Below are 57671 nucleotides of genomic sequence, written 5' to 3' on the forward strand. Positions count from 1 at the left end.
GCAGCAAAGTATAAGCCGGGCCGTGTTTGAGGAACGCTCCAATAATCTGGGGGTAGACCAAAAGCTACTCCGCCTGCGCTACGGCAAGTTTTTAGGTGAGGAGTTTGAAAGCGGCATCGGTCCGGGAGGCGGCATACCCGAAGGCGCGGAACACCACGACGACGATGGCCACGACCACGGACAGCAACAGGAAAACCCTAACAGCCCCGAAGCCTTGCTCGACCCTTACATCCACAAGCACGACCAGGAGGATGAAGCGACAATTTTCGAACCTGCTGTAAAGGCGAAGCTCAAAGGAGCACTTGCGCAGATGTGGGAGGCAGAATTAAGGCTGCGCACCCATAAACCCAAAGATGCATTGCCATATGAGTACAAAGCGCTCCGGATGCTGAAAGAGGTACAGCAGTCACAGCGGGCGTATGTGGCCAAAACCGGTTTTGAGGCGCCGCCTCTGAAAGAGCCTGAACTGAGGCTGTCAGGGGAACTGGATAAGATCACTGCATCATCCGAAAGGAAAGTAATTGAGCAGGAGCAGAAGCTGCCTCACACACAAACGGCGCTGCAATGGCTGGCAAAGTATAAACAGTCCGGAAAGTATAAACCATCGGATGCGGCTTTGCTGGAGAAGGCCGGGCGGGAGTTGGCTCAGGAGGTTTTGAACAAACCGGGGCAAAATCTGCGTGCCCTGCAGGACCTCCGAAAGCTTATTACAGAGATCAAGGCCGGAGAGAAGCTGTGCAGCTCGTGCTTGATATCCGTGGAGCGGGCGTGGGTTAACCTGCTGCCCGAAGCCGAGAAAACGCCGCAGCCACAGCAAACGGTGCGCAGCAAGCTGGCAAAAGATTACATGAAACGGCTGGAGGAATAACATCCCGCCAGTTTGAGCGCAGCGGTAACTGGTGGTTGGATATAGGGCCAGTTTATAACTGGCGGAAATACCAAAACTTACATACGCCAGTTACAAACTGGCCTCATGGAAAGCCACAAGTTACGCTGACGCTAAACTTGCGGCATGGGCGAATTACAATAGCGTGGGCCTCCGGCCCAGTCGGACTACAAACTAAACTTTAAATTAGCCCGGAAAGAAAGTATGATAGAATTTAACACACATATCAACCTGTTGCCACACTTGCCGGGCATGCATTACCTGGAGGTGCCGCAGGAGATCGTGCAGCAACTGGGCGGTAAGCTGAAGCTGCGTTTGCACTGCACCGTTAACGGCAGCCTTACATTCCAGTGCGGGCTAATGGCTTTGGGGCAAGGAAGAGCTTATATCAGCATCAGCAAGAAAAGAATGCAGGCACTCGGGCTACAATGCGGCGACCAGGCCCGGGTGAAGCTGGAGAAGGATGACAGCAAGTATGGCACCGCTGTACCCGAGGAGTTCGAAGAGCTGCTTCGCCAGGACGATGAAGGAGCGAGGCGGTTCGGATTATTAACAGCAGGCATGCAGCGCTACATCATCAACCATGTAGGGGTGGTAAAGAGCACGCAGCTGCGCGTAGACAGAGCCATTACCCTCATAGAAAACCTGAAGCAGTTGCCTGAGGGCAAAGAGGAGTTCAGGGCGATACTGGGGCTCCCGCCGAGATAGACGAAAGAAATGATAAACGTACCAACATACTTCCCCGGGTTGCTAGCAGCCGCTGTAGTCCTGCTGCTGCTATGGTTGGCATGGCGCAGGCCCAACCGGCAACGACTAGTGTGGCGACTGCTTGCCAGCGCCGTGGCAGGTGTTAGCCTGGTGCTGCTGGTATTTCCGCCTGCTACGCAGCAGGCCATTAGCCCGGGTACGGCTATCCTGCTCACAAAAGGCTATGACTCCGATACACTGGCTGCGCTGCTGCAAGGGCTAGAGGCAAAGCCGCAGGTGTATACTTACAAAACAGCTCCGGCAGATGATGCTGTATCCTTATCAAGCCTACAAAATCTTCGTCAGCAACAACCTGGCCTGCAGACACTGCACCTTTTGGGCTACGGCCTGGATGAAGATGAACTACACCAGTTAGTTAACATCCGGTTACAACCTCACCTCTCAGCCACTCCTGCCGGTGCACAAGGGGTACAATGGCCGCAAAGCGTACATTTTGGTGAAGCCGTGGAGGTAGCCGGTAAGTATACTTCCGGTAAGCAGGCACAAGCAAAACTATATTTGTATGCGGCGGGCAAGGCGCAGGACTCCGTTGCACTACAGCCCGATAGCACGCTCGCTTTCAGGCTTCGCTACACGCCAAAGCAGGCTGGCCGCTTTACCTATACTTTGCTGGCTAAAACAGGAGACCAGGCGGACACGCTTGGCCAGGTGCCGGTGCAGGTAAAGCCGGCGCAGCAACTGGCAATCCTGATGCTGGCATCTGCCCCGAACTTCGAATTCAGGTTCCTGAAAAACCATCTGGCAGCGCTGCAGCACAAAGTAGCACTACGAACCACGGTCAGCAAAGCTATTACCCAAACGGAGTGGCTTAACATGCCTAAAACTGAGCTTACCCGGATAGCACCCAAGCTGTTAAAGTATTTTGATGTCGTGGTTACGGAGCCTGAGGCGCTGGAAAACCTGAGTACTACCGAAAGAACTGCTTTGCAAAAAGCCGTTTCTGAAGATGGTTTAGGTGTTTTAACCATTACCACAGCACCTGCTAACAGCCGTAGCACCGCCTTCTTTACCGCTTTCCAGAGCAGGCGACTCTCGCAGCAGGATACCCGCAATGCCCGCGCCTCCTGGTCGGGCAACACAACTGCTACGGCCACAGCTGCCCCTTACGCACTTATTAACACTACTGCTGTGAATAATCTGGTAGAGGAGCAGGGCAACGTATTGCTGGCAGGAGCAAAAAGAGCAGGTTGGGGAAAAGTGGCTATGAGTTTTGTACCGCAAACGTTCCCGTGGCAGCTGGAAGGCAAAGACGAATTATACTCAAGCTACTGGGCAAACTTATTAGCCGGAGTGGCAAAGGAGCAGGTGCAGGAAAAATTCTGGATGGTAGCGCAACCGCAGGTGCCGCAGCCGGATCAACCGATGGAGTTAGTTTACACAGATTATACTTCTGAGGCGAAGTCTGGTACACCCAACGCTACAATTACGAGCCTGTCCGACTCTGTTAGTATAAACCTGCCGTTGGCCCAAAACATCCATCAACTTGAAAAGTATAACGGCACCTTCTGGCCACGCAGCGGTGGTTGGTACCAGGTTCAGACTCCTGATGCCGAGCCTTATTATTTTTATGTACATGATGCTGTTGATTGGTCTTTTGCCACCATCCAGGCAAGGCAGCAGGCTACATTGGAATACATGGCAAAGCAAAGTACAAGCCCTTCAGAAAGCATTGTCGCTTACAAAGAGGAACCTGTATCGCTAGTCTGGTTCTTCTTGCTATTTGCGTTGAGCAGCGCCTTTTTGTGGCTGGAGGAGAAATTTTAGCGGGGATGTTTACAAGGGTAAAATTGCTTTGCTGTAGAGTTTATTATGTGCAAAATTCCCGGCTATACCGCCAGTTTGAGCGCAGCGGGAACTGGTGGTTGGGTATAGGGCCAGTTTGTAACTGGCGTGTTCCATAATTTTACTTTCGCCAGTTGCAAACTGGCATCAATAATAGCCACAAGTTACGCTCACGCTAAACTTGCGGCATGGGCGGCTTGCCATTAGTTGGACCTTTAGCTAAGTCACACTAAGACCGTTACATCTTTTTTGGCGCAGCTTTGAAAACATATATCAAGCAACAGGAAGCCAAAAACCTTTCGGCTACACCACCTGCTTCACCTTCTCCGCGAAGTTATCCAGCAACTTTATCAAGGCCGGAATACATTCCAGGTTAAGCGTGTGTCCTACGCTCGGCACAATCTCCAGCTCCGCGTTTGGCAGGGCCTGGTGCATTGCTTTGCCCATTTCTACGGTGCAAAGAGGGTCTTCTTCGCCCTGCACCACCAGTACGGGCACCTGCACTTTACTGAGTTCTGTTAAATAATTGCCGCTCTCCTTGGTGGCCTGCGTCAGCTTCAGGATATTCTCTGTAGAGGGGCTTTGTGTGACTTTGCTGTTCTTCAGGTTCTCAATCGTGATGATCGGGTTAAGAAAATAGCTGCGGCCCAGTACAGTTGGCAGCATCACATCCAGCATCAGCGGGTAACCTCCATTTTTCAAAGCAGCCTCCCAGCTATAACCAATGGCCTCGAAATAAGCATCCTTGTACGGGAACGTAGACAGCAGAGCTCCTGCCTGTGCTAAGTCCGGGTAGTTTACCAGGAAGCGTTGCGCCACAGCCCCACCGTACGAGATACCCGCTACTAACGTCTCCGGCAGCTCCAGAGCTTGCAGTAGATCCGCCAGGTCAGCAGCATGTCCCTCGAAGCTGCGGTGCTCCGGTGCGGCATCAGACTGGCCCTGAAACAGCAAGTCTACAAGCACCAGTTTATACTTCTTGCCCAGCGCATGCACCAGCCCCGCCCACGCCGCCGTGGATTGCGACAGGCCATTCAGGAAAACAATAGCCTGAGCGGCTTCCGGGTTACCGTGTAACTCATAGTATAACTGTAGTTCGTCGGGTAGGGTATGCTTCATAGTCAAGATTTTTACTGTGGATAATTAACAAATCTAACGGAATATTAGAAAGTGTGAAATATTGATGCTTATATGGTAAAGGCGCTTTTGTGGTTATAAAATATTTCAGCAGGTTTCTTTTTCCAGTTTAGGCTCTTCTTGCCTGGGAGGCTTGAGTGAGGCCAAAGGTACCGTAAACAGGAAGCAAGCACCTTTTCCTGTTTCGCTTTTTGCCCGTATACTCCCTCCAAACCGCTCTACGAACTGGCGGCACAGAAGTAACCCTAATCCTGTCCCTTTTTCATTGGAGGTTCCTTTGGCTGTAATGGCCGGATGCTGTTCATGAAAAAGAGATTTAAAAACTTCTGCTGTCATACCTACACCGTTGTCTTCCACAGCTATTTCTGCAAAATGATTTCCTGTGGTCTTCGCACTTAATTTGATAATACCAGTCGGGTTCGAAAACTTAATAGCGTTGTGCAGCAGGTTCCGGATCACAAAGTCCAGCATGTTTGCGTCGGCAAAAACGACGAGTTGCTCCGGTACCTGTACCTGCCATTGTAACTGCTTTGTATCGGCAGTATCCTGCAACAAATAGATGTTCCGCTGCACAACATCCTGCAGCTTAAGGCTCTCCGGCTCAAAGCGTACAGAATGATCAGAAGCAGTTTGAGAGGCTGCCCACTGCAGCAGGTTCTCGAGCAGTGCCTGCAGGTTACGCACCGAGAGTTGGGTGTGGTTGGCGAGTTTCTGCATCTGTTCCGGTTTCATCCTATCCGAGAAGTTCAGCAGGATGTTCAGGAAAGAATCCAGGGTGGCCAGCGGCGTTCGGAGGTCATGCGAGATGATAGAAAAGAAACGGTCCTTCAGCTGGTTAAGGCGACGCAGTTTATACTCTGAAGCTTTTAGCTGCCTGACGGTTTTATTCAATTCCTCAGTTTTATGTCGCAAAGCTGATGTCCTGTTTGCCACTGTAATTTCCAGGTCCTTCTTCTGCTGCTCTATTAATCGTTTGCGCTCTGTTTCCTTTTCACGCTCCAGTCTTTCCTTTTCAAGCACTTCAGTAGCCAGTTCGTTGGTAACTGTGTTAAGCCTGTAAGCCAAACCAAGCGAGAAGAGCACTACCTGTGCCACCATCCCCACCTGTACTGAGTACACAGTAAGTATTGTACCGGGTAAAAGGTTGGTCTCCTTCAAAATAAAAAGCAGTGCTCCAATCACAAAAAACACGTTAGCGATCAGGAAGTATAAGGCCGGACGGTATCCCTGTATCAGCGAAGCCACCCCAACCAGCAACATAACCACCAGCACACCGCCCCCGATAATGCCGATCAAGTCGACACAGGGCTGCAGCAGATCCAAAGGGGTGAAGTACGACAGAAGGGCCATTGCCACGGGTAGCGCATACAGCATGGCCAGCAATAGGAGGAGCTTATCCCAGAGGGGGAGACTTTTTTTTGTACCCAGGTAGCTTCGGGTGAAAAGCAGCCTGAAAAGGCCGTTGAAGGTAACGATAAATGCAAAGCTATGGGCGTTCCAGTAAGGTGAGTTTGGCCAGAGAAACTCTAAGGCAAAGCCATGGTAGAACATAAAGTACAGGCCTGTGCCCAGAAGCGCTAACACATAGTATAAATAGCTACGGTCACGCACAGAGATAAACAGCACGAGGTTGTAGAGCGTCATCACCAGGATGATTCCAATAAAAATGCCCTGCACCAGTAAGCGATCGTTATTAGTTTTTACAACCTGCTTCGGTGTAAGCAGCTGCAAACTTAGCCGTTGCGGCTTATATAGGTTAAGATCGCCCTGCAAACGCAGGTAAAGTAGGGCATAGCTTTGTGGCATCATCCTCACCCGGACATACGGCTTGTTTTGGGGCACATCACGTTTCGATATGGGCAGGAGTTGCCCTGTTTGCTGCACCTTAAAAGTACTGTCAGCCTGTGAGGTGTACAACTGAAGTTTACTCCAGTCGCCGGCATAAAGGTAGCGTTCCTGTTCAAAGTGGCTGCTGTTATACAACGCCACCCGCACCCAGTGCACGGTTTTACCTGCCAGGAGCGTAGCAGTTGTATCGAGTCGCAAAAAAGGCTGGTGTTGCACCTCCTCTATCGAAAGCTTCCCGCTACGGTCATGGTATACCTGCAGCTGCTGAAGCAGCCGCTGCTCCTGTGGCTGCAGCACGGCCGTATCCGGATGCAGCTCTGCGGCCACAGCAGGCATGCAGAGCAACACCAGCAAAAGGCTTTTAAGATACCTTACAAATTTTAGCCGATACGGGAGGAGTGACAGAAGCATCTATCAATTTACAAAAAATCTACAAATTGCAATACTTTCAACTATCGTAGAAGTAGTTTTGCTGCGTTAGCTGTATTTTTCTATCTTGAAAGTGTTAACGAACAGCAAGTATGGCCAAAGTAAAACTTTTAATTGCCGAAGATGACGTTGTGATTGCTCAAAACCTGGCGCTATCGCTGGAGGAAATGGGCTACGAAGTATGTTCGGTGGTCAGTACTGGCGAAGAGCTCCTGCTGGAGGTGCATAAGTTTAAACCTGATCTGGCTATTCTCGATATCACACTTGAAGGAAAGCTCGATGGGATTGACACAGCTGCTATACTTTCCAGATCAAGTGAGATCCCTTTCATTTTCATGACTGCCCTGTCGGATAAGGATACCATTGACCGCGCAAAACTTACCAGCCCGCATGCTTACCTCGTCAAACCTTTTGATGTGCGTACGTTGCAGAGCAGCATAGAAGTGGCCATTCACAATGCCAGTTTACGGCAGCACCATACTTCGACGGCTGATGCTGAGTCAACAGCAGAAACCCCTTTAGCTGAGCAACCAGCTAACTACCTGCTACAAAATGCCCTTTTTGTGAAGGTGCGTAACCGGCTGGAGAAAATTTCTTTGGATAACATTGTATGGGCAGAGGCACAGGACATTTACTGCAACATCAAAACACCACAACATATTTACCTGGTTAGCCAAAGCCTGAAGAACCTGGAGCAGCGCCTGCCAGGCAAGGATTTTATGCGTGTGCACCGCTCGTACCTGGTGCGCCTCACGGCTATTGAGGCAATTGAGGACAACAATATCTTGATCGGGGGTAAAAGTATTCCAATCGGTAACACGCACAAAGATTCACTTCTGAAGCGTCTGCAGATAATTTAACGGTGCAAGAATCAGAATATCCTTTAATTTTTTTAAACCGCTAAATGTAAGTGCCTGCTCACCCACCCCTAAAACCACATCACCTGAGCCACTCCCGATTTCACCTTAAATTATGCTGAGTTGGCAAGTATACACTGCGAGCTATGTATAATATTTTATACTTTAACAGTACGAAATATTACTTATAACACTGCTCCTTATGAACAGCTTAGCCCCTTCTGAACTTGTAACGGCTGGTTGGATACTTGTTATCGCTTATGCTGCACTTATACTTTTCTTTGTGGTGCGGGGAGCCTTACGGATCCGCTCCATTTCAGACTACGCCTTAGGCAGCGTAGCTTTCTCTCCGGTTGCTGTGGGCCTGGCCCTGGCTGCTTCCATGACGAGTGCTGCCACTTTTATTATTAATCCGGGTTTTATAGCGCTTTATGGCGTAAGCGGGTTTATTTCTATGGCTATTGCCCTACCTGCTGCGGCACTTTTATCGTTGGTTGTACTCACAAAGGGTTTCAGGGCAATGGGCACAGCCGTAAAGGCACAAACCATGGCACAATGGATGGGAGCCGTCTATAAAAGCAAAGGCTACACGATGTTCTTCGCGTTCCTGTCGCTGCTACTCATCACATTTATTGTCCTGATTTGCGTGGGCCTGACCAAAGTGCTGGCCAGTGTACTTAACCTGAATGAACTGAACGTATGCGTAGGCATCGTGGTGTTCGTGTTTGGCTATATGATGTTTGGCGGCGCCAACTCTATGGTCTACACCAATATGATACAGGCCATCCTGATGGTGATAGTTGCCTTTATACTTTTAGGCTCCGGCTATGAGCATTTTAGTAACGGCGTACACGGCTTTCTGGATAAACTCGCTGCCATTGACCCATTACTGGTAGGATCTACAAACCCTAAAAGCTTTTTATTCCGGGATAATTTTGAGATCATTTTCTGCCAGCTAATCATTGGAGTTGCTATTGTTTGTCAGCCGCACATCATTACCAAGTCGCTACTGCTAAAGAATGAGAAAGATGTAAACCTGTACCTGTTAGTGGGTGTAGCTACAGAAGCCCTTTTCTTCCTGGTGGTTATCGCCGGCCTATATGCCCGCATTACATTTCCTGACTTAAGTATAAATGGTAAGGCAATTCCTGTTGATGGAATCATGTCGGCTTATGTGGTCAGCGAGTTTCCGGTATATGTGGGGCTGCTGGTGGTCATGGGTCTAATATCAGCTGGTCTGTCCACTTTAGAAGGCTTGATTCAGTCGCTCTCCATCACAATTACTTCTGATATACTAACACCTGTTTTCGGACCGAAAGTAGAGGCCCGTGGTGTGTTGGTTAACCGGCTTGTAATAGTTGCGTTGGCCATTGTGTCTATATTTCTCACCTTCGATCAGCTGCTCAACCCGAACCTAAGTGTTGGCATTTTTGCGCAAAATGGTGTTTACGCTTATTTTTCAGCAGCCTTTGTACCTGTGCTTTTTGGCATGTTCCTGAAGAGAGTACCACTGGTAGCGCCAATTGCCGCCTCTGTTACCTCGGTAGTTGTACATTTTTCGATCTACTACGGCGGTTTAACTTCTTACATGGATGCACCTGTACGCAACCCGGGCATAGCCGCTGCACTGGCCATACTTGCTTCAGTTATTGTGGGCCTCGCGCTATACTTCACTTTCCGCAAACCAGTGCCTGTAGAAGAAGTGATGCCTTCCAACACTTTGAAACAACCTGCATATGAGAACTAAGTATAAAGCCACTCTCCTGTTTTCGTTCATGTGCCTGCTTGGCCTGAATGCGCAGTGCCAGTCGCCTGCGGCACAATCCGCAAGCAGAGCTTCTGCTATTTCTGCAGACCCGGTATTTGAGAGCCTGAAGTATAAGTTTCCTGTAAAAAAAGTTGCTCTTTCTGATGGCCAGACAATAGCTTATATAGATGAGGGTAAAGGTTCTCAAACCATCATCTTTATTCATGGATTAGGCAGCTACCTGCCGGCGTGGGAAAAAAACATCACCGAACTCAAAAATAACTACAGAACCATTGCCCTGGACTTGCCGGGTTACGGAAAATCATCAAAAGAGAATGTACAGGTAAGTATGGCTGGTTATGCCAAAGCAGTGCTTGAACTGATGGACAAGCTCCAGATAAAGCAGGCGACGCTGGCGGGTCATTCCATGGGTGGTCAGGTGGCCATCACTGCTGCTTTGCAAGCTCCTGAACGGGTTAAGAAACTCATACTTGCTGCACCAGCCGGCCTGGAGACCTTTACAGATCAACAGAAGCAACTCTTTAAAATGACGGTTACACCGGAAAGTGTGCAGAAAACAACCCCAGAGCAAACAGCCGCTAATTATAAAGTCAACTTTTATAACATGCCTTCTGATGCCCAGCACATGGTAAATGACCGGCTAATGATGATGGAATCAGATCAGTTTGATGACTACAGCAAAGCGGTAGCAGGCAGCGTGGCAGCCATGGTGGATGAGCCGGTTTATGGAAAGCTCCCGCAGTTGCAAATGCCTACCCTCATTGTGTTCGGTGAAAACGACGCACTGATCCCTAATAAGTATTTTAACCCTTCGCTAACGCCTCAAGCGGTTGCGGAGGCCGGAGAGAAACTTATATCTAACAGCCGGGTGGTGATGCTTCCTGAGGCAGGGCATTTCCTGCAATACGAGCAACCAGCGGCCTTTAACAAGGCCGTCCGGGAATTTTTGAATACCAGTACAAAGTAAAACTATACTCATTATTCTATAACCTAACCTTAACAACATGAAAAAGATTTACCTTATCCTGCTTTCGCTGCTGTGCATCGCACAGGCGGCGTTTGCCCAAGGTGGAGCCATTAAAGGACGAGTGGTCGGAACCGGTACAGACGAAGCCCTGATAGGTGCCACTGTATTGGTGGAAGGCACATCCAAAGGCACAACCACCAACTCCAACGGTGAATTTCAGATTCCTAACTTATCTGCCGGCGATTATAAGCTGCGTGTAAGCTACATAGGCTATTCACACCCTACTATTCCGGTAACTGTTGCTGCTGGCAGCACCACAGATGTGGGCAAAATCAGTATGAAAGCATCTGTTATGATCGGTGAAGAAGTAGTAGTATCGGCCTCTCGCAGACCAGAAAAATTAACAGAAGCACCTGCTACGATCAGCCTGATCTCATCCCGGGATATTGAACTTTCGCCATCCTTTAATGTGGGCGACTTACTTGCCCGCCAGAAAGGGGTAGAGTTTATCAGGACGGGGGTTTTAGGCACAGGTATAAACGTTAGAGGTATGAACAGTGCCTTTAACCCTAAAAACCTGCAGATGAACGATGCCCGTTTGTCTACCCTTATTGCCACAGGCTTACCACTTGGCCCTTTATCAACTGTAGTTAAAGAAGATATTGAGCAAATTGAAGTTGTACTTGGGCCTGCCGCGGCCCTCTATGGACCGAACGCCCATAACGGCCTGGTAAACACTATCACAAAAGACCCGCGCCGCTCCGAAGGAACAACGCTTGCATTAAACGTAGGTAATCAGCAGGTATTTTCGACAAGGTTAAGACACGCTATGGTGCTAAGCCCGAAGTTTGCTTTTAAGGTTACTGGTGAGTATACCAAAGGACTTGACTTTGCGTATGATGACACCGTTTATTTTGGAGCTACGCAGAGAGCAGCAGAACTAGAGCTTGACAGGCATTTTAATACCTTACGCGGTGAAGCCGCCGTATATTATTCTTTAAATGACAAGTCTGACATCATCCTGTCATATGGCGGAAGCAATTCAAACAACATTGCACAAACAAACGCTGGCCGCAACCAGATAAAAGACTGGCAGGTGCACTACCTGCACGCGCGTTATGTTTCTCCACGGGTATTTGCGCAGGTTTACCACACTTGGAGTAACACCGATGAAACGTATGCTATAAACCAGCGCACTCAAAACTACTTAAGCTTTAAAAACGCAGGATTCAGCGAAGAAGAAGCCCGCAGAAGATCATACACCGAACAGTGGGCTGGCTCATCGCCAAGTGTAGGTATAGCCTTGCCTAGAGGTGCCGTTTTCAAAGATGATTCACGCCGTATCAACGGAGAGTTGCAGTACAATAACCGTTTGGCAGGATTCGATTACATTATCGGAACGCAGTACCAGCGCGACATTGCTAACAGCCAGAATACTTACCTGTTTGATCAGGCCGGCCCGATAGAGGTTGATCAGCTTGGCTTCTACGGTCAGATTGAAAGACAACTTGGTGGTGGCTTTAAGGCATTGGTAGCCGGACGTGCCGATAACCACGAGCTGTATGGCTTTAACTTTATACCTAAGGCAGCCCTGGTGTGGACTAAAAACGACCATTCCGTACGCCTGACATATGGTAAAGGTATCGCAGCCCCAACTATCCTTAACCTGGAAGGCTACTTGTTTGGTGGCCTGCTGATCGGTAACAGTGAGGGCTATACGTTGAGCGATGGCACTAAAATAGGCAAACTGGAAGTAGAATCTATCAACACCATTGAAACAGGCTACAAAGGAAAAGTATCTGACAAAGTGTTCCTGGATGTAAACGCTTACTACAACATGTCTAAGAACTTCCTGAGCCCTGCAATCAACATTGCCACACAAGGGCGCAAGGTTACGAAGCGTGGTGATACGCCAATGTCGCAGGTAATTCCGGGAACTCCGGAGGCCGGTGCTGCTTTCCTGCTCACGTATGTAAACTTCGGTGAAGTTGATACCTATGGTGCTGACTTTGGCCTGACCTACGCTCCTATTCCAGCCTTGAACTTTGTTGCCAACTATTCTTATTTCGGTTATAAGATCGATAAAAATAACCTTACGAATGATGGTAACAGAGACGGAAAAGTAAATCAGCTTGACTTATCTATCAATGCTCCGGCAAACCGCTTTAGCCTGGCAGCTAACTATAACCAAGGCAAATTCTTTGGTTCTATCTTCACGCGTTGGGTACAGGAGTTTGATTTCTTCTCAGGTATTAACGTAGCCGCTAGTGCCGACGAAGCACTGGGTTTAAAAGAAAATGCCCGTTTCGGAAGAACCTGGAACTATGGCCCGCTAGGTGGCTTTACAAATGTTGATGTTAGTGCAGGCTACCGTATAAACCAGTACCTGACAACGTCTGCCCAGGTAACTAACCTGTTTGACTCTAAAGTTAGAGAATTCGTTGCCTCTCCTTTTATAGGCAGATTGTATTCTGTAGAGTTGAAGGTTAATCTCCCTGCATTTAATAAAAAAGCAAGTGATGTAAAATAGGTTAGATAATAATTAGTTGTCAAAGCGCCCTCATGGGGCGCTTTGACTTTTTAGAGCAATATCAAAATCCCCATAATATGAAGAATGCACTTATAACCGGAGGCACCAGTGGTATCGGATTAGGAATAGCACGCCATTTTGCATCTAATGGCTATAACCTTTTAATAAACGGCCTTGAGAAGAATGGTGCTGACATAGCGCATGACCTGGCTGCAGCACATAACGTTCAGGTTATCTTCTCCGGTGCCAACCTGATGCACCCAGGCCAGATACGGGAGATGGTGAAACAGGCGGAGCAGGAATTAGGTCAGGTAGATGTGCTTGTAAATAACGCAGGCATACAACATGTAGCTCCTATTGATGAGTTTCCGGAAGAAAAATGGGATGCCATACTTTCCGTAAATCTTTCCTCGTCGTTCCACACATCCAAAGCCGTATGGGCAGGTATGAAAGAGAGGAATTTTGGCAGGATCATTAACATTGCATCTGCTCATGCCCTGCGTGCATCAGAGTTTAAAGCAGCTTACGTTGCAGCCAAGCATGGCATTGCCGGCCTTACTAAAGTCTTAGCGCTGGAGGGGGCACCTTATAATATTACCTGCAATGCTATTTGCCCTGGCTATGTAAGAACGCCTTTGGTGGAGGCACAGATCTCAGACCAAGCAAAGGCACACCAGATGTCAGAAGAAGAGGTTATTGAGAAAGTAATGCTGAAAAAGCAAGCTGTGAAACAATTCGTGGATGTAGATGCTATAGCCCAGATGGCACTGCTTTTAGCCTCTCCGGCATCTTCGCAACTAACTGGCACTATGATGCCGATTGATGGCGGCTGGTCAGCGCAGTAGGTTTTAAATAGATATAAAAGGAAGGGGGCTGCAGTTACGTAACTGCAGCCCCCTTCCTTTTATACTTGTAGATGGAACTACTTATTTTATGATCTTAAACTCTGTACGGCGATTTTGCTGATGCATCTCTTCAGAACATGACCTTCTCTTAGCGTCGTTGCACTCATTGATCAGTTGAGATTCGCCATAGCCTGTTGCCGTTAATCTGCTTTTGTCGATGCCTTTTGAGATCAGGTAATCAACCACAGAATTAGCTCTTCGCTCTGAAAGCAACCTGTTATACTTTCTATGGCCACGACTATCCGTATGAGATCCTATTTCGATCATTACATCCGGATTATCTTTCATGATCTTAATAAGCTTATTTAACTCTGCAGCTGCCTCTGGTCGGATTACTGCTTTGTCCAGGTCGTAGTAAACGTTATTCAAAACAACCGGTACGTTAACCCGCTTTCGCTCCAACACAAACTCTAACTGATAGGAATCTGACATTAGGCTTGAATCAGCTACAATGGTTAAGTTCTGAGAAAGGTAATCTTCTTTAGAACCGCGCAGCGTATAGGTTTTTCCGGGCTTAACTTCGAAGCTGAAATTGCCATCTTCATCTGTGTAAAGCTCTACGGGTTTAGTGCTACCGCTTTCTGTTAGTTGTAACAACACGCTATCAATTGGTGTAACTTGCTTTCTAACAGAGTCTGCTTTACCAGCCTTCGCTATTACCTGGCCTTTTAGCACAAGCGGCTGCTTTTTAACTTCCTTAAAGCTGTAAATATTATCAGAGCCACCTTGTGCTGCACGTGCCGAAGAGAACATACCCGCCTTACCTGCGGCGTCTATCAGCAAGCTGAAATCATCATTCGATGAATTGATAGGGGCTCTCATGTTTTCTACTTTGCTCCACGCATTATGCGAACCAACAGCTTTGAAAATATCCAGGCCTCCCATTCCTAAATGCCCGTTAGAGGAGAAGTATAAGTTGCCATCCTCTCCGATGGTCGGGAAACTTTCGCGGCCACTTGTATTGATCACGTTTCCGGCATTAACCGGTGCTCCCCATGAGCCATCGGCCTGTCGCTCTGAATAAAAGATATCCGTATCTCCCAAGCTACCCGGCATGTCAGATACAAAGTATAATACTTTACCATCAGGGGTAACAGCAGGATGACCTACAGAATATGCTTTCGAGTTATTATACTTGAAGGGTCTTACATTCTCCCACTTGCCATCTTTGCGGTCAGCAATGAATATACCATGGTGGTTGGTGTGTGTGCTGTTACCGTTGCTTTTACCTCTAAGCCAACTGGTAGGGTCAGCGATAAGCTTGCCAACATTGCGCTTATTTACCTGGGTACGCGTAAAGTACAGCGTCTGGTCAGTTTGTGAAAAAGCTGCAGGTCCGTTATGGTATGCTGTGTTGATGATCGGACTTAACGGAACAGGCGTTTGCCAGGTGCTGTCGTTGTTTGCCTTTGCATAATACAATTGCACATACGTGCTTGCTGTTGCATTTTGCTCTGAGTTTGCTGCACCTAGTCTTGTAGAAGCGAAGAATAAGCCATCCTTTTCCTTTACCGGGCTATAGTCGCCTGCTTTTGAGTTCAGGTCATTTACTATTTGCACCTTATAAGAGCGTGGGTTCTGTATCCAGGCTACTGCTGTATCAGTAGAAGCGGCCATTTGCATGGCAACTGCTGCCTGTTCAGGTGCTTTCTGCCTATATTCCAGAAACAGCTTTTTAGCTTTCTCATAATGTCCGTTCTGCTTGGCTGCCTGCGCATAATAATAAGTATTAATAGGAGCAGCGTTGGAATACGTCACCACCTTTGCATACCACTGCTCTGCTTCCTGGCTGTTATTTAGTAAGCGGTAGCTATCTGCAATACGCTGTACTACAGTTAAGCTGGCTTTCCCGTTCTTCAGAGCATTCTGGTAATCATTCAGCGCCAAGGCATATTCATAATTGTTGAAGTGCTGATTTGCCTGCTCCATGTCTTGGGCTAACAGGGCAACAGGTGCACCACATGACCCTGCCAACAATAACGTAATCAGTGTTAAGCGTAACTTTATCATCCGTTCCTATATTATAAATTCCTAGGATTTAATATCCGGCCATTCTCTGATTTAAAGAAAGTATAGCCGATAGAGATTTCATGCGTGTTGTAGCTCTTCATTGTTCCAAGGCTGATGTCATACGAGTAGCCAACCCGGAAGCGGGGGGTTGCATATACCTGAGCTAATATGGCAAAGGCATTACGCTTTTTCAGGTTATCTGTCTCCACATCAGTGAACAGGGGCGCCGAAGTACGGTAGGACCCTCCAAACCAAAAGCGTTCGTTGTATACCAAAAACGTGTTAAGGTCTATGTTCGTCGGGCTATCGAAATCTTCTTTCAGTAGCACACTTGGCTTCAGACGCAGATCACTACTTAGGTCGAAGGTATACCCTGTCGACAGGAAGTAGTGCCGGCGTGGCGTTGCGATAAACATATTGTCACTGTTAAAAGGTACCAGGCTGGCAGCTGTTAATCCGGCAAAGAACCTTTCTGAATGTATGAACGCTCCGATCTTGGCATCTGGCAATACCTTAGACTCACGCCCCTGTGGTATGGCTGAATCCGGGGTTTCGCTACCAGAGGTAAGCTTTGTTCCATCCAGTGTATACTGAACAGCTCCCAGTGAGAGGCCAAAGGAAAGCTTAGTTGTCGTGCTCAGGTCAATACCCACAGAAGCGCTACCGTAAACGCCGGTCTGGCTTTGTGCTCCTATCTCGTCATGCACTATGTAACCGGCCCATCCCATGTTTGACTTACCCGTTGGGCCGTCAACACTTAAGAATTGTGTGGTTGGAGCACCCTCCAACCCAGACCACTGGTTACGGTAGGTAGCATTGATATTGAGTATACCTTTGCTACCTGCGTAAGCAGGGTTAATTGCTAATTCATTGAATATGTACTGTGTGTACTGAGGTGCCTGCTGGGCAGTGGCGAAATTAGATATAGCCACGCCAAGCACCACCAAAACTATACTCCATTTGTTCGTCTTCATAACTATTATCTTACAATCGTCACGTAACCTTTAAATACTTTATCAGCACCATCGCACATTTTTACACGAAGCATGTAGAAGTATGTGCCTTCACTTAAATCGTTGCCGGTCCAGCCATTTTTGTACGACTTGGCTCTGTATACTTCGTTACCCCAACGGTTTACAATAGTCAGATCATTATCTGTGTAATTCTCCAGATTCTTAACTTTCCAGGTATCGTTGTTACCATCGTTGTTTGGCGAGAATACATTTGGCAGTTCAATTTCACTGTTTGCCAGATCTTTGTTTGCAACAATGCTAATTGGCTGGCTCGAACAATTGCCGTTGTCTGCCACTACTGATATCATTCCTGTACTAGTAGCGCCAGCACCTGCTGTAACATTTATCTTGTTTGTACCTGCGCCAGATGTGATTGTCCAACCAGTTGGCACTGTCCAGTTGAAAGTAATTCCTGCAACTGGTGCAACTTCGTAAACAAGACCCACACAAGGTGAGCTGCTGTCTACAATGGCACTTGGAGTAACCAGTACTTTAGCGTTTACAGCCAGTGCAGTGCTTGTACTGTTTCCGCAGCTGTTCTGCGCTACTACTGAAATGTTACCTGATGTACTACCTGCAACTACCTGAATCTGTGTTGTATTAGAAGGTGTACCTGGTACTAAAGACCATCCTTGCGGCAGTATCCAGGCATAAGAGGTTGCGCCTGCTGAAGCACCTACTGTGTAAGTTATGGTTTGACCCGCACACACGTTTGCAGTTCCGGTGATCGCACCAGGCGCTGCTGGCACTCCATTCGTTGGCTGTACCTGCAACTCTACTACATCGTTGGTTCCGCAGCTATTTGAGGCAATTACACTCACAGCCCCAGTTGTTGTTGATGGAGTTACTGTAACAGAGTTCTGTCCATTGCCTGCTGTTCTGGATTCAACTTTCCAGCCTGTTGGGAAGTCCCAGGCATAAGTTACGCCAGCTTCTTCTGTAATACTGTAGGTTGCCGCTTCACCGGCACATGGTGTAACAGGACCTGTTATCGTTACTACAACCGGAGCTTTATTAGGCTGAACAGCCAATGATTTGCTTACTGTTGCACCGCAATCGTTGCTTGCTGTAACGGTTATATTTCCACCATTTAAACCTGCATTTACTACGATAGCGGTTGTTCCAGAACCAGATACTACAAACCAGCCAGTTGGCACATTCCATTCGTAAACAGTAGCTCCCTCAACTAAAGGTATGCTGTAGTTCAGGTTTGTAGCGTTCTGGCAGAAGGTAGGTTCGGAAGCAGTGATAGCATCAGGAGCAACCAGGGTATTTGGCTGAGGCGCTACAGCTAATACACTCTCGTTGCTGATTCCGCAAGAGTTGATAGCTTTTACCGTAGCGTTACCTGTTGATTTACCAACAGTCACTTGTATACTTCTGCCATCAGTGCTACCCATCTTCATCCAATCGCTCGGGAAATTCCAATCATAAGAGTCAGCACCAGCAACTTCATCATCGATAAAGAATATTGCCGTTGAACCTTCACAAAGCAGGCTTGGGCCAGTAATTGCACCAGGCGTGGCTGGGGCAGCCGTTGAAACTGTAACAATCCTACCTACAGTGGTTATCCCACATTCATTGCTGGCAGTTATGCTTACAGGACCAGTTGTGGCACCAGCTCTCACTGATATCTTTATTATTCCTGGCTCATTAAGCTCTGTCATTTCTGTCCAGTCAGCTGGCACATTCCAGGTATAAGAAACGGCGTTAGCGGAAGCGTTTACACTGAAAGTAAGCACATCACCCACACAGGCTCTTGTTGTACCAGTAATGTTTGTGATACCAGTCGGAGCCTCTGCTGTAGGAGTTACTGTCAAAGTTTGCGGTGTACTTGACCCGCAGCTGTTATTGGCAGTTACACTAATTGTTCCCTGATCACTTCCTGCAATCACCTTGAACGTAGTGCCATTATTATCTTCCACTAACGTCCAGTCAGCTGGTTTAGACCAGGTATAGCTTAGCGCATCTGTCACATCAGTGATAGAGTAGGTGTACTCTTTGCCAACGCACGGAGTGGCCATTCCCGTAATAGCGCCTGGCACTGCAGGCACAGCACTGGAAACAGACACTGCCAGTTGTTTTTCAACACCATCACCACAAACGTTAACTGCCACTACGGATAGTGTACCGTTTGCTGTACCAGCTTTTACTGTTACACTGGTAGTACCCTGGCCAGTTTCTACAGACCATCCGTTAGTACCAACCCATCTGTATGATGTAGCATTGGCAACAGGCTCGATAGAGTAGGTAATGTTTTGTTCGTTGATACAGGCCGAAACCTTACCAGTTATCGTTGTCGGCTGATCTGGTACGGATGTCACAATTTTAACATCTGTACTTGCAGCAGGACCTGTACCACACTCGTTTGTCATGGTAACAGACACAGTATTTTGCGTCAGGTCTGTTGAGCTGGCAGTTACCGTAATGCTTGATGTGCCTTCACCGCTCTCATAAGTCCAGCCTGCCGGCAGTTGCCAGTTGTAAACCGAAACGCCAGCTACAGGAGTTACGCTGTAAACAAGGCCAGTTTTATTCTGGCAAACTTCAGCAGGTTTGGCAACAAATACAGGAGCTGCCGGCACCGCGTTTTGTGATGTAACGGCCAGTGTAGAGGCAGGTCCATCACCACATGCATTCATAGCTGTAACAGATATTGTTATATTATCTGCTCCGGCAGTTACAGTAATAGAGTTAGTTCCTTGACCAGATTCTGTTTTCCAATCTCCGGGTACTACCCAGTTGTAAGAGGTTGCTCCGCTTACAGGTGTAATAGAATAAGTTAGCGGTGTACTACCTGCACACACTAACTGCTCACCGGTTATAGCGCCTGGAGCAGCAGGAACACCTGAAGTTATCTCAATCGCAAGTGTTGCTTCAGTACCTTTTCCGCAACTGTTTAATGCCTTCACAGAGACCGTTCCATTGGTTGCTGTACCAGCGTTTACAGTTATACTTGTACCACCATTTGCTGATACAAGTTCCCAGTCAGTTGGTATTACCCACTCATAGCTTTTGGCACCGTCAACCGGATCAATAGAGTAGGTAAGCCCTTTGTCCTCGGCACATACATTTGTAGAACCTGTGATAGCACCTGGTACTGGCGGAACGTCAAGTGTTGGCGTTACGGTAAGCATTTTAGGCTGGCTTGTTTCGCAAGCGTTTCTTACCGCTACTGTTATATCTATCGGATCACTTCCAACTGTTGCAGTTATTTTATTCGTGTTCTTACCGGATAAAATCAACCAGTCTCCAGGCACGTCCCATATATACTCCAGTGCATTTGGCACAGCATCGATCTCGTAAGAAACTGTTTTTCCTACACAAGGATCTATATCACCACGTATAGCGCTTACAGTAGGTGCTTCGGTACTAACAGCTATGGTTGTAGCTGTTGGGTCACTGGCACCACAAGCGTTTATTGCAACCACTGTTATATCACCTCCTGCAGTACCTGCTTTTACTGTAATAGATGTACCAGTTGTTTCTGTTCCATCTGCAAAGCCCCATCCTGATCCTTCAGGTAATGTCCAGACATAAGCAGTGGCATTGGGTACAGCCGCTATGGAATAAGTTAACCCTTGCGTAAGCGCACACACGGGAGTTGGACCAGTGATAGCACCTGGTTGTGCTGGTCTATCAGCTGTTGAGGCAATGTTGATTGTTTTAGCCGGGCTGTCGCCGCAGATATTACTGGTTTGCACAGAGATCACAGCAGGAGTAGCAGGATCTGTTGTGGTTGTTGGAGTCACACTAATCTCCGTATCGCTTATCAGGGTATAGTTCCAGCCCGCAGGTACAGTCCAGGTGTATCTGGTTGCTCCGCTCACAGGCTCAATGCTATACGAATAGGTTTTGCCTACACATACTTCTGACTTACCTGTAATATCACCGGTAGATGGCAAAAGTACGCAGTAAGTGAAGTTTAATGTATTATTAGCAATGTTATCATCAATGTTAATACCTTCTACAAAGGCTTGTGCAATCCCAAGGCCAGCTTTAGTAAGCTTAACATGTATCGTAAGGGTTGCGGTTTGGCCGCTTGCCAAGTTACGGATGTTCCATTCTTTCTGCTGCACATTATAATTGGCACCCTGCACGCTTGATGAGCTGCTGAGGTAATCTCCTGTAAAGGTGATATTTCTCATGATAGCTCCGGTCTCATCCGCAGGACCATTGTTCGTAATACTATAAAAGATATCAACTTCTTCTCCGTTCAGGTAAGACGCTGTACCTGAAGTGCTAGGACTAACACTTATAGTAACGCTCAGGTCAGATAGAGTAGCAAGAACTGTCTGTCCTAATACTACGTTGCTTGTAAGTGAGATCACTCTACCATCCAGTCGGGTACCATCGTTTAAGGTGATTTTACCTTTTGTAATGAAAGTACCTGCCATCCTGGTATTCTTACCTATCGTGAGATCTCCATCAACAACCCAATATATTTTCTCAGAGTCTACATTTGACGAATACTCCAAAACAGTATTATCAGAAATTGTAAGATCACCGGGAACCTGGAAGATATAAACCGGAGCGGCCTGTCCTGCATCAGCCAAGGACACTTTGCCATTGAACACTGCACTCCCGTTTACTTTATACACTCCAGGATTGAAGTCTTTCTGCCATGATGTTACACCAATCGATGCTTGCCTCAAGGCATTATCAAAAGCCAGGCGTGCATCGTTCATGGCTTTACGGGAAGAAGCATTATTCACATCTGGCGCCAATGATGCACCGCTGCGGGAATACCCTCGCACCGAGCCATTTGCAACGCCAAGCTTTAGGCTCTCTGCTGAACTCTTTTTATTAATTATCTTCTTATCGGCTAGTGCATGATACTCTCGGGCAGCGCCAAGCGGAGGGGCTTTCTGTGCGAAAGCCAGGGTGGTAACAGTGCAAAAGTATACTATTAATAGTATAACTTTTCCAAATGGACTTCTCATCGGGTTTTGTAAAAGTTTGTTATATAGAATTTAATTTCAGATTAAAAAATAAAGAGGGTACAGCACTTTTTATTGTACTAAACTCCTCTTTTAAACACTTAACTATTAAGGTATAGCTTAAAACAAGTACAACTATAACTTTAAAAATTCCTTTTAATCGGCAGCTTTCAATCGCACAAGAGCCTTTAGCATAAATTTTCTTCTGAAATTTACCGATTTTTAGTACAATCCAAATTATAATGATAAAATTAAATTCAGAAATATCTCACAAATGCCATACTATGCTATGGATTTAGTTATAACTCTGTAAACTCAATAATTAAGAATAGCTTTAAAGGCTAATCACACATTCTAAATTGAATTTTATCTATAATTAATTATTAATGGCGGGCAAAGGTAATACAAGAGGAACTACTTGCAAATATATCCCTATATTTTATTTGATGAGGATAACTTGCACGGTGCCCACAAGAATGATATAATATCAAGAGCGTGTGTAAGTGACAGCACTTACGATGTGCTTCACACTGCTTATTATAGGGTAGTGAGGGAGCAAGTAATATCAGGAGGGAAAGCTTCTGCTAATAAGGTGAAACCAGGCACCGTTTACCAAATCCATTGCGGGCAGATAATTCGTCGTGTGTTGAAAACCTTAAAGCCGACTACTACCTCGTGGGTTCCGGCACTGACTTTGTTAAGGGTTGAAGTAGTAGCGTCGTAGGAGTAAGAGATATCGAGTAGTGGACTTACATATACACCTACCATAGCTACCAGGGCATCGTTGTGACGGTAAGAACCTCCCACCCAAAACTGTTTGTTATAAAGCACCCGAACACTCGCATCGATAGAGGCGGGGCTGGGAGAAGCAAGCTTGACCATTACCGAAGGAACCACGTCCAGTTCCGGAGTTGGTGAAAAGCGGTAGCTACCAGTTACAAAGTAATGCCGCTGCAGGTCAAGGGCAGGGTCGGTACTACCCTCCGGAGCAAAACTGGCGACATCCTCCAGCAGCTGCGCCCCTGCAACACCAACTGAAAAATTCTTGGAATAAATCCACAGCCCCAGGTTCAGGTCGAGCACATTGTTATTTATATTTCCGCCACCTAACAGCGGATCACCGGGGTTAGTAAGTTGAAGCTCACTTGTGTTTATGCTATTTCTGATAATACCTGCCGCCGCACCCGCCGACACATTTATGCTGCGCGTAACCGCCATGTGGTAGGCATAAGACCCTGTAAGCCCTGTACGGCGTAAAGGGCCTGTCTTATCTGTATGAAAAGAAACGCCCACCCCATGGTGTGCCAGTTCCTTATGAAATTTGTTACTGGCAGCCCCCTTGTTGATAGGTGTATGGGCTGTAAGGTAATAGGTAACCGGGGCTCCATCCAAACCAACCCACTGCCGCCTGTTGCTTATTCTTATATCAGTATAATCTTCGATGCCTGTAATAGCAGGATTCAACAAAAAGTTATTAAGCATGTATTGGCTATACTGTGGCCGTTGCTGGGCGTTTGCCTGCAGTGCCACAGTGACTATAGTTAGTATGAATAGAAATACTTTCCTCATTTCTTAACGGATAATGGTAACATGCCCTGAAATTGGTTTCTCCGAGCTGTTCAGGTAGATCATGTAATAATAAGTGGCCACAGGCAGATTCTCGCCATTGTAAGTGCCATCCCAAGGTGTGCCATACCCATTTGATGTAAAGATCAGGTTTCCCCAACGGTTGAATATCTCCACCCGCACATCCGGATAGTTCTCCACATTGCCTAATTCCCATATCTCATTCACGCCATCACGATTAGGCGTAAAGGCATTCGGAATTGACAGCGCAGGTATTACTGTCACCACGACCTCATCAGTAGCAACGCAGCCTTCTGCCGTAGTTACGGTTACGGTATATGTGGTAGTAACATCTGGCTTAGCTATTGGATTTGCTATGTTAGGGTTGTTAAGGCCTACTGCAGGCTCCCATTGGTAAGTTTGCCCTCCTGATGCACGCAACTCTGTAGTTCTGCCTTGTATAATTGTAACATCGTCCCCGGCATTTGCCACTGGCGTAACGATGGTTACAGTTGCTTCTGTTCTGGAAGCGCTGGCGCATTGGTTGTTATTTACTGCCTGCACAAAATAGGTAGTGTTCTGGAACAGCTCTGGTGTTTCAAATTCCGGTCCCACAAAAACCGGTATTCCACCTGTTGCCGTTTCATACCATTCGTAAGTTTCTCCGCTTGCGTTGACTACAGAAAGTATAGCTGAACCGCCAACACATGCCCGTGCATCCTTCACCGTTAGCGTAGGGGAAGCCGGTAAAGGCAGGATAGTAATGGCAATTGCATCTGAAACATTTTCACAACCCTGTGAGATAGCTACTCGCCTGAACCAGGTATTGCGGGTAAGCGCCGGAGGAGTATAGCTTGCACTTGTATTGGGACCTGCTGCTGGTGTAAAACCAGTGGATGGACCGCTAATACTACTTTCCCAGCGATATGTGAATCCTCCGTTACCACCTGAAGGAGCAGAACCTGTTAGCGCTTGCGGTACAGTACCTGAGCAAACTTCCTGACTGGCAGAGATGCTGTTTCCGGTTATGGCAGGCCGTATTCGTATCACTGCTGCTGCACTGGTGTCAGCACCGCAACCTGCTGAAGTAACTACCCGCTTGAAGTAAGTTGTTCCTGTTAGTGGCGCAGGTGTGTAGCTCTGGGTATTACTGTTACCCGCTACAGCTGTAAAGCTTCCGTTTGCTCCTGTTGTGCTGCTTAACCACTGGTACTTGTACTCTCCGGGTTTACCACCGGTAGGCACTGATCCGTCCAGAGAGGAGGTAGCCGTGCCTGCGCAAACATCCTGGTTAAGGGGGCTGATTGTATTACCCGCTAACCGGGGGTATAGTGTGATCTTTATGGCTTCTGATGGGTTCGTACAACCGCCTGAGGTAATTTGCCGCCTGAACCAGTTATCGCCGGGCTGCAAACTTTGAACCGTATAATTTGCCGTGTTATTGGGGCCTGGTGCCGCTCTAAATCCTGTTGTAGGCCCGGTTGTACTTACTTCCCATAAGAAAGTATAAGGGGGGCCTGCTCCGCCTGATGGCTGGCTTCCCACCAGTTGTTGTGGTGTATCGCCCTCGCATATCTCCTGCGCCGGCCCAATGGTATTGGCTGAAGCGGGTACAGGGTCCACAGCTATTATCTGCACCACGTTACTTGTGTCAGGGGAGCAGCTGCCGGAGCTCACCACGCGCCTGAACCAAGTGGTTGCAGTTATCGCACCTGGTGTATAGTTCTGGTTATTATTTGTTCCGGTGGCTGCCGTAAAACCTCCGTCCGGGCCACTTGAGCTTTGTATCCAGGTATAGTTGTAAGGGTTGCTGGTATCTCCGCCTGTTGGTGTGCTTCCTGTCAGCTCTGCTACTGTTCCTCCCTTGCACACACTGCGGGTATCAGCCCCGTTTATGATGTTATTGGCAACCCTTTCTCTTACAGTAACTGGTATTTCGCGAAGCGGGCTGATACATACTACTCCATTCGCGGTATCCAGGGCCGCAACATAAAAATTGGTAACGCCACTTGCCAGTGCCGGTGTAGTAAAAGTAGGACCATCTGCTATGGGTGCAGCTCCTGGTGCATTAGTATCAAACCAAACAAAAAGTGGGCCGCCACCTGTTGTGGTAAGTGTCGCGGCATCTCCCTCGCAAATAATTGCCGGAGCTTGCACAGTGGGTGCCGTGGGTTGTTTTAAGATGACGTATTCTATAGGAGTCGATTGCCCCCCTGTAATCTGGTCAGAGTCACCGCATTCATTTTCTGCCACTACAGTTAATTGATAGCGCCCGGGGACATCGAAGTCGAAACTAAAGTTGAAGCTCTCCGAATTGAATGTTTGGGAAAAGCTTTTCGGGCCTGTTATACTTACAGCCACTGTGATCTTCTCCCCTAAATTCTTATCTACTAGTATGCTTCCGGGACCAGAGCCTCCACCGCCACCTGCAGGGCCACTACTACTAAATTTAATCGAAGTCGGACCGCAAAAAGTACCTCCGGATGGCGGTTGTACCTGTGGCCATCCTACTACTATACCTTGCGATGTGGTATCGCTGCTACAGGCATTGCTAACGATCTGCTCTATCGTATATACTCCTGACTCTTCGAACAGGAAAACAGGGGCAGCCGAAGTTGAGTCTCCAGTAACAAAGCTCCAGCCTTGCTTAGGCTGTACAGACCATTTATAAGAAAGGCCGGCACCAGATGCAGTGTCAGTTGGCGTAACCACAACAGGCACGCAAGGCGGTAGCTGATCCTGTTCTTCCCTTTGTTTGTCTATCTCAAAACCGGCTTTAGGATTTTTGCTTACAGTATAAGTCTGGGTAAATGTTTCAGTACATCCATTGCCTGCCAATGCTGTTATGACTATATCAAAGTCACCTTCCTTAGTATATGGATTAGGATTTGATATCGGGAAATCAGCAGCACGGTATATTACAGGTGCACTACCGTCGCCCCAGTCAACGGTGTAACTTCTTATATCTGATAAAAATGGTGCTTGAGTAGTATTGGAGATCTCGGCTGTTACTTTAATATCTGAATCTGCAACAGAATCTTCTAAGCAGGTTATAAATTCATTCTTTTCAGTGAATGATATTACAGGAATTCGTTTTACCTGTACATCCCGAATAACCGGCTCTGATTCGCAGCTTGAAGTTGTGCTGGTCGCAAACACTGAAACAGTATAGGTTTCAACACCGGTACCTGTAACATCATACGTGTGGGTAACTTCTGTGCCCCTGCTTGTACTACCATCCCCGAACGTCCAGGTATATATCAGATCAGGCATAGGTGCATTGATGGAGAATGTCAGGGGGGTGCCGGAACACTGTACCGTAGTGGGGTCAACTATAAAACCAGGGGGATTAGGACGAGGGTCTACGACAATATCTGTGCCTGTAGAGAGATTTGTGGTACAACTCCCTCCTGAGACCCGAACCTGATAAGTACCTGCCTGACTTACATCAATTGTTTCGCCAGTTGCGCCTATATCCACTCCATCCTTCAGCCACTCGTAAGTAAGTCCTGCACCCGCGTTCGCTCTCAGGGTAGTGCTTTCGCCCTGGCACAACACGGTTCTTCCCTCTACAGTAATCGTAGCAGGGCAGTTTGGCGTTTGTGCCAATAGAGTTACATGGCTGCCCAGAAATATGCACAGTGAAAATATACTCAGGTATAATTGCTTCGGTAGAAGAAGACGCATTCAAACTTTCTTAATGGGTGAAGTACAGACTTTGCAGTCCAATCTACATTACGGTAACAATATATTCAAGGGTTTAGGAATAGTTTTAGCCTAACCCGTGAGCAGAGAACAGAACTATCGCCAAGATGTTCAGGGAGGGTGGGCCTGCTAGAAGAGAATCAGGGGCAGGCACACGATCACCATTTACTCTATAGGCAAATGCTTTAAAAGGTTACATGGCAACATCTTTTTTTCATAGTACTTACAAAGCTAACGATTTTGGTTAATTGCAAATTGTATCAGTTGCCACAACAAACATACTATTAAAAACTACAGGCCCCGCATCTGGTATGCGGGGCCTGTAGGGGAAACTGGTCATTAGCTTTTTAGCAGTAACAACTCTATTTACTGAACAACAATCTTTTTACTTATTGTTTTAGAGCCGATCTGCACCTGCAGTATATATAGCCCCTGGCTAGCAGAGGCAAGATTTAACTGTTTCTCTATATGGCCGCTAGCACCTGAAAGTAGTTCTTCTGATACTACTTTACCCGTTAAGCCTAACACGCGCACCCAAACATTTTCTCTTTTTAACAGATCAAAAGAAACATTGATGTTGCCCTGTGTAGGGTTTGGCCATACACTTAGTCTGGCAGTTTTGCTTAACTCTTCATCTACACCCAGCACAGTATTGTCGTTTCGGGTGTACCAGATCGGTGATGTTACTGTTCTGCTGCCATCATCTTCTGTAATATCCAGGTAGTAGTAGCCGGTTGCAAGGTTTGCGAGGGCATTATCAGTATAAGTTAGGCTGGGGCCGTTGCTCAACGCTATCTGTGTGGCATTCACTCCACTTCCCGGAACACCGTGCATTAGCTTTATACTACTCACAGGAGAAGCCGTCTCTGTAGTAACTGCAATGTTAGGGGCATAACGGTCTGTGAACACGCTTCCCATAGGCTGGGAGTTGATGGTAAAGTATACCTTTGCCTCAAAATCCTGGGTGGCATAAAAGCGCATGCTTTTCATTGCCTCCAGTAAATAATCTTCGGTTAACTCAGGGGCCAGTACAACTAACCTGGAGCGGGCTGTGCGGCCAAATGTAAAGTTGTGATTGTCGTGGTCTATAGTTGGGCCAAGGAAATATCCTTTGCTCAGCATTTTATTATAGTAGCTCAGGTAGCTCATGCTGCTTCCGGGGTTCGTGTAGTTCGTGATCGTTGAGAAAGCAGGTCCTGATTCCACTGCTGTTCCTACTATCGCTTTATCACAAAGACCATCATAGTTAGCCGCCAGGTTATTATAGTCGCTGGTATTAGGGTGGGCCAGGTAGGCAATAGCATTGCCGCCGTGTTTGTTTACCCGGTTAAAGAGGCCTGTTGTGCCAGAGTAGGTACTTTTAGGTACATAAATCTGGTATTGACCGGTTTCCCAGTTCACTAAAGAGTCCAAACCATACACGATTACGTGTCCGCCTCCTGAAATCGTGCCCCACTCCATACCATAAAGCGCTACAAAAGAGTCGGTGGTTGCCGCTTTGGCTGCGTCTCTGCCTGGCTTCCAGTTAGCCAGTTGCATACCGGCTCCTGTGTGGTTGTGCTCGCTAATACCCAGAAAATCCATGTGCATGGCCTCCTTTGCATAAGCATAGTTATCTATCGGAGTTTTGGTTGCATCGTCTTTGTTACCGTCAGAATAGCTGCTGTGCGCATGCATGTTTCCGTAGTAAAAATTGTATCCGCCTGTGTTCTGCTCCCGTGTTTGCTTCGACCCAGTTAGCGCGGAGGCTGTTAAGTATATAGGTCCGCCAGTACAGTTTGTACTTACAGAGAATACATAAAAGTAATATGTGGTGCCAGGGTCCAGGTTACTTTGCGTAAAGGAGGTAGCAGCGCCTTGCTGCACAACTTTCCCGTTGCCTATACTTGCGCCTGCCTGGTAGCTTGTTCCGTTTACCGGCAATGAAGTCAGGTTAGCGGTTGTACTCATTACAACCAGGTACTCATCAACGCCAGTGAATGCATCAAACTTACCTTGTATTTTAGATGATGTAAAGTAGGTTATACCAAAGTTAGTGGCCTGTCCGGCAGGAGAAGCGCAAGCAGGTGGTGTTGCTGTTGTGTGAGAGCCCCCAAGCGGGTTTGGCACCAGGTAAAGCGGCCCACCATTACAGGCAGAACTCGTAAGAGCGTAGACAAAAAAGTAATATGATGTACTTGGAGTAAGGCCAGACGCTGTAAATGATGTGGACGGGCTCTTTCCAACAACCACACCTCCCCCAATATTGTCTCCAGGGGCATAAACTACACCATTCTGGGGATTAGCTGAGAGACTATTTGTTGTGCTCATTACAACCAGGTATTCATCAGCACCTGCAGCTCCGGTAAAAGACCCTGTAATGCTTTTAGTGCCTGTTGCGCCAAAGGTCATAGCGGTTGGTTGGTTTGCCGGTGCCACACAAGCAGGCAGATTAGCTGCCGAATGCACCCCTAAGCGGTTCGAATCGTCCAGGCCATCGGCATCCTGTACCGTAGTAATGGCAACACTGCTCCATTCTGCCAGTGTAAAGGTCGGGTTAGCATTTAAAACGGAAGCATTTCTTACATAGCTTTTGTCTTTCGCATTTATGCCATGCCCAAACGCATCGATCACATTTTCAGAAGCATCCAGCAAGGCTATGGCATCGTTCCCATTAAAATTTATAACAGCATCAGATAATTGCGCGGCACTTGCCACTGTAAGGTAAGGTACTTCTGTACTGTTATTTGAGCGCCCTATCAGCACAGTACCGTGCGCAGGTATCACTACATTTAACGCTACCACATTAGATGGCGTGTCAGTTAAATTCATGTTGCCTGCATCGCCGCTTATTTGCCACGAAGCTAACTTTAACTGGGGGGAGGCTGTGTTTACTTCTGAGCTACTTAAATTAGTGAGCTCAATCCATTTGTTTACCCCCGTACCTTCGTAATACTGAGAGATAATCACCTGAGCATTAGCAGAAACTATTGTTAAAATACTACAGGCAAGTAATAAGATAAAAAATTTTGTAACCGGGTAAAGCTTCATCATTCACTGGAGTTATGAGTAAAATAAGGCATACAAGTTTTGCAATATTTAACCCAAGTGAAAGAAAAATCAGTTAATAAATTATTAAAACCATATATACTATATTGCATCTTCAATATATCCTATAAAAAGGATATAACGTGTGTTATTTGAAGCTGACATTAACTATAGTAAAAGGCTAGCCATAAACTATTTGAAGGCAATACCTGACTGGATTTAACTTGACGTTTGTATCGGAAATCTGAAAATGATTTATACTATGCAAAGCAGGGCAGAACATTAAATGGAATAGGAAAAAGGACATTCAAAAATAAGCCCTTGGTGCAGCAACAAACAGATCTGTTCCTACTAAATTTTTATGCGGTACACAGACCCTTTTAAAGGATTAAAAAAAGAATTTGTTAATTTTATAGCATGATATTGTTTAGTAACGGCTTTTTTCAGCTTGATTTTGATGCTTCCGCGGACATTTTAACTATGGTGCTACCAGAAATGCGTACCAGCGGATTGAGTGAGGCTGAAAGATGCTTTGAGATATTGGTGGAATTCGTAAAGAATTACCATGTACAGAATTTGTTACTGGACTCCAGTCAGGCAGAAGTTGAAGTAGGAGAAGCCTCTTACAACGCATTGATTTATAATGTATCAATGCAACTAAAAGAGACCCGATTGAAAAAGGTAGCACGGGTCGTGAGCAGCAATGTAAAGCTTGAGGAGATGGCTATACTTGTACAAGGGCAGGTACTCGAAAATAATCCGGCAACTTACCAGATTCAGAATTTCTCTAACCGTGACATGGCCTTGAAATGGCTGACGGAACCTGCCTATATTTCCTAAACAGGTTAGAACTTACCTTTTCAAGCCGCTCTGCCGCTTGCTTCTCATAAAAAAGCTAACAGTTTTCCTCCAAGAAAAAGACGCCAGCATTAATACAGGGAAAGGCAAAAGCGTTCCTGCTTTGTAGTGATACAGGTACTTTCATCCTATTTTAAACCTGGGGGAAGTAACCGGACACCCTAAAAACAAAAAAGCTTGTAAGTTTTCACCTACAAGCTTTTTTGTTTTGGTAGACCAGGCTTCACGGCTATCGAACTTTCTCCAGGAAGACATCGCTGCCATAGAGGCTTTTTACCACTACGCCGGCTACACCTCCACTAGCCGCTCTAAATCATCTACTAAATCTAAAAAGAAATAGGGATGATGGAGAAACACAATCCTACACAAAGCGGTGCTAGCTCAGCAAACACCAAGGCCTCATTAGAGACCAAGCCAGGCATTAAAACCGTCATGACGGCAGAGGTCCGCTACGACAAAAGGCTCAGCTCCACCGAGAAAATCATCTACTCTGAGATAGCCGGCCTTTACAAAAAGCATAAAGTGTGCTGGGCAACTAACGCACACTTTGCCAAGAAATTCGGACTTACTATTAAAACAATCTCCCGCTGCATTACGCACCTCGCACAACTGGGATTTATCAGGGTTGAAATCAATCAGGAGGAGGGTAACAAGAGGAGCATATTTTTATGTGATGATACCCCAAAAATGTCTAGACCTATGGACATTCCAGAGGATACCTCGGGACAAAATGAGCCAGAGGAAACGGCTTCACTCCTTATATATAATAAGAATATTAAAAATAAAGATGAAAGAGAAGGGGATTCTCAAGCCAGTTTAAAATCTGAAAATTTTTCAGTCGCTAACTCTAAATCTGAGTGGCCGGACCAGCAGCAGGTAGAGAGCTATATGCTGACGCTGAAACTCCCTTGGCTTAACAAATCAGAAGGGAAGGAGGCCCGGTCCTTTGTGGACTACTACTCTGCCCTTGGCTGGCAAATGAAAGCCGGCCCGATTCAGGACTGGCAGGCAGCAGCCCGCAACTGGTTAAATAAAACACAAAATATTTCACAGACATTAAACAATCATTCAAATGAGCACAGCAAGATCAATAAAGGAAATAACCAATGGAGGGGGCATGTTAACCGCCTCAACACCGACAGAGGCAAAGAGTACAGCGGCACACTATAGCATCGCCCCCAAACCGACAACACAGACAATTTTAGACTACTTCCTACAGTCTATACAGAATGTGGAGTGGCCTCAGGAGATAAGAGAGAAGCTTATCAACTTAAACTGGCACAAGGACATTTTTGAAAAAGTAGCTGCCTATGCTGCAGGTGATACGGAAGCTATGCAAAGATTTAATATTAATCCGAAGAAAGGGTTATTAGTCATGGGCCCAGTTGGATGCGGGAAGACGGAACTCATCTTAATGCTACGCAAGTTCACGCCCTCTGGCATTAAGGATATTTACATGTATGATGTTACAGCAGCCTTTAACGAAAATGGTGATAAAGCTATTCGCCCGTACCGCCACGGTCCTTTACACTCTGGCACAGGAAAGCCTATTGAATGCCTCTTTGATGATTTGGGAGTGGAAAGAACAGGGTCACACTATGGTGTTAAAGCAGAAGTAGCCATTGATTTAATATATATGCGCCACCTGCACTACAAGAAGACTGGCAGTAAGAGCTATTTCACAACCAATCTGAATGTGGAAGAGCTAACCATGAACTATAAAGATGTTTCCCGCTCCCGCCTTAGAGAGATGTGCAATGTCATTCAGTACTCAAAGAGTGCCCCTGATCTAAGATTTTAACTAACTCACAACTAATCTATAAATAAAAAATATATGCGAATCTATAAAGAAAAAACCGCTCCACTTTCCTGCAGGGTTAGTGAGAATATGAAAAGCCAGATAGAAGAAATGGCTGATACCCTTAATATGAGTTTGGCTCAGTATGTAGCCGTTTTAGTGGCTGTCGGTCAAAACGGGGAAGAGGGGCTAAAGGTATTAAAGAATAGACTAACCGCGGCTAACGAAAAACAGCAAGAGACAGAAAGGGAGCTGGAAAAGCTTTTACCTTTTACAAAACCGGCTTTTGCCAAGCCCCTTGCTGCCCTTTTGCAGAACGAGCAAATTCTTAGCGATCTCTATACACAATATGGAAAGAAGTCATTTGAAAGAATGGAGCTGGCTAAGCTAGGCTTCCAGTTTAACTTAATGCTTCAGGCCAAGTCCATAGATAAGATTCTTTATTACTTTATGGGTAGCTATGGCTGGACTTATGCAGACGGAGAAAGGAAAACAATTACTATAAGAGAGGAGAAATAGCTATGGAAAGTACATTTGTTTATGCTGAGCCCTGTGACCTATACTGGGATTCCACTGTTTCAGGCGAAAAAGTCAATCCCTCTTACATGTTATACCTTATCTTGTTCCTCTTAATATGTACTGTTGTCTGGCTTTTGCTTAATAAGGCAAACCATAGCCTGGTCTTAAAACATAAGACAGAAGAAAAGTAAGCATACCTCCCCCGCAGGCGTTCAATATTATACTCCTGCGGGGGAGGCTTTAAAGTCATCTCTTAAGCACTATCATTTTAGAACCCCATCCTTATAGCTCTCTTTCTTTACTACCTTATTATTGCCATCTATAAAAGCAGTCTTACCATTTCGTAGGCCATTCTTGATTTTTCTTTCCTCTTTAAGGCCTGTTTTTGCATCGTGGTAAACAAACTCACCTGAGAACAGTGAATTGTTCAGTGTCAGGTACTTCTCATCCAATTGAACATTGTTTGCATAGTTTGACTCTATTTTAACATCCTGCTCTGGAAAATAATAGACCCAAAGACCTATCTTATCTTCATTTCGGTATTTACCAGTTACAACGGGATTACCATTTATATCAGTAACTCTGAATTCACCGTCTTTATAGCCGTATATTCCATTAGATGTTATCCCAGTCAGGTTCAGAAAAACCCTTTCAAAATCGTTATGATCTATCTCCTCTTGTCTAAAAATTTTAAACTCCTGTGAGGTTATTTTACTATCGAAGTATTCCGTCTGACGGCACATGAGGCTACTAGAGTTTTCATCGTATATCTCATACTTGGTTAAGATTTTATCTCCAGTGCTATCATAGATAGTCAACTCTGCAAAATCATCATTATGAAATATTTTCTTCTCTGCAGGCTTACCATACTTATTCCATTCAATGTATTCCCCATGTAGCTTGCCCTCTTTGAAGTTCATCGTCCTCGTAAGCAATCTCTTATCATAATACCCGATCCATTTCCCTTCTTCCTTGCCGTTTTTGTATTCTCCCTCAAAAAAGAACCAAGAATTAGCCCCATCCGGCATCTGGCTCTGGTAGGCTTCAAGCCACGCCCCATGCTTCTCATCATTAAGATAGTTGCCTTTTCTTATCAATGTGTTTGTAGAATCTCTAAGCTCATAGCTTCCACTTTTGATGCCGCGGTTATAAGTTGTAGTCTCCAGAACCGGTATTGCTTTAAAATATATCTCCGACTTGCCTTCTACCAGCCTTTCTGTTTCATCAATAAATAGAAAACGCTTTTCCACACCTTGTTTCTTACCAGCGGTAAAATATGTTTCAAGCATTACCTCGCCTAAACGATCACTCACGGGGGCATAATACGTCCATTTCCCTTCCTTCAAACCATCTACATAATTCCCTTCGCTTTCCTTACCAGTAAAACCTAGATAGGTCCATTTGCCGCTTTTGAGTCCCATTTTGTAGCTCCCTTCACAGTCATCAATCCAAATGAAGTCTGTTTCTCCTGTTTTAGAGATTGTCAATTTGACTTTTACACGCCTTTTGTAAGCACCATGGAGCTCCCCGTTGGCATATAGCGCTGTTACAATGGTGTCACTGCCAGCAAACTCTTCTGCAGCTCCATGCTTTACCCCATTAAGGTAATGACTAAACTCCAGCACTTCTTCCTCTCCATTTCCAACATAGTAGGTTGTCCACTTCCCATCCTTTTCCCCTTTCTTGGTTGAGCCGATGATTTTTACAGTAGGTTCTCCTGTTCCCTCATCATAATAGTATTCAACATATCTGCCTGTCTGCTCACCATTTACATATTCCTTTTCAATTGATTTGAAGCTGTCTTCATAAATTGTAGCCACTCCATTGTACTCATCATTCACCATGGAATATTCGGCAGTCTTGTTGCCATATTCATCATACTCAACAAATTTGCCATTGCCTTTGCCATCCGTATAGGTTCCTTGCTTCTTTAACTGCCCACTTTCATAATAAATCTTGAGTAAGCCGTGCAGCTTGCCGTTTTTCAAGGAATACTCCGTCTCTACCTCACCGTCAGCATAATAGCTTATTTTATTGCCATTGTCAGGATCATAAATTCCGGCTTTCCTGATTACGGTTATTTGATATGCTGTTAAACTTGCATCAGACCACTCATCTTCATCTCTCCTCTGAGTACTTACTTTGATGGCATATGTAGCATTAGCATAAGTTGAAACAACTTCACTGTCTTCTATCTTGCTCCCTAACAGTTTATAACCTGATGATGTAAGAGAACTTTGAATTTGGGTGTAAAAAGTCTTACTTAAGGTCACATAGGATACCTTGTCGGGCTGAGAATTATATGTAAACAAGTAAAACCAACCTTGAGCTTTATTATTGTAGCTATTTTTATTGTAGGACCAAGTAATTGTGTTGTAGTGATCACTGTCTCCTTTTTGAGAGTCATGATAAATCCACCCTTTAGTTAGAAGAGTTGTATTCACACTTTCCCAGTTCTGCTTTCCACAAAGGCTCATGAGCTCTGTAAGTGTTAGCTTTTGGGCGAAACCAATGGGTGAAATAAAAAGCAGAGCAGCTAAAATCAGTAGTAGCTTTTTCATATAGTTACTGTACTTAATGATGCTAAATGGAGATGACTACTTACAAACTGTTTTGGCTAATTCCGTAGCATCTAGGTCTCCTAATTCACTAGCTATGTTTAGGTCTATACAGGCCCCTTCTTTTTTCCCCATTGTGCTCTTCAATGCTCCACGGCGATAATAGGCATTAGCATATTCAGCATTCAACTCAATTGCTTTTGTATAATCTTTTAAAGCCGCCTCATTTTTTTTCTGACTTTCTTTAATTGTACCACGATTAAAATATGGTATAGCATCACCTGGATCTAATTTAATAGCCATACCATAATCTTTTATGGCTGCCTTTTCGTCGCCTAAGTTCATCTTTGCCACCCCACGGTCATTATAAGCAACAGAAGACTTGGGATTTAACACTAGTGCTCTATTGTAATCTTCGATTGCACCCTTAAAGTCTTCAATGTAGTGCTTAGAATTACCGCGCAGGATAAAGACATCTATATCATCAGGATTTAGCTTTAGGGAATTACTGAAATCAACAATAGCTCCTTTATAGTCCTCTAAATCAATCTTCACTGTCCCTCTGCAGTAATAAGCAAAAGCATTAGCATCATCAAGCTCGATAGCCTTATTGTAGTCGAGAAGTGCCTTTTGATATTCATTCATAAAATCATGTGCTAACCCTCGGGAAACATAGTTGTGACTATTGTTTGGCGCCAACTTGATGGCCTCATCAAAATCTAATATGGCTTCAGCATAATTTCCCATGCCTCTCTTTATCGTTCCACGCTCAACAAATGCATCTAGAAACTCAGAGTTTAGGTTAACGGCAGCTGAAAAATCTGACATTGCTCCTATACTATCTCCCATCTCAGCTCGTAATATGCCGCGGTTAAAAAGTGCCTCTAAATTCGAGGAGTCTGCCTCAATCGATTTTCCATAGTTGTCCAGCGCCTTTTCTTTATTATTGAGCAACTCCCAAATAACTGCACGATTATAATATGAATAGGAATGGTTCGGATTTATCACTAGCACTTGATCGTAATCGGCCAAAGCTCCTTGATAGTCCTTGGCTTGAAGCCTGGCATAACCTCTTTTATAAAATGCATCAGCATATTCAGGGGCTAATTCAATAACTCTAGTAAGATCGTGTATCGCAGTTGAGTCATTAATGGCTTCTTTTGCTAGCGCTCTATTATAGTAAGCACTTGCATATTCTTTATCTATCTCAATGGCTTTACTGTAGTCTTTTATTGCACTCTGATATTCTTCTAGTCTTGCTCTGGTATACCCCCTACTGTTATAAGTTTGCGCATTACTTGAATCGAAAACAAGAGCAGCCGAAAAGTCCTCAACTGCACCTAAATTGTTTTCAAGATAAGCTTTAGCTGTCCCTCGCTCAAAATATGTATTAGCATCTTTGGGGTCTAATAAAATAGCCTTGTCATAGTCAATTATTGCTCCACTATAGTCCTCTAAACCTGCCTTTACAATACCACGACGGTAATAAAAATATCCCTCTGTCGGGTTTATTTTAATTGCATGATTAAAATCGTTCAGGGCTCCTTCTATATCACCAAGCTCAGCTTTTACTATAGCCCTGTTTAAGTACATTTTAGGGTACCCATCATTATTCAACTCGATTGCTTCGTTATAATCTATCAAGGCATTTTCGTACTCCTCAAGGTACGCTTTTACAAAACCACGGCTGTAATAGGCCATACCTGTGCCAGGACTTAAGCTTATAGAGCGGTTAAAGTCTTCTATTGCCTCAGCACTGTTGCCATTATAAAACTTTGCCATTCCTCTCTTAAGAAACGCTTCTTCATCATTAGCATTTAACTCAATGGCTTTGTTAAGATCATCTATAGCTCCTGTGTAGTTTTCAGCTTCTAGCTTAGCTATGCCACTTGTTTTAAAAGCATCGAAGGATTGCGCAGAAGAGTTCAACACACTTAATGAGAAAGCTAAAAGCAGTAAAAGTTTTTTCATGGGTTAACAAGTATTATTTTATGGTCTTGCAAAGTCAGCACTACTAATTTTCACAGTCACTAGCATAGGACTCAATTTCTTCGCTAGCGTCCATTGCTTTTTTCGCATAGTACTCTCCATCCTCAATGGTCTCAGCATTATATGCGCTTTTTGCATTGGAGTATGCTTCATCTGCAGCGTAATTCGCGTCATCACACCCACAGTCAGAAGCATAACTCATGGCGCTATCGAATTCATCCATTGCTCTTTTGGCATAATACTGCATATCCTCTACAGTCTCAGAGTAGTAGGCCTGTCTCGCATAGTCGTACCCGTAACTTGCTGAGGACTTAGCATCAGAGCAGTCTACTACCTCTTCTTCCTCATATTCACTTGTTTCATAGTAAGCTGTTTCCTCATCAGCTGCATCAGAATAATTTGTATCATTAGTATCACAGCTGAAAAGCAGAGCAGTAAACAGAAGCAGGTAAAGGTTTTTCATTTAGAAAGAGCTTTAAGAAAAATCAAAACTTATTAGTCACAATCCATTCCGAAAGAGGAGCTCATCTCAGAACAGGTAATTGTCATTGTTGAAAATTTACCCTGTGTTTCCCCCTGGTTAAATCCTTCTACAGAATTGCACATCATGCCGAAAGAGTTGGTGGATGTAGAAGAGTTATATTTATCACCCTTCTTTATCGTAACTTTTACCATCTTCGCCTTCCTTGGATTAACAGCATAAAAAGTATAAAACCCATTTATGCTCACTCTATAGATAGAAACACAGTCATTCTTTTTGATAAAGACAGGGGAAAGACCAGTTTCTTTAATAAATGTGTTAAAATTTGGAATGTCTACCTCATTACTGGTTCCTTTACAGCGGGTAAGCGTAGCTGCAAACTCATAGAAGGCATCAGCCTTCTTCTGAAGCCTATTAAGTGCCATAAGGTCCTCTTCTTCCTCATCTATTGCTTCTTCTATATCATCATTCAAGGAATCAATCTTTCTAAAGAAGTACTCGCAGTCTTCTTTGTTAGCGTTAGCTGCAAAGGACTGTGTTAAGCTTTGAAGCTCGTACTCCAGATCGCTAACTCTATCAGATTTTGGGTTAGAACTTACCAGCATAGTAGCTGATATGATGAGCAGTAGATATATTTTCATACAGTAGTGGTTATCATTCGTTTTTATTTCATCTCCGTTCTACCGCCATGCTTGTAAAGCAGGTAAAGCATTTTAGATACTTCAAACCTCACATGGTCCTCAAGACCATTGTCCTTTCTAGCCTCTGCTTCACCCATTCCATTATGCTTTGCTTTGAGATAGCAGTAATAATGATTCTTCATATGATGGAAATAACCACCCAATCCGTTTCTCATATCTTCTATTAACTGCTGGTCATAGCGGGCCTTGTCTATTACTTCCTCTACTATATAGAATGCGTCTTTGATCATCTCAGGTTTGCCAGTTGGACCCAATGTGAGCGGCTTATAGACCTTAAGGTAATGCTGATGCAATTCTAAGGTACTGCCAGTTTTATCCTTTAAAGAAATGATAGTCGGGCAGTCAATCAAGCTTTGCTGGCGGCTTTTATTAAAGTAGCTCAGTACCAACTGCCCTTTACTACCATACTCCCGAATTAGTGCTGTCAGTGCATCGAAGTCAAATCCTAAAGTAACTGGAGAAGGCTTGTTATAATCTTCATGCAACTGACCTGTGACGGTTACAGCTGAATCTTCGCTGAAGATGATTTCCTCGATTTCTACTATACCGGCAATAACGAAGTAGTCTGGCGTGAAATCTATAGCATCTGGCCGGGCAAGTGAGAAAAGGTCAGTTTGTTCGCTATCCGAACGTTCTTCCCTAAATTCATTGAATCTGAAAACTCTTGCCATTTCCAGAGGATGAGGAGCCGGCTCTTCTTCCTCTTGCCCTAATTTGATCATCGAATCCAAATCAGATGGATCTAAATAATTATCCAGAAACTTAAGGTATGGCTTTAGCTGCTTGTAAGCCTTTGTCTTGCGGAAGGTACGGGGATATTGATTCTTTAAAGATGCGGCATCCCCATAGCAATCCAACCTCTTAAGAGCACTCAGCTCTGCCAGTACATCTTCAGGTGATGCAAAACCTAGTATAACATCGTAGAGGAAAATAGTATACTCGTGGGTAGGGTGACCTAGTTCTGGTAGTATATCAAAAGCATCCTTATTCCTTGCTTTTGCTTCTTTTAACTGTTCCAGATCTGTTAGTACAGGTGAGAAATGGTGCTGCTGTGCTGCAGCATTTAAATGCTCCAGTGTTTGTTGAAGAACCTTTTCTGACAGCTTTTTCTTCTGTGCAAGTTTCCAGAGTATGCTCCTGTTTTTGTTTGACAAAGGAAGCCCGAATTTCTGCAGGAGTTCTTCCTCCAGACCTAGAACTTCTTCAAACAAATCACCGTCTGCTTCGGGGCCACCTATTCTGTCCAGCTCTTTATACAGATGGAAATAGGAGTTTAACTTATATATTACTTCTGTTCTCATTTTTATATCTTCCCTTTCTGCGCATTTTCTACTACCACAGCTAATGTGGGTGCATCCAATGTTGGATTTCTTTTCTGAAGCAATTTTGATATAAATATATTAATATATAACTATATAAACTCCATAGCTTTTACTTTTTTAGTAAAAGGATTGGAAACACAGTAGCAGATTCCAAAAGAAGTAGTGCTCTATCCACTGGCATTCTACTTAAAGTTATAGACTTACTAAATACTTATGACATTCAACTTCTACATCGGTGGGTATGGCCGTGACAGCTATCGGTTAGAACTGCATAACAATGAACTGCGCTGCTCTGAGTACTATGGAGTATCGTCAGACTGTAACAAAATCAATTCTTTGAAGGGGGACAAAGACTGGGGGAACAGTAGTATTCCTAAAAAACTACAGCAGGATGAATAGTTACTTCACAACTTGCTAACCAGCAAGTTAGACATTTTACTAGCCTGTTTAGCTTTTTATGGCTATATTAGCTAAAGTAAATATTAATATTAGAAACAACGAGGAGGAAGGGTAAAGAGGACAGAGTAAATTCAAACATAAGATTTAGGGTAATGGCGGATTGCATACAATGTGGGAGTTTTACAAAATATAACGGTGGCTTATGTACTGCTTGCTACAAAAATAAAAATGGAGAACAGGTAACACTTGTTGTAGACAAAGATAACGCGGCGCCAGTCAAAAGCTTTGATAAGACAACAGACAATAAATGGGTATACAATCTGATCAAGGGGCGTATAGCCGAGACGCTTGTAGAGCAGTTGTTTCTTTCCCTTGGCTTCCAGGTTTTCAAGTACGGGATGGAGAACACTATACCCGGTATCATGGACCTGCTAAAGGGTGTGCGCGATGAGGTGGCGATGGAGATAAGAAGAATGCCTGACTTAGTAGTGTATAAAGATGGCAAAGCACACTTTATTGAAGTAAAATTCAGAGCTAACGGCACATTCCAGCTGAAGGACATTGACAAGAACAAAGACTATCCTTATCAGAACGCCCTAATATTGCTGGTATCAAAGAAGCACATTAAATGTATTTCTTATTTAGAGCTAGTGGAAGGAAAGGAGATAACCCCTACCTGCCGTAATTATCTAGGAAGCCGCAAAGAATTTGAAACAGATAAGGAGAAGATCATTGAGTACTGCCAGTACGCGGTAAAATTCTTTGAAAATGTATAAGCAGGACTAAAGTGATTTAGTGTAAAAGCCCTTCAGAATTCTGAAGGGCTTTTACACTTCTGCAAATGTAAGCGATGAGCCTAGCCTCTAAGCCTCACTAAGAGCCCTTCGTTTTTTAGCTTTATTGTCCCACTCCGTTTTTGAGTAGTCACAGCCGTAAAGGAAGTTCGTGCAGCCCCAGAACGTGTAGAGATTCCCGGTTTTTGCGACGCCTTTCTTCTTCACAACCAGGTCGGCGATTTTGCAGTCCGGGCATTTTTCTATCTTTTTATCCTTGTTGCCTACATCCAGCTCGGTGATAAACTTTGACTTGTAGGTCTCGTCTGCCACGAAATAAACCTGCTCTTTGGCTCTGGTCATGGCCACGTAAAACAGGCGTCTCTCCTCGCCGTTCTCATATTGGTCGGCATCACTCAGCAATAGGTTAAGCACCTGATCATCCGACATCTCGGAAGGGAAACCATGCCTGCCCGAATTGCAGTTAATGACTATAACAATATCCGCCTCAAGACCCTTCGACTTGTGCACCGTCAGGAACTCAGCCTTCACTTTCGGCCTGCCGATGGGGCTGTATTCTACGATGTCCGCTTCGCGTGTAAACTCGTGGCCTGCCTCAACCTCCTTGACTGATATGTTTCGCTTAATGCTAAAGGAGCTGTTCTTGTCCTCCAGCCTCCTTAGATCAAAGCTGTATCGGCCCAGTATAAAGATAGACTTCTTATCTAAATCTGCATGCCTGGACAGCAGCTCATCTAAGATGTTCTTTACTGCTATCGTATCGCCTTGATCGCCTGAAGGTGCGTAGACAAGGTCGTATCTGGTCTTCTTGTCCGGAAACGCCGGCCTGAGTGACTTGGCGGTTTGGCTGTCGTTTTTGAGTATGAACTCGCTTGACAAGTTAATAAGCGGATTGCAGAAGCGGTAAGTGGTCTCAATCTTTGACTTGATGCAATACCCGAAGAAGCGCTCAAAGTCCTTGAATAGGGTAATGTCGCTGCCCGTGAAGCGGTAAATCGACTGCCAGTCGTCGCCCACGCAGAAGAGTCTACATCCGGGGCTGTTCTCCCTTAGCGCCTTTATCAGGTTATAGCGGCCAATGGATATGTCCTGAAACTCATCAATGATGATGTAGTCAAACTTCTTCTGGTAAGCGCCGGCAGCAACATAGGCTGTGGCTTTGTTGATCATGTCGCTGAAGTCTATCTCCTGCCTTTCAGCCAGGTGTGCCTCATACTTTTCAAAGATGGGCTTTATGATCTGAATAAAGCGATTGTTTCGCTCTCTCATCATCTCATCCTTCACCGATCCGTTGCGTTCAGCCAAATCACTTACAGTGTAGTTGTTTGACTTCATGAGGGTGATGAATGTCTGGAACAGCGTTACAAAGCCATCCACCTCCTCGCCGGCAGTATGGTTGATGATAGCCCAGATCTCTTTAGGCGACTTTGGAGACAACCTTATCCCGGCGCTTTGCAGCTTCTCTGTGAGACTGGCAGCCCAGGTGCCGTCAAGCATCTCATAGCTGTAGGTCTCGATAAGCCGGGTACTGTTCTGCCTGTGCACATCCCGCTGCCAATTGATTTTGCTCCAGTACTTCTGGTTCGCCTGCTCCTGCGTTTCGCCTCTTTTCGCAAAGAAGGGGGGCACGCTGTTATCCCTGGAAATCGCCTGGTGCTCCAGGTAAACCCGCTTGCCGTCCTGAAGAATGGTGAAGTCCGGCTTGTACTGCCGTTTGTCTAATGTGGCTGTCTCAAACTCGTAGGGATACTCGTACTCATAGTTGATCCCGTTGAAGAGCAGGAAGTTGGCGATCCGGCACTCCTCAATGCTTTTGACTATCTCCATTCGGTGGGTAATCCTGCCATTACTTGAGGTAGTGTATGCTTTGTAGGTCCTGAAGTTCTGATCCTTGATGTACTGGATGTACTCGCCCTGGTTCTTGAAGTCAAACTGGTTTTTGACAGGCTTTAGAAAGTTGGTAAAGTAGTCTGTAACTTTAGCTAAGTACTCTTCCCGTTTAATTAGCTCATTGAACGTCTTCTTGATAAAGGGCTTAAACTGCTGCTCTTCAAAAATGGACGGTCGCTTCTCCTCAACCTGCTTGATCACGCCTATACCGAAGCTATGGAAGGTCTTGGCAAAAATCCCTTCCACGTTCACGCGGGAGGCGAGCGTGACGGCTGACTTTCTTGTAAAGGAAATAAGCAAGATATTTTCTGGGTCTGTCTTATAACGCTCCACTAGGTACTTCACCTTGCCCACAATGGTCGTGGTTTTACCGGAGCCTGCCCCAGCAATGACTAAGTTGGCATCCTCATCCTCCACGATGGCCGTTCTTTGCTGCAGATCAAGCGGCTTACCTGCAGCTGAATCAAAAAAGTCTTTGTACGTGTTGAGTTCTTGTTTGACAAAGGCAGCGTTATACTTGCTCCTGTTGCTTTGTGCGTTCTTATAATAGTCAAGAAACTTCTTCACTACTACTGAGCTCTTATGCTCTAGACTGGCCTTCTCAATCGGTTTTCCATTCAAGGAGGCGTATAGCTCCTGATAATTAGCTAACCATACTCCCAATTTGGAGTTAGTAAAATAACCAAGTGCAAAGTCAAGGTTTAACTCATAAGCTGCAACTGCCGCCTCTATATCCTGTAGCTTGCTTGACAACAGCTGTTGAAGTTCAGCTTTTGTTTTTTGAGAACTATTCCACTTGAATATGAAGTAGCCAGCAACGGCTATAAATAAAAGTATTAACGGCATTTTAATTCGGTAATGCTTATGAACAAGGGCTTAAGAGAAGCTTTAAAGTTTTGTATTTTCATCAACGCTGAATCAAGCCCCTATACAAGATTGATTGTTTCCTATTATGGAATAGCTAATTGCTAAGATCTATTAACTGAATAACTTTATACTGCACCCCCTCTTGGGCCATTCCATATATAAAGATATTAATATGTAACAATATACTCTTTATAGCATCTGCTTTTTTAGTTAAATTAAAGTAGAGCTTTGCGCTAGAACCTTTTCTAAACTTTCTTTTTATGACATTAAACTTCTACATCGGTGGGTATGGCCGTGACAGTTACCGCCTCACACTTCACGACAATGAATTGCGCTGCTCTGAGTATTATGGAATACTGTTAGAGCATGATAAGATTGTGCCTATTGAGGGAAATAAGAATTGGGATCAGCTGATGAGTTTCCTTAAAAGCTGTGACTGGAAAAGAAGATACGATAGTGATATTCTGGATGGAACGCAGTGGGAATTAAAACTGAAGGCACCAGGGGTTAATATTAACTCTTATGGCTCCAATGCCTATCCTGATAACTTTGATGAGCTCATGATTTTGCTGAACCGTCTATTAAGCGAAACAGGAATACAACTAGAAGAATAGTGACTTTGAAACTAATCCCAGCAACCCATAGACCCAAACTGCAAAGTTTCCCTTTTACATCTCGGACAATGCCAGAATTCCTTTGTCTGCTGGTAGTCTAGCGAAGGAAAAATAGAATTTGGATTCTCTTCATCTGTCTCCAGCTCGTCTTTGTAGAACCGCACTTTCTTCCTGCATTTCGGGCACTTGGAGAATAATTTACTCGCATCTCTGCCTATAACTATTCCACAGGCATCGCAGTAGGCTGGCTCAATTTGAGTTCTAGTGTCTGGATAGCTAAACCCTATACCTTGCATGATTGCTTCTGACTCTAGCCCGCATGGACATACGGCTTGAATAATGCTCCCCATATATTTTAATGATTCCTGTTTTCCACAATACAGATCAACTTGCTAATGGAGTCAAACCCGTTACAGATTCAATAATCCTTTTACCGACTCCCTGCATCAAACTTCCATCTGGTTCAACTAAGTCTATGAAGTCTAAGCTACATGAATGATTGTCTGCGTAAAAATCAGAAGGATGATACGCTTCATGTAGCTTCTGTATTCCATGCACCTGAGGGTATAGTAGTGTACTATGATTTGCACCAAAGTGTATATTGTAAGCATACATCTGCTTTAAATCACTATCAGAGGGTGTATGATCTGAAAGTACTTTCCACTTTGTATCAACAATTACTTTCTGCTTGACCTTTATACCACCTTCATCTTCTTCATATTGAATTACTATATCCGGACGGATAGTCTTAGAGCTCCAGAACTTCCTGCTTGACTGTCCAGATACAAATAGCTTATTTGCTTGAAACAACTGCTCGTCCTTCTTTATCTGCCTATAAACATACTTTTCAAACAGCTGATTCATGTCAAACATAATAGAAAGAATGTTTTCGCCACCTGAGGATAAATCCGGACTATAGTTAAGAATGATTAGTTTAGAAAGTTGAACTACCTGCTCGTAAGGCTGTGTTTTTCGATTAAATCGAACTTTACTAAATGTAGCATTTGTAGCTACTATGTCATCAAAATCACCAAAGGTATAGAGCAACCTAGACGCATTACTTCTTATATGTGCAGAACTAACACCTGCTAAAATAATAAGCGCCTTTTTTATTATCTGATGTAACAGGTGGTCCCGATCATATACCTGATGATCAGTAAAGAATCGCTCTTTATGTACAAGGTTCCTTTTTATCTGCTCTTGAAAAAGCAATCTGCCCTTTAAGGCCTTCTGATTGTTTTGCTCTTGCCGATAGCGCTTTACCAATCCCTGATGCACTAGTTGGTCAACTCCTTCCAGAAACTGCCAAAGAAACAGCTCCAGCAGCGAAGATGAGCGCAACCGAAGCATCGCATTTGATAAGGAAGAAACTGATAGATACCCAGTTTCTCTAAGAAGCAGGAATAAGGCCTTCTGCCACTTTTCAGTGTCATCTCCTACATCAGCTTTAGGTAACACTTCAATCGTAAGTCCATCAACTTGTATTACCCCTACATAGCTTTTAAAATGCAGACGTTTATGCCCAACATTGAAATAGGTATTACCCTGCTTCTCATTGTATTGCACAAGTCTATCAAAATGCTTTGAAGTGAATTTATCTTCATCCACTTCAAGACACGAATGCTCAAAGACTTGTACTACATTAACCGGCATATACCTGTTTAAATGTATCTACTGTCCAAGATGCTGAATCGGTAAATTCAAATACATCTTTATCATTTAACTCATAGTCATTACCCCAATTACCTTTTGCGAACTTTCTTCTGCCTGTGGCCCCATTGGATTTCTTCTTTACAAAACCTTCTCCCAGAACCATGCCTATGCGCCCATAGTCGCCATAGAAATATTCCTGTAGCAGGGGAATGATGTTGTCTTTAAAGATCTTTTTAAGCTCTGATAGTACATCATCTGTATGTGCTAAGGAGATAAAATAGGAGTGACCGATACAGTGATCCCTATTCAGGAGCACTTCAATTCTATCATTGATGGCTATGAATAGTTCCTGAGGGCTTACCCCTGGGAACTCCGTTCCTACGAAATACTTATTTATATCAAAGCCAATCTCTCCCTCTCCCTTCATACTATTCCAAATAGTATACTTTCTAGTATGCAGATCTTCTGGTGTTCCGATAAGTTCCAGTACCATGGTTTCGGCAACCTTATAACGATTGCTTTGCCAATTGTTATCCTTGTGACGCCATAACAGGTTATAAAAAATGTGGGCTGCACTTGGCACTAGCGCAGCATCCGGAGCCAGTTCTTTGAATGAGAAACGGCGCCTAAGAGCAGTATCGAGGGCCTCTACACTTCGGTCTGCTGTATTCATAGTTCCCAGCAGGTAGAGGTTAGCAGGAACAGAGAAGTCTTCTTTAGAATACGGCAGGGCAACTTTTAGTTGTTCTGTATTGCCAGCTCTCTTATCAGGCTCTATGAGAGTTATCAATTCTCCGAATATTTGAGAGACATTACCCCGGTTTATCTCATCTATAATAAGAACATGGTTCTTTCGGAACATTTCAGTTACTGGAGCCGATTCAAAATAACTTTGCTTAATCAGTCCTTTGTTCAGACTATAGACCGTCTGCTGTGAGAAAGCTTTCTTGTAAAGTTCGGTTACTGGTAAGCTAATTTCCTTTGCCAGCCACTTTACCTTGCGGAAGTGGTTGTAAGAAACAGGGGAATCTTCTTCGAAAAAATAGTCACCGCTTATTTGTGCGATAGCGCGAATTTTATAGTTGCCGTTTGAAACAAACACAAAGTCGCCGGGCTTCATGTCCACTACAAACATCTTTACAGCAGTCGTCTCATACTTACTTCTTTCTAGTCCATCTTTATCTAAAAGATCCTTTATCTCCTTTCGACTCTTTACTCCTTCGAAATTTGTTCCGCCGCCCCATCCTAAGGCAATACTATCGTTCTTTAAGCAGTACTGATAGATTTCATCATCATCCGAAGAGGCTGTATTACCAACAGACATTTTATAGAAACGTGCATTTTTGAAGTTTTCCCTTATGATACTTTTAAACTGATCTGACTGATTTTTAGGTTCATAGTTCACATAGCTTTCTGCTCTTTCACACATATTCTTAAAGATGCCTGGTAGAAGCTCATAAGCGATGTCGCCAGATTGTGTTAATGCGGCTTCCTCCTCTTCTTCTCCTTTCGTTTCTTCAGAAGGTAGCACCGGTTTAATACCCTCTACAAAGTCTTCATAAGAGAATGACTGATGGAATGTAACAAACTCAACCTGTTTGCGCTCCTGATAAACCTGAAACTGCTTATTTATAGTATCCCTTGTCGGATACTTTTTCTTCAGTTCTTCTTCCGATAGTTCTTCTATTATCTGGAGGGCATACTGCTTCGTGTGGTATGTTTTGCCTGTACCAGGAGGTCCATATAATATCTGATTTAATGGCATAGTATGCTTAGCAGTATCTCTATCATTTTGATTCTGTTCTTCGTTTTTAGTTGCTTTAGTCTGGCTTGGCTGGAAGTTGAATAAGGTAGCTCTGTAAGCCTTATCAAAAGCAGCTTTTCTGAAGGCTGTATTATCATACTCTTTACGCTCAGTGCTAATATCTCTTTCTATCTCAAATTGAACAGCCTCAACAATGGCATCTATATGTTGCTGGACAACCTGCGCAGACGTATTTTTAAAGTATGCCGCTGTGTCACCGCCAGTAAAGCCTTCTCTTTCAACTCCAGGAATATCATTATCTTCTGGCGCGATGAAGAAAAATGAATTATTCTTTAAGTTCAGGCAGTATCGCTTGCCAACATGAAAACCTAGATGCCTCGATCCTGTGCTAAATACTAGGTTATCTTCGTCTGGTAAGGAAAGTTCATCTATGATGAAGTCTAATGTCTGAAAGTAGACGTTTAGATTATCAACAGAACACTTACTAACTCTTTCTTTAAATTCCTTTTCATCTTTTTGAAAGGAATGATTAATAGAACCATTCAGCTCTCTCCATTTAGGAAGCTCTTCTGCTACATCTTTTGTAAGTTCTTCCCAGCTACTATACGGCTTATCTACTGAGGTAAATCCATTGCTCTCAACTCTATGACCTTTGTATAAGCCACCACTAATACCATCTTTATCAATTCGGAAAAACAGTTGATATGCATCCTGCGGACTTGTCGCCTCATCTGGAATTATAGCCCCCCAAACATGATCAGTACCATAATTATTAGGCCCATCAAAGTCATTCCAGTGCGCTTTAGCATTGGGAATCGAATTTTCTGCAATAATATCGTTTGCCAGGTGTTGTAGGGTTTGCCTTGTTACCTGCTTTTCTGCTTGACTATAGAAGAAGGGGAAAAGTATAATGTATGGATCTTTCCATTGATGAAACATCCCCAGCCTACTCGTTTTGTAGGCTTTTATACTCTGGAGGTATTCAGGTGAAGGAGCGTAATGAGAGGTAATGTCTCTACTTTCAATTGTTTCTTTGAGTTCGTCTATTGTTTGCTGGCTAACCTTTTCCCCATTAAGTAGTTTCTGAGCGATCAGGAAGCGAAGCAGAACAACTGGCTTAAAAGTTTTATCAGGTTGCCAGTCATTAACTAGCCCAATAAGAGTGTCCTGCTCAACATTATTAAGCTCATTAAATATGACTGTGGTATCCCGTAGCTTGTGTAGCTCTTTACTCTTATCAACAAGGTTATCTATAGTCACTTTATGCTGGCTTATAAGTACAAGAAATTTGGAGTTAAATAAACAGTTAAACTTCTTTGAAGTAGTTCATAGCATTCAGCTCTTACCTAAAGAAGCTTTGCGAAGCATCTCAGCAAACAGGTTCTATTATTTTAATTTGGTTTCTGAATGTTAATAGAAATGCTAGAAGAGAATCAACAAATTTATAATAAGAACATATTTGTACTCCAATTAACAGGAACTCTTCTTACCCTTTTCTCTAAAAGGTATTTGGTTCAGCTTCTAGTTTTAAATTTCGCATCAATAGTTCAGCAAAACCTTCAAAGCTATCTACATAGCGGCCTTCTAAGAAGGTAGAGCTGAAATCATTGAACACTACTGTATCCCCATTATAATAGAACCAATATTTAGCTATTGTACCACAGTTATGAAAGCTATGACACGCTTCATATGTGAAAAAGCATAAGTGTTCTTTTTCTTTATTTTTTAAATAGTGTTCTGTAAAATGTCCGAGAGCTATACACTTACCACCATACAAGAAAGCTACATCTGCTTTAACTCCACTCCCTAATTTATAATCATAGATGACTTCTATTCCTGATTCAGTAAATGTCGACAGGTTTTGTAATTCTTCTTCTAATGAATACTTGATAGTAGCCTTAGAAATAACATTTCCATTCAGGGTGTACTTCGTTTCACCTCCATATCCACTAGCGTGGAACAAATGATCTTCCTCTTCAAAACAGATATGATCATAGTCAGGACTAACGATATAATCTCCCCACTTATTCATCACTCCCATTCTATAATCATCAGGATCTATGCCATAATATTCTGCTGAATCATAAGCTAATAGTTGCCTCCCTCTAACCTGAACTACAAAACAATCATGATGTTCTAGTAAATCTTCCTCAACAGAGTATATATCCCTCAACATTACTTGGCCAGAACTTGATACTAAGGCCATAGCATAATTTTCATCCCAATCATAGTAGCTAATACTTATCAACTTCTGGTCTTCTCCGTACCAGTCACACTCAGAAATATCTACATCAAGTAGTCTATTGAGATTGATTTCAGTTGCATCTTTATTATTGATTAAGCGCCAAACAGTTATAACTTCCTGATCTTTTTCATCTTCATTTATCACCTCCCGGCAATCTTTTAGTTCTAATTCCATTTATGCTGTATAAGTTAATAGTAAGTTGAGGAACAGTTTCCAATATGACATTACATAAATATATAGATATTTACTTATATGTATAAAAGCTTGTAATAAAATTAATTTCAACGAATTGTCTTGAACACAACTGTTAAAAATGGTTTACCTGAAGGCGAAGATCGTCAATGGCACAGAGTACTTTCACGACTTTACTAGTATCTATGGATAAAGTAAAGAGCCTAATGGACTAAAAGGTATAATTACACACTTTAGTCCATTAGGCTTCTTGTTAAAAAGGCTGATTTCACGTATCTAATTCCCAGGCTCATACCATTTAATGAACCTATGTCGGGAAAACCCTCAGGGGCTAATTACTCCTGAAAAAGCTTTCGATTCGCTTCTCTGTGTTTGATGGTAAATCAGTATGATATAACACTTTGTTCCCTACCTTCATTTCATCAAACCACTTTCCTAGATAAGCGCGAATGATGTCCTCATCGTTTCTATGCGCGGGGGACGGGTTAATTTCTAAAACTAACACATCCAGATTTTCATAGCTTTGCTCCGAAGCAATTAAGCCATAGTTTTCTTTTTCAAACTTTTCCTTCCAGTTAGAATTGTCTCTAAATCCTTCTTTTTGAAAAAAGTTGGCTGTTATAAATGCGGTTTTGTTTTCCTGTCTGTCTTTGGATTGCGAATGGTATAGGTAGCCATCTGTTACAATAACCAAAACATTTCTGTATTGTGGGTTTGGGTCTATGCAAAGCTCCTTTGCATCATACTTGAAAAAGCGCCAAATATCAGATCCTGGCCAATTCTTGGTTCTTATAGCTTGCGCATAGATCTCTTCCAGTCCTTCTTTGAAAGTAGTAGTTATGTTGTCGTAAACTTCTTTTTTGCCTTTGTTATCTAACTTTGTCAAGTCAACTGACAAACTGCTGGCAATGCTGTTTATGTTAGGATCTTTCGGGGCAGGAGTGAACAGGACTCTTATTTTGTCCTTAGCTTTAAAGGCTCCCTTAGCCTTCATATTGTTTTTGAAGATTTCTGTTATTTTGTTTACAACCTGAATATCTCTTTCACTCTGTGATGGTTGCATTGGTTGTACTACTCTGTCAGAAAGATCTAAAACAATACTGATGTTGAGTAAATCTGGCTGCACAGCACTTGTTGGTTCACTGGCAGAAGCTTCTGTTTGCTCTGTCTCTGCTTGGCATCCAAAAAGAGATAAAGCTATAAGAAGAATCGTTAGTCTATTTTTCATTCTCTTGTGTTAAAGCTTCTAAAGGTTTTACATTTAGATTGATAAAATCACAAACAATATTGTGGGCATTTTGTCGGAGCATTTCATTGCTACTGTTGAAATTCAGGAACTCAAGCCAGCCATCTAAAAACCGCATAAGAGAATGCTCCAACTCTTTAGGTTTGATAACATCGGAGTGCTCCAGTATAGTATTAAGCTTTTCTATTTCCGTATTGTTTGTTCCTATGGTGTAAGTGAGCTTGTTGATTTCTTCGTCCAGTTTCTGTACCTGTTCCTCCTTCTTTAATATTTCTTCCTTCTTAGCATTAATTAATACACTTAGCTGGTCCAGCTTGCCGTATGCTTCCATCACAAAGTCAAAAACAAAGCCCCAGATCAAGTACACGATAAAACCAGCAAAGATGATGAGCCAGAAGTTCACAGACTGAAATGCCATTGCTACTGTATAATGCGGTAAGCTGTCGAAACTATTCTCAGCTTTTATCATGTAAATCTTTTCTGTAATCTCATAGGCTAGTATGCAGTCAAATATGAAGGTCACTAAAATCAGCATAGCTATTTTAGGATATTTCCCCCACCCTTTTACCTCCTGAAACTTGTGTATCAGGTAACCTAACCCTAAGAATACAAAAGGGATCGTGAGGATTAGTATCAATTCAGTAAAGCCGTCACGGAAAGCTATTGTAAGTGCCTTGGGGTCAAATATGGAACTGGCAACGCCGATTTCATTTAACGTGAACTCTTTGAAGAATGCAGAGAATGAAGCAGAGCTATAAAAAATAAAAAGGTAGACAGTCAAAAATGCCAGAATAATACAACCCACCATGAAACCGGCTTTCCCAACCTTATCGCCTATAAACTGATCAGGGTTCTTTTTTATTTCTCTGATTTCCTCCTGCAAGTATTCAATTTTGCTTTCCAGCTTTGGAAGCTCTTCAGATTTGATCTTTTCTATCCGCTCCTGGAGAAAATCATTCTTTTTGATGTACTCCTTTAGCTTTACCCTGTAAGGTTGCTTAGCTTTCTCTTGCTCTATCTCATCTTTTCGTAAGATTTCCTTATGATTATGGTAAATTTTGCCAATACATGTTTTTAGCCCTGTTTCTGAAGCTCCATGATTCAGAGCCTTTGCCTTTCCTTCGTCGTACCAATCAACCAAAACAAACTCCTCAAATGAAGGTGTGCGCTCAATAGTATCAGTTTGGCTGGTATTATCGAAGATTCCTTTAAATAGCTTAACCATAATTAAAGAGCCTGTTTTACTTGTTCAATAATCACCTTCTTATCAGTCCCTTTGGTTGCCTCTTCTATTAAGAATTGCATAATGGCTGATATATTCTGCTCCTCAAAGCCGAACTTTTTACAAAATTTCCTGAGCGTCAACTCTTCATTCTCATCAACTCTTCCGTCCGCCAAGATCATGGTAACATAATCATACAAGTACTCTATTTTGGTTAGGGTATCCTGTGGAACAGTAAATCTTATACTGTCAGGGTGTAGAATAATCTTTTCAATTTCCTCTCTTGCAACCCCCTTTTTTTGTCCCAGCTCGAAAAGCATTTCAAGTTCTTCAGAATCAATCTGAGTGTCAGAAAGAGCCAGGAAGTACAGGTTAAGGAAGTGACTCTTAAGTTCCTGGTCAAGTATTGTTGTTTGCATAACTTTGATAAATAGTATTTAGGAATATATTAGAAGGCAAAATTGTATGGCATTTCCAGCCACAGCTAATAGAGAAATCTAAAATCTCTTTTGCAGGAGAACTCACTCTTTCTATACTTATATAAAAAGTGCCTACTTGCTTGTTTTGTCTCTTTTGATACAAAATGATAAAGCTTGGCTAAGGGTGTTTTCTTTCTTAATGAAAAATTTTCAGAAGTAAAGTTCTAATATAGTTAAAATATACTAATATTCTAATGTTCTGCTGATTTTTATAGAGAAAATTATGAGCAATAATTAACGATATTGTTGCTGCTGTTCAGAAGCATTAAATACTAAAGCTACCTATTGAGTAGTACTGTATGGTTTCTTATCGTAAGCCGGGGGATTGAGCAGGCTGTAAAGTAGGGGAGAGCTTTGAATAGATAAATTTCTGCCTCAGTAGCGTATTCAATCAACAGAGGATATTTATAAGCATTAGAAGCTATTGCTACTTAGTTTCTACAAATCCATCCCAGCCCCATTCACCCGCAGCCAGTTCTTCCTTTCACGGTAATCCGGCAGCACCTTGTCAACTTCGTTCCAGAAGGCTTCGGAGTGGTTGGCGTAGATAAGGTGGGCCAGTTCGTGCACGATGATGTAATCTAGAACCTTGAGCGGGGCCATCATGCACTTCCAGTGGAAGTTGAGGTCGCCTTTGGTATTGCAGCTGGCCCAGCGGTTTTGCAGGTCCATAATCTTGATTTCGCTGGTGGTGAGACCCATCAGCTTTTCATAATAGCGCACGCGCTCCGGTATGCGCTTGGCGCCTTTCTCTTTGTAGTACTGCTTGAAGACCTGTTCAGCTTTAGGGGCGTGCTTCTTCTGCAGCAGAAAATAGCCATCTTTTAGCTTTAGCGGAGCTTCCTGCTGCTCTACCAGCTCCAGCCTATAGTTGCGACCCAGGTAGAGATAGCTTTCGCCGTTTACAGCTTCGCGTGTTTTCTTTACCTGGTTCAGCTCTTCCAGTTCTGCTTGGTGCTTAAAGATAGAAGCGGCTTTGCTGTCTACCAGCTCGTCAATGGCTGCATCGGATAGTTCTTTTGGAGCCATCACCATTACCTCACCGTCACGCTCTACATAGATACTGACTGTTTTGCGCTGGCTTCGCTTAAGATTGTACTGGATCAGGTGCTTGCTGCTCTTCATGTATCAACTCGTTGTGTCTGCGCCTTGCCAAGTCCAGCAGGTCATTTATAATCTTGTTCTCATGCTCAATCAGCGCCTCTACATCCGACGAAATAAGAATGTCTGACAGGTCGCCTTTGAGCAGGTCTATCTCGCTGCCCTTTTCCCAGAAGCTGGTAAACTTAATGGTGGCCCGCATCAGCTTTACAGCCAGCTTTAAAGTAGCTTTTGCTTTTTCTTCCTCTTCAGCTGATGGTGCTTTGCCTTTGAAGGCGGTCTGCATCATCAGGTCGTAGAAAGGAGCTTCGGTGGCAGAGAGCCCGGCTATACCTTCCTGACGGCCGGCAGCGGCTTCGTTGCGCAGGTCTTCCAGAGCTTTTACCATGGCATCCCAATCGTCGTGGTGTTGCTGCAGGAGCTTCTCCAGACGCTCGCTCAGTTTGGTGTAAAAGGCTGGGTCATCATCCACGTTTACCTTAATGTGCTTACGGATGGCGTGCTCCATTTCCGAGGCCACGGCTTTCGGGTTGCTGTTCTTCCTGGCTTCTTTGATGAAATCTTTGGAGAGCAACTCTACCGGCGGGATCTTCGGGTTAATGCCCAAGCTTACCAGGTGCTCGTTGATGAGCTGGCGAATCTTCTCGCCGGCACCTTCTATGTTGATGGTGTCGTCTTTGTAGCGGTTGCGGATAAGGATCTGCAGGTGGCCCAGTTGCTTGGCAGGTATGCGATAAGGCGAAGCGGCAGGACGCGGAAGCACAATGTCCATGCTCTCCATGAACTGTTTCAGGTATACGTCGAAGCTGGAGCGGAACTTAATGTCTGCGGCCAGTTCTATGCATTGCTCCTGTAGCTTGAGCAGGGTGGGGATGTCCTTTATCTGTTGGGTCAGGTACTTCTCAAAATTGGCCACACCTTTGCCCTCGAAGAGCTGCACCAGCCTGCGGTAACGCGACTCCAGCACCGGTATCTCCGTCTCCACACCCTTCAGGTTCTCCATGATCTCCTGCACCTCTTCGAAGCCGTAAATGCTGAGGGCGGTTTGCAAGTTTTGGGTGTTGGTGGCATAGTCTATCACATAGCCGCGGGTTTTGCCTTTGTAGGTTCGGTTTACGCGGGCAATGGCCTGCAGCAGGTTGTGCTCCTTCAGCTTTTTATCCAGGTACATCACCTGCTCAATAGGGGCATCGAAACCAGTCAGCAGCATATCGCATACTACCAGGAAGGCGATACCTGTTTCGGGTTTATCGTAGTCGAAGGCTTTCTTGAAGTTATCTACGGCGTTGGCGGCAGAAGCTTCTTTACGAGCCTGCGTAATGATGGCTTCTTCGTTCGTGCCCTGCCCGGAAACTACAGCGTATACCTGCAGGAACTCCAGCTTTTTGATCAGTTCTTCATCTGGTTTGGCTTCAGCCTTCAGCGCAGCTACTTTCTCTTGCAGCGCCTTTAGCAGGGCATCTTTGTAGCGCACGGCTGCCAGCACCGAACTAGTTACCACCTGTGCCTTAAAGCCATTGGGCAGGATGTTTTCGGTGTAGTGGTTTACTATATCTTTGGCTACAGCTGCAATATGCTCTTCTGCCTCACGCAGGTCGCTGCCGATGGCGTACTTGCGCTTGATAAGCTCTTTCTCTTTCTGCTCTTTGCTGCCGAAAGCCTCTTCAAACTTCTGGTCCAGTCCGCTCTTGTCGTTGATGGCGTTGTCGGGTTCGCGGCCTTCGTACAGGATAGGGATAGTAGCCCCGTCGTTTACGGCATCGCGCAGGCGATACTGGTCTATGTAGCCGCCGAAGCGGTCGTGTGTCTTTTTCTTATGGCGCTCTGTGATGAGCGGTGTACCGGTAAAGGCGATCTTAGTAGCGTTCGGGAAAGCCTCAAACAGGTTGTTGCCCAGGTCGCTGCTCTGGGTTCGGTGCGCCTCGTCTATCAGGATCAGGATCTTCTCGGATGGGTTTACCTCTCCGAACACGTTGAACTGCTTTAGCGGCTCTGCTGCCTGGCTTAGTATTTCACCGGCTATACCTGCAAGCTTGTACTCCTTTGCCTGGAACTTGTGCATCATCACCATTACGGCGTTGCTGGTAGGGGTGGAGAGCTTCGGCTTTACATCTTTTATACTTTCGATAAAGTCTATTTTCTCGCCGGTGAGTGTGGCGGTGTCGCTGAGCTGGTCTTCCAGGTCGGTGCGGTCATTTACGAGCAGTACCTTGTAGTCTTTCAGCTTCTCTACTGTGCGCAGCTTTTTGATCAGCATCACCATAGTTAAGCTCTTACCGGAGCCTTGCGTATGCCATACCACACCAGAGCGTTCCATGGGCGTCTGGCCTTTTTTCAGGCGCTCTACTATTTTGCCCACGGCACGGTACTGCTGATAGCGGCACACAATCTTGGCCTCTTTGCCTCCGCCTACTGGCATAAACAGGGTAAAGCTGCGAACAATATCCAGCAGGGTAGTAGGTGGCAAAATGCCCTGCACCAGCCGCTCCTGGCTGCGCTCCACATCCAGCGGCTTAATGTAGTTCTGGAAAGCTTCTGGGTAGATGTACTTCCACTCCGAAAAGAACTGCTCATCGAGGCTGGTGATGGTGCCGTAGCAGGCTTTGTCGCCGTAGGTGGCTACGCAGATCTGATTGTACCAGAACAGGCTTTCTTCGCCTTCCTTCAGGCCGGCGGCGTGGGTGGAAGGGCGTTGGTTGCTATAGCGCTGCAGCTGCTTCAGGGCCTCGTGCAGCGGGTTGGTGGTGTAGGCATTGGTGTTCTTGCACTCCACCACTACCAGCGGCAGACCGTTCACGAACAGCACCACATCGGGAATGATACAGGCTTTTGCCAGCCCC

37 protein-coding genes (2 of these 37 only partly in view) are annotated in these 57671 nt (G+C 44.5%); 15 read left to right on the top strand and 22 right to left on the bottom strand.

The features are described from left to right. The 3 genes from ACSX1A_RS16265 to ACSX1A_RS16275 all read left to right on the top strand — a co-directional run. On the top strand, window positions 1-868 hold the 3' end of the coding sequence (locus ACSX1A_RS16265) for a DUF4175 family protein (RefSeq protein WP_439880698.1). The gene continues 1298 nt to the left of window position 1, outside the view; 868 of the gene's 2166 nt are visible here — the last part of the coding sequence; the start codon falls outside the window, past its left edge; the stop codon is at window positions 866-868. A gap of 222 nt (window positions 869-1090) precedes the next feature. Further along, window positions 1091-1594, top strand: a complete 504-nt coding sequence (locus tag ACSX1A_RS16270; protein WP_439880699.1) for a DUF1905 domain-containing protein — start codon at window positions 1091-1093, stop codon at window positions 1592-1594. Window positions 1595-1603: 9 nt separating this feature from the next. Next, entirely contained in the window at window positions 1604-3418 is a 1815-nt protein-coding gene (locus ACSX1A_RS16275) for a hypothetical protein (protein ID WP_439880700.1), read from the top strand. Between the two features lie 321 nt (window positions 3419-3739). On the opposite strand, the gene ACSX1A_RS16280 is transcribed toward ACSX1A_RS16275, so the two are convergent. Both ACSX1A_RS16280 and ACSX1A_RS16285 read right to left on the bottom strand, forming a co-directional pair. Further along, a complete protein-coding gene (locus tag ACSX1A_RS16280; RefSeq protein ID WP_439880701.1) occupies window positions 3740-4555 on the bottom strand; it encodes an alpha/beta fold hydrolase in 816 nt (271 codons plus the stop codon). Between the two features lie 105 nt (window positions 4556-4660). Then, window positions 4661-6832 (bottom strand): sensor histidine kinase, encoded by a 2172-nt coding sequence (locus ACSX1A_RS16285; RefSeq protein ID WP_439880702.1) that lies wholly within the window; start codon window positions 6830-6832, stop codon window positions 4661-4663. A gap of 110 nt (window positions 6833-6942) precedes the next feature. Between ACSX1A_RS16285 and ACSX1A_RS16290 the strand changes: the two genes are divergently transcribed. From ACSX1A_RS16290 to ACSX1A_RS16310, 5 genes are all read left to right on the top strand, one after another. Continuing rightward, window positions 6943-7710 carry a LytR/AlgR family response regulator transcription factor gene (locus ACSX1A_RS16290; RefSeq protein ID WP_439880703.1) on the top strand — a complete coding sequence of 256 codons (768 nt, stop codon included), beginning with the start codon at window positions 6943-6945 and terminating at the stop codon, window positions 7708-7710. A 199-nt stretch (window positions 7711-7909) separates the two neighbouring features. Next, window positions 7910-9454 carry a sodium:solute symporter family transporter gene (locus ACSX1A_RS16295; protein WP_439880704.1) on the top strand — a complete coding sequence of 515 codons (1545 nt, stop codon included), beginning with the start codon at window positions 7910-7912 and terminating at the stop codon, window positions 9452-9454. After that, on the top strand, window positions 9444-10442 hold the full coding sequence (locus ACSX1A_RS16300) for an alpha/beta fold hydrolase (protein ID WP_439880705.1): 999 nt from the start codon (window positions 9444-9446) through the stop codon (window positions 10440-10442). The genes ACSX1A_RS16295 and ACSX1A_RS16300 overlap by 11 nt, the downstream gene beginning before the upstream one ends. A gap of 37 nt (window positions 10443-10479) precedes the next feature. After that, window positions 10480-12972 carry a TonB-dependent receptor gene (locus tag ACSX1A_RS16305; protein WP_439880706.1) on the top strand — a complete coding sequence of 831 codons (2493 nt, stop codon included), beginning with the start codon at window positions 10480-10482 and terminating at the stop codon, window positions 12970-12972. A 77-nt stretch (window positions 12973-13049) separates the two neighbouring features. Further along, window positions 13050-13817, top strand: coding sequence for a 3-hydroxybutyrate dehydrogenase (locus ACSX1A_RS16310; RefSeq protein WP_439880707.1), 768 nt, complete (start codon window positions 13050-13052; stop codon window positions 13815-13817). A gap of 81 nt (window positions 13818-13898) precedes the next feature. On the opposite strand, the gene ACSX1A_RS16315 is transcribed toward ACSX1A_RS16310, so the two are convergent. The 6 genes from ACSX1A_RS16315 to ACSX1A_RS16340 form a co-directional block, all read right to left on the bottom strand. Beyond that, the gene (locus tag ACSX1A_RS16315) at window positions 13899-15887 is read right to left on the bottom strand and encodes an OmpA family protein (RefSeq protein ID WP_439880708.1); all 1989 of its coding nucleotides are present in this window, start codon (window positions 15885-15887) and stop codon (window positions 13899-13901) included. An 11-nt stretch (window positions 15888-15898) separates the two neighbouring features. Beyond that, entirely contained in the window at window positions 15899-16861 is a 963-nt protein-coding gene (locus ACSX1A_RS16320) for a PorP/SprF family type IX secretion system membrane protein (protein ID WP_439880709.1), read from the bottom strand. A 5-nt stretch (window positions 16862-16866) separates the two neighbouring features. Next, window positions 16867-21843 (bottom strand): gliding motility-associated C-terminal domain-containing protein, encoded by a 4977-nt coding sequence (locus tag ACSX1A_RS16325; protein ID WP_439880710.1) that lies wholly within the window; start codon window positions 21841-21843, stop codon window positions 16867-16869. A 606-nt stretch (window positions 21844-22449) separates the two neighbouring features. After that, window positions 22450-23409: a PorP/SprF family type IX secretion system membrane protein gene (locus ACSX1A_RS16330; RefSeq protein ID WP_439880711.1), complete on the bottom strand. Its 960-nt coding sequence runs from the start codon at window positions 23407-23409 to the stop codon at window positions 22450-22452. 3 nt (window positions 23410-23412) lie between these two features. Beyond that, a complete protein-coding gene (locus ACSX1A_RS16335; protein WP_439880712.1) occupies window positions 23413-27093 on the bottom strand; it encodes a gliding motility-associated C-terminal domain-containing protein in 3681 nt (1226 codons plus the stop codon). 384 nt (window positions 27094-27477) lie between these two features. Next, complete coding sequence (locus tag ACSX1A_RS16340; RefSeq protein WP_439880713.1) at window positions 27478-30144, bottom strand: CehA/McbA family metallohydrolase; 2667 nt, start codon at window positions 30142-30144, stop codon at window positions 27478-27480. Window positions 30145-30618: 474 nt separating this feature from the next. On the opposite strand from ACSX1A_RS16340, the gene ACSX1A_RS16345 reads away from it, so the two are divergent. The 4 genes from ACSX1A_RS16345 (at window position 30619) to ACSX1A_RS16360 (ending at window position 33313) form a co-directional block, all read left to right on the top strand. Continuing rightward, complete coding sequence (locus ACSX1A_RS16345) at window positions 30619-30978, top strand: hypothetical protein (protein WP_439880714.1); 360 nt, start codon at window positions 30619-30621, stop codon at window positions 30976-30978. 360 nt (window positions 30979-31338) lie between these two features. Further along, window positions 31339-32166: a helix-turn-helix domain-containing protein gene (locus tag ACSX1A_RS16350; RefSeq protein ID WP_439880715.1), complete on the top strand. Its 828-nt coding sequence runs from the start codon at window positions 31339-31341 to the stop codon at window positions 32164-32166. Continuing rightward, window positions 32114-32797: a hypothetical protein gene (locus ACSX1A_RS16355; RefSeq protein WP_439880716.1), complete on the top strand. Its 684-nt coding sequence runs from the start codon at window positions 32114-32116 to the stop codon at window positions 32795-32797. Before ACSX1A_RS16350 ends, ACSX1A_RS16355 begins: the two co-directional genes overlap by 53 nt. A gap of 87 nt (window positions 32798-32884) precedes the next feature. Next, window positions 32885-33313, top strand: a complete 429-nt coding sequence (locus ACSX1A_RS16360) for a hypothetical protein (protein WP_439880717.1) — start codon at window positions 32885-32887, stop codon at window positions 33311-33313. A gap of 263 nt (window positions 33314-33576) precedes the next feature. On the opposite strand, the gene ACSX1A_RS16365 is transcribed toward ACSX1A_RS16360, so the two are convergent. The 5 genes from ACSX1A_RS16365 to ACSX1A_RS16385 are packed head-to-tail and all read right to left on the bottom strand — an operon-like array spanning window position 33577 to window position 40343. Beyond that, window positions 33577-35874 (bottom strand): hypothetical protein, encoded by a 2298-nt coding sequence (locus tag ACSX1A_RS16365; protein WP_439880718.1) that lies wholly within the window; start codon window positions 35872-35874, stop codon window positions 33577-33579. 36 nt (window positions 35875-35910) lie between these two features. Further along, window positions 35911-37842 (bottom strand): tetratricopeptide repeat protein, encoded by a 1932-nt coding sequence (locus ACSX1A_RS16370; RefSeq protein ID WP_439880719.1) that lies wholly within the window; start codon window positions 37840-37842, stop codon window positions 35911-35913. Window positions 37843-37885: 43 nt separating this feature from the next. After that, window positions 37886-38323, bottom strand: coding sequence for a hypothetical protein (locus ACSX1A_RS16375; RefSeq protein WP_439880720.1), 438 nt, complete (start codon window positions 38321-38323; stop codon window positions 37886-37888). A gap of 32 nt (window positions 38324-38355) precedes the next feature. Then, window positions 38356-38982, bottom strand: coding sequence for a hypothetical protein (locus ACSX1A_RS16380; RefSeq protein ID WP_439880721.1), 627 nt, complete (start codon window positions 38980-38982; stop codon window positions 38356-38358). A gap of 23 nt (window positions 38983-39005) precedes the next feature. Then, window positions 39006-40343, bottom strand: a complete 1338-nt coding sequence (locus tag ACSX1A_RS16385; RefSeq protein ID WP_439880722.1) for a hypothetical protein — start codon at window positions 40341-40343, stop codon at window positions 39006-39008. Window positions 40344-40577: 234 nt separating this feature from the next. On the opposite strand from ACSX1A_RS16385, the gene ACSX1A_RS16390 reads away from it, so the two are divergent. Continuing rightward, window positions 40578-40763, top strand: coding sequence for a hypothetical protein (locus ACSX1A_RS16390; RefSeq protein WP_439880723.1), 186 nt, complete (start codon window positions 40578-40580; stop codon window positions 40761-40763). Between the two features lie 152 nt (window positions 40764-40915). Further along, window positions 40916-41539: a hypothetical protein gene (locus ACSX1A_RS16395; RefSeq protein ID WP_439880724.1), complete on the top strand. Its 624-nt coding sequence runs from the start codon at window positions 40916-40918 to the stop codon at window positions 41537-41539. A gap of 87 nt (window positions 41540-41626) precedes the next feature. Here the strand turns inward: ACSX1A_RS16395 and ACSX1A_RS16400 are convergent, their stop codons facing one another. Next, on the bottom strand, window positions 41627-44293 hold the full coding sequence (locus ACSX1A_RS16400; protein ID WP_439880725.1) for a UvrD-helicase domain-containing protein: 2667 nt from the start codon (window positions 44291-44293) through the stop codon (window positions 41627-41629). Between the two features lie 281 nt (window positions 44294-44574). Between ACSX1A_RS16400 and ACSX1A_RS16405 the strand changes: the two genes are divergently transcribed. Beyond that, a complete protein-coding gene (locus ACSX1A_RS16405; protein ID WP_439880726.1) occupies window positions 44575-44928 on the top strand; it encodes a hypothetical protein in 354 nt (117 codons plus the stop codon). A gap of 384 nt (window positions 44929-45312) precedes the next feature. Here ACSX1A_RS16405 and ACSX1A_RS16410 read toward each other — a convergent pair whose 3' ends face one another. The 8 genes from ACSX1A_RS16410 to ACSX1A_RS16445 form a co-directional block, all read right to left on the bottom strand. Further along, window positions 45313-46581, bottom strand: a complete 1269-nt coding sequence (locus ACSX1A_RS16410) for an McrC family protein (protein WP_439880727.1) — start codon at window positions 46579-46581, stop codon at window positions 45313-45315. Next, the gene (locus tag ACSX1A_RS16415; RefSeq protein WP_439880728.1) at window positions 46571-49606 is read right to left on the bottom strand and encodes an AAA family ATPase; all 3036 of its coding nucleotides are present in this window, start codon (window positions 49604-49606) and stop codon (window positions 46571-46573) included. Before ACSX1A_RS16415 ends, ACSX1A_RS16410 begins: the two co-directional genes overlap by 11 nt. A gap of 238 nt (window positions 49607-49844) precedes the next feature. Next, on the bottom strand, window positions 49845-50765 hold the full coding sequence (locus ACSX1A_RS16420) for a hypothetical protein (protein WP_439880729.1): 921 nt from the start codon (window positions 50763-50765) through the stop codon (window positions 49845-49847). 349 nt (window positions 50766-51114) lie between these two features. Next, the gene (locus ACSX1A_RS16425) at window positions 51115-52011 is read right to left on the bottom strand and encodes a hypothetical protein (RefSeq protein WP_439880730.1); all 897 of its coding nucleotides are present in this window, start codon (window positions 52009-52011) and stop codon (window positions 51115-51117) included. Next, window positions 52001-53254, bottom strand: coding sequence for a hypothetical protein (locus ACSX1A_RS16430; RefSeq protein ID WP_439880731.1), 1254 nt, complete (start codon window positions 53252-53254; stop codon window positions 52001-52003). Before ACSX1A_RS16430 ends, ACSX1A_RS16425 begins: the two co-directional genes overlap by 11 nt. Window positions 53255-53256: 2 nt before the next feature. Next, complete coding sequence (locus ACSX1A_RS16435) at window positions 53257-53670, bottom strand: hypothetical protein (protein ID WP_439880732.1); 414 nt, start codon at window positions 53668-53670, stop codon at window positions 53257-53259. A gap of 498 nt (window positions 53671-54168) precedes the next feature. Beyond that, entirely contained in the window at window positions 54169-54855 is a 687-nt protein-coding gene (locus ACSX1A_RS16440; RefSeq protein WP_439880733.1) for a M48 family metallopeptidase, read from the bottom strand. Continuing rightward, window positions 54818-57671: the 3' portion of a type I restriction endonuclease subunit R gene (locus ACSX1A_RS16445; RefSeq protein ID WP_439880734.1), read on the bottom strand. Its footprint extends 422 nt past the window's final position; only the last 2854 of its 3276 coding nucleotides appear in the window; the start codon falls outside the window, past its right edge; its stop codon occupies window positions 54818-54820. The genes ACSX1A_RS16440 and ACSX1A_RS16445 overlap by 38 nt, the downstream gene beginning before the upstream one ends.

The organism is Pontibacter sp. MBLB2868, assembly GCF_051904785.1.
Lineage (GTDB): Bacteria > Bacteroidota > Bacteroidia > Cytophagales > Hymenobacteraceae > Pontibacter.

Excerpts from the sequence above, each read along its gene's own strand:
- ACSX1A_RS16270 (WP_439880699.1), top strand. The coding sequence starts at position 1,091 with ATGATAGAATTTAACACACATATCAACCTGTTGCCACACTTGCCGGGC.
- ACSX1A_RS16275 (WP_439880700.1), top strand. The coding sequence starts at position 1,604 with ATGATAAACGTACCAACATACTTCCCCGGGTTGCTAGCAGCCGCTGTA.
- ACSX1A_RS16280 (WP_439880701.1), bottom strand. The coding sequence starts at position 4,555 with ATGAAGCATACCCTACCCGACGAACTACAGTTATACTATGAGTTACAC.
- ACSX1A_RS16285 (WP_439880702.1), bottom strand. The coding sequence starts at position 6,832 with ATGCTTCTGTCACTCCTCCCGTATCGGCTAAAATTTGTAAGGTATCTT.
- ACSX1A_RS16290 (WP_439880703.1), top strand. The coding sequence starts at position 6,943 with ATGGCCAAAGTAAAACTTTTAATTGCCGAAGATGACGTTGTGATTGCT.
- ACSX1A_RS16295 (WP_439880704.1), top strand. The coding sequence starts at position 7,910 with ATGAACAGCTTAGCCCCTTCTGAACTTGTAACGGCTGGTTGGATACTT.
- ACSX1A_RS16300 (WP_439880705.1), top strand. The coding sequence starts at position 9,444 with ATGAGAACTAAGTATAAAGCCACTCTCCTGTTTTCGTTCATGTGCCTG.
- ACSX1A_RS16305 (WP_439880706.1), top strand. The coding sequence starts at position 10,480 with ATGAAAAAGATTTACCTTATCCTGCTTTCGCTGCTGTGCATCGCACAG.
- ACSX1A_RS16310 (WP_439880707.1), top strand. The coding sequence starts at position 13,050 with ATGAAGAATGCACTTATAACCGGAGGCACCAGTGGTATCGGATTAGGA.
- ACSX1A_RS16315 (WP_439880708.1), bottom strand. The coding sequence starts at position 15,887 with ATGATAAAGTTACGCTTAACACTGATTACGTTATTGTTGGCAGGGTCA.
- ACSX1A_RS16320 (WP_439880709.1), bottom strand. The coding sequence starts at position 16,861 with ATGAAGACGAACAAATGGAGTATAGTTTTGGTGGTGCTTGGCGTGGCT.
- ACSX1A_RS16325 (WP_439880710.1), bottom strand. The coding sequence starts at position 21,843 with ATGAGAAGTCCATTTGGAAAAGTTATACTATTAATAGTATACTTTTGC.
- ACSX1A_RS16330 (WP_439880711.1), bottom strand. The coding sequence starts at position 23,409 with ATGAGGAAAGTATTTCTATTCATACTAACTATAGTCACTGTGGCACTG.
- ACSX1A_RS16335 (WP_439880712.1), bottom strand. The coding sequence starts at position 27,093 with ATGCGTCTTCTTCTACCGAAGCAATTATACCTGAGTATATTTTCACTG.
- ACSX1A_RS16340 (WP_439880713.1), bottom strand. The coding sequence starts at position 30,144 with ATGATGAAGCTTTACCCGGTTACAAAATTTTTTATCTTATTACTTGCC.
- ACSX1A_RS16345 (WP_439880714.1), top strand. The coding sequence starts at position 30,619 with ATGGTGCTACCAGAAATGCGTACCAGCGGATTGAGTGAGGCTGAAAGA.
- ACSX1A_RS16350 (WP_439880715.1), top strand. The coding sequence starts at position 31,339 with ATGATGGAGAAACACAATCCTACACAAAGCGGTGCTAGCTCAGCAAAC.
- ACSX1A_RS16355 (WP_439880716.1), top strand. The coding sequence starts at position 32,114 with ATGTTAACCGCCTCAACACCGACAGAGGCAAAGAGTACAGCGGCACAC.
- ACSX1A_RS16360 (WP_439880717.1), top strand. The coding sequence starts at position 32,885 with ATGAAAAGCCAGATAGAAGAAATGGCTGATACCCTTAATATGAGTTTG.
- ACSX1A_RS16365 (WP_439880718.1), bottom strand. The coding sequence starts at position 35,874 with ATGAAAAAGCTACTACTGATTTTAGCTGCTCTGCTTTTTATTTCACCC.
- ACSX1A_RS16370 (WP_439880719.1), bottom strand. The coding sequence starts at position 37,842 with ATGAAAAAACTTTTACTGCTTTTAGCTTTCTCATTAAGTGTGTTGAAC.
- ACSX1A_RS16375 (WP_439880720.1), bottom strand. The coding sequence starts at position 38,323 with ATGAAAAACCTTTACCTGCTTCTGTTTACTGCTCTGCTTTTCAGCTGT.
- ACSX1A_RS16380 (WP_439880721.1), bottom strand. The coding sequence starts at position 38,982 with ATGAAAATATATCTACTGCTCATCATATCAGCTACTATGCTGGTAAGT.
- ACSX1A_RS16385 (WP_439880722.1), bottom strand. The coding sequence starts at position 40,343 with ATGAGAACAGAAGTAATATATAAGTTAAACTCCTATTTCCATCTGTAT.
- ACSX1A_RS16390 (WP_439880723.1), top strand. The coding sequence starts at position 40,578 with ATGACATTCAACTTCTACATCGGTGGGTATGGCCGTGACAGCTATCGG.
- ACSX1A_RS16395 (WP_439880724.1), top strand. The coding sequence starts at position 40,916 with ATGGCGGATTGCATACAATGTGGGAGTTTTACAAAATATAACGGTGGC.
- ACSX1A_RS16400 (WP_439880725.1), bottom strand. The coding sequence starts at position 44,293 with ATGCCGTTAATACTTTTATTTATAGCCGTTGCTGGCTACTTCATATTC.
- ACSX1A_RS16405 (WP_439880726.1), top strand. The coding sequence starts at position 44,575 with ATGACATTAAACTTCTACATCGGTGGGTATGGCCGTGACAGTTACCGC.
- ACSX1A_RS16410 (WP_439880727.1), bottom strand. The coding sequence starts at position 46,581 with ATGCCGGTTAATGTAGTACAAGTCTTTGAGCATTCGTGTCTTGAAGTG.
- ACSX1A_RS16420 (WP_439880729.1), bottom strand. The coding sequence starts at position 50,765 with ATGGAATTAGAACTAAAAGATTGCCGGGAGGTGATAAATGAAGATGAA.
- ACSX1A_RS16425 (WP_439880730.1), bottom strand. The coding sequence starts at position 52,011 with ATGAAAAATAGACTAACGATTCTTCTTATAGCTTTATCTCTTTTTGGA.
- ACSX1A_RS16430 (WP_439880731.1), bottom strand. The coding sequence starts at position 53,254 with ATGGTTAAGCTATTTAAAGGAATCTTCGATAATACCAGCCAAACTGAT.
- ACSX1A_RS16435 (WP_439880732.1), bottom strand. The coding sequence starts at position 53,670 with ATGCAAACAACAATACTTGACCAGGAACTTAAGAGTCACTTCCTTAAC.
- ACSX1A_RS16440 (WP_439880733.1), bottom strand. The coding sequence starts at position 54,855 with ATGAAGAGCAGCAAGCACCTGATCCAGTACAATCTTAAGCGAAGCCAG.